The sequence below is a fragment of the Salinactinospora qingdaonensis genome, assembly GCF_039539445.1.
Taxonomy (GTDB): Bacteria; Actinomycetota; Actinomycetes; order Streptosporangiales; family Streptosporangiaceae; genus Salinactinospora; species Salinactinospora qingdaonensis.
Window position 1 is genome coordinate 228,504 of record NZ_BAABDD010000004.1, and the last position, 57,671, is coordinate 286,174.

The window sequence follows — 57,671 nt, forward strand, 5'->3', positions numbered from 1 at the left end:
GGCGGGCTCGCCCAGGGCGCGGCTCAGGCGCTGTTCGAGGAGGCCGGCTACGACGCCGCCGGTGCTCCGCTGAACGCCTCGTTCGCCGACTACCTGATCCCCAGCGCCGCCGATCTGCCCGACTTCGAGAGCAGCACTATCGAGACCCCCTCGACTGTCAACGAGCTGGGTGTCCGGGGAGTCGGCGAGTCCGGCACGGTCGGCTCGATCGCCGCTGTGCACAACGCCGTCGTCGACGCTGTCTCACACCTGGGGGTCGAGCACATCGACATGCCCGCCACGGCCGAGCGGGTCTGGGCCGCGATCGAGGAGGCCCGAGTGGCCCGCGAAACCGGTCGCTCCGGTGACGTCGGCTAGAGCGGCGAGGGCAGGCGGTGGGCGCACGTGGGTGAGCGCGTCGGCTGTCGTCCCGCGGGCTAGCGGGGGCGCGAAGCGGTCGAGGCACGAGCGAACGAAGAACACTCCCACGGCCCCACACCCCAGCGTTGGGAAAACAGAACCCCGACCGGAGACTGCTCTAGAGCGGAGTGGAGTCTCGCGGGCCGGCGACGCGGGGGAGCGGTGGGCCGGCTCGCCACACCGCTCCAGAGGTCATCACGCTGCGTCATAACGGACAACACCAAATCCTTGGCGCCGACGCACGGTAGCCGCCTCTGTCATCGGGCGGCGTCACCGTGTGATTGCCGGAGGGGTTGCCAGAAGAATTGTGGCGGTGATCCGTCTTGCCACGGTCGTAAGGTCGCAGCGAGAAGCCAGGAGAAATTGTTACCGGACCGGAGCCGGAAGCGTCGGCTTCCCGCTGCGTCTCGCCGAGTTCAACGGATACGCAATTCAGAATACTGCGGTTCACGCTTTGGAAGACTACAGTTCACGCTTTCCTCATGAATTTCTTATGAAAAAGCGAAAATCTTTTCCGTCGCGCCGTGGGGAGGCCCCTTTTCCCGCATGACCTCGGCAAACGCTCTCGGAGTGCGCCATTGTTCCCGAGGATGGAGCATCGGCGGCCGAGCTGTCGCCCCTGCCGACCGCGGAGTGCCGGGCCGTTGGAACGTGCCGGCGGCAATGGACAGCCGGCACGCTCCCCGACCCCAGGTCAGTCCTCCTGGATCGAGAGCGCCTGCTTGGGACAGCGGCGCACCGCCTCGACGACCTTGTCCCGGGCCTCCTCGCCCGGCCGCTCGTCGAGGATGTAGAGGAAGTCGTCCTCGCCCACCATGAAGACCTCGGGAGCGACTCCCATGCACACCGCGTTGCTCTCGCACCTGGAGAAGTCGGCGTTCACCCGCATCTCGACATCCTTTCCGCCGTTTGCCACGGCCACGATCACTGGTACCGGGGGCCGGCCCGAAGGCCGGGAGCCAACCGGGGCTCAGACCGGCTGTGCCTCCACGATGGGGAACATCATCGTCCGAGTGATTCCGGTCAGACGCAGGTCGGCGGCGGAGAACAGCTCCTCGATGTGTTCCTCGCTGCGGGTCCCGCCGCCCACCATGGCGAACAACAGCAGATCGTAGAGTTTACCGACGTCGAACTCGTTGCCGGAGCCAATCACGGGCTCCAGTACGACCAGCTTGCTGTCGGGGCGCATGGCCGCACGCACCGCGCGCAGCAGCCGTAGCGCCTGCTCGTCGTCCCACCCGTAGAGGATTCGCTTGAGGAGGTAGCCGTCGGCGCCTGGGGGGACGTGGTCGAAGAAGCTGCCGCCGATGCTGGTGGCGCGGTCGCTGACACCGGCGGCGGCGAAGACGTCGGTGGCGGCGGCGACGACGTGGGGGAGGTCGTAGACGGTGCCGTGCAGTGAGCGGAATTTGGCGAGGATGCCGGCGAGGAAGGCGCCGTTGCCGCCGCCGACGTCGATGACGGTGTCGAAGGAGCCCCAGTCGTAGGCCGGCAACACCGTACGCAGTTGCAGCCGGTTGATGCTGGCCATGGACCGGTCCACCCGCCGGCTCTGCTCAGGGTTGTCGGCCATGTAGTCCCAGTAGCCCTGGCCGTGGACGAGGTCGAAGGCGGCTTCGCCGGTGCGGATGCAGTGGTCGAAGCGGGCCCAGGCGTCGATGTCGGGAGTGAGGAGGGGGTAGGCGTCGCGGAGTGAGAGGGGGTGGTCGGAGCGCAGGGGTTCGGCCAGGGGGCTGAGGTCGAAGGTGCCGGGGTGGGTTTCGGTGAAGATGCCTTTGGAGGCCAGGGCGCGTAGGGCGCGGTGCAGGGAGGGTGCGTGGGCGCCGACCTGCTCGGCGAGGTCGTCGACGGTGCGTGGTCCGTCGGTGAGCAGGTCGGCGATGCCCAGATCGCACACCGCTCGCAGCGTGAACGGCACGATATAGTCCGCCAGCTCAGTCAACTGGACGTAGGACTGGATGTCCAGGCGCGGTCGTGCGGGTCGGGTCGTAGCCACAGCAGCCCCCTAGTCGAATTCGGCCGGCTGGCCGGTGTGTTGGATGGTCGTCGGGGTGCCCACGCCCTCGGACGGGCGGGAGACCGCCTCGACGACGGTCAGCGATGCCGTCGGCCGCACCAGGACCAGGTCCAGCCCGGCTCGCCCCAGCAGAGTGGCCAGCCCCTCCTGGCTGCGGTGGGAACCGCCGGTCAGCATGAGCGTGTGCAGGTCGACGAGCTTGGCGGCGTCGTAGTCGTCGCCGTCGGGAATGATCGCCTCCAGCAGCAGGAGCCTGCTGTCGGGGCGCATGGCCGCACGCACCCGCCGCAGCGCCCGAACCGCCTCGTCGTCGGTGAACCCGGGCAGCACCGTCTTGAGGAGGTAGCCGTCGGCGCCTGGGGGGACGTGGTCGAAGAAGCTGCCGCCGATGCTGGTGGCGCGGTCGCTGACGCCGGCGGCGGCGAAGACGTCGGTGGCGGCGGCGACGACGTGGGGGAGGTCGTAGACGGTGCCGTGCAGTGAGCGGAATTTGGCGAGGATGCCGGCGAGGAAGGCGCCGTTGCCGCCGCCGACGTCGATGACGGTGTCGAAGGAGCCCCAGTCGTAGGCCGGCAACACCGTACGCAGGTGCAGCCGGTTGATGCTGGCCATGGACCGGTCCACCCGCCGGCTCTGCTCAGGGTTGTCGGCCATGTAGTCCCAGTAGCCCTGGCCGTGGACGAGGTCGAAGGCGGCTTCGCCGGTGCGGATGCAGTGGTCGAAGCGGGCCCAGGCGTCGACGTCTGAGGTCAGGAGGGGGTAGGCGTCGCGGAGTGAGAGGGGGTGGTCGGAGCGCAGGGGTTCGGCCAGGGGGCTGAGGTCGAAGGTGCCGGGGTGGGTTTCGGTGAAGATGCCTTTGGAGGCCAGGACGCGTAGGGCGCGGTGCAGGGAGGGTGCGTGGGCGCCGACCTGCTCGGCGAGGTCGTCGACGGTGCGTGGTCCGTCGGTGAGCAGGTCGGCGATGCCCAGATCGCACACCGCTCGCAGCGTGAACGGCACGATATAGTCCGCCAGCTCAGTCAGCCGCGCCGGCGCGTCAAGGTCGGGAGATGGCGGCCACTGCCGCTTCGCGCTCGTCATGGCTCAGCACGTCAACCGGTACAGGCGGTGGAAACGGTCCCGTACGGGAAGCTCGTCCACTCGGCCGAAGCCGGCCGCCGTGGCGTAGTCGCGTACCGCCTCGGGCCGCAGCACCGTACCGTTGCCCGCAGCGCCCTCCCCCACGCGGGCCGCGGGCAGGCAGTGCAGGACACTAGTGGCGTACTGGAACCGTTCGATCTCGTCGCCGGGGGCGGTGAACTTCTCAGCCACCCGGGCGTCCATCACCAGCACGGTTCCGCCGTCGGCGAGCAGCGAGCGGCACTGGGCCAGCACTTCTACGGGGTGGGTGACCTCGTGCAGCACGTCCAGCAGGCAGACCAACTGGTAGCGTCCGGCTCCGTCGCCGCCGGCCTCGTGCGCGGTGAACGTCACCCGGTCGGCCAACCCGGCATCCTCGGCCCGCAGTCGTGCTTCGCCCACGGACTCCCCGTCGGTGTCGAAGCCGTCCACGCGGCATTCCGGATAGGCGCCGGCCAGGGCCAGGCTGGCCCAGCCCGCGCCGCAGCCGACGTCGGCCACGCGCCCCTCCCCCGAGGTCAGCTTGCTGTGGACGTCGGGAAGCAGGGTGCGAATCCATCCCGGAAGCTGGTGGGTGAACAGGGAGCGGTTGGCGCCCCCGTGGCCCTCCCGCCAGTCATGGCCGAAGGTGGAGTCGGCCACCCCGGCCCCGGTGCGGTAGGCGTCGAGCAGCTCGGGCAGTGCCTGGGCGACCCCGCCCAGGGGGCGCACCGTCAGCGAGACCATCGACATGGGGTGGTCTGAGCTGGTGAGGACTTCGCGGTGGCCCTCAGGCAGCGTGTACACCCGCTCGTCAGCTCCGGCCCCCGGATCGGCCACAGTCAGCAGGCCGGCCACCGCCTGCTGCTCCAGCCACTCGCGCACGTAGCGCGGGTCCAGGCCGGTGCGGGTGGCCAGCTCCGGCGGCGTCGCCCGACCGTGCGCGGCCAGGTCCTCGTACAGGCCCAGCCGGACCCCGATGTAGCTGGCCAGCAGTTCCTGGGTGGCCAGCATCGCCAGGAACATGCGCACGTTGAGCGCCCGGCCCCGCTGCTCCGGAGACTGGGGCTGGGAGTCGCGCCGTGCCGTCGCCGCCGGCCGCCCCGGGCTCAGCTCTCCCCTCCGGCGATCTCACCTCGGCCGCGCAGCTCGCCGATGACGTGCTCGCTGACGGCGCCGATTGTGGTGATGCTCTGGGCCGTTTTCTCGTCGATCGGCTCCAGGTCGAACTCGTCCTCCAGGGAGAACGCGAGTTCCAGCAGCGCGAGCGAGTGGAAGCCGAGGTCTTCCACCAGTCGTGCCTCCGAGGGGGGTTCGTTGCCGGCTTCGGGGGCGAGTTCGAGGATGACGGCGCGCACGTCGGCGCGCACCTCCTCTTCGGAGCGCGCCTCTACGGCCGACTGGGAACCTTCAGTCATCCGAACCTCCTGTTGTCGCTGGTGCAGCGCTAGCGGTTTGGGGTGGGGCGGCCTCGGGGAGGTCGCCATGCAGGAATGACCGCCACAGGGAACGCCGCTTGGGCTTCCCACTCGATGTGCGGGGGATGGTGCCGGGTGGGGCGTCGATGACGGCTACGTCGGCACCCTCGGTGAGCTGGCGTAGCAGCGGCTCGGCGCCGGTGAGCCAGTCGGGTTGGGCACGCTCCATCACGGCCACGGCGGTGGGGGTGCCACCGCGCTCTCCGAGGACCACCGCCATGCGTTCCTCGGGAACGTTGACGGTGGTGTTCAGCGCGACCTCCAGGTCCTCGGCGAACAGGGACCGGCCGCGGATCTTGAGGGCGTCTCCCAGCCTGCCCAGGACGAAGAGCTGGCCGTCGGAGAGGAAACCGGCGTCGCCGGTGCGCAGCACGCCGTCGGAGAGGCAGGTGAGCGAGTCGCTGGACTCCACCGAGGCGTAACCCTCGGCGACGGAGTCCCCGCACAGCTCGATTTCGCCGACGTGGCCCTCGGGTAGCGGGGTGTCGTCGGGGCCGAGGATGCGCACCGTCACGCCGTCGACCGGGCGTCCGCAGCCGGCCAACTGTCGACCGGAGCTGTCCTCGCCGACGATGCCGCCCAACTCCACCGAAGTGGGGTCGACCCGCAGTCCCCTCCACTCTTCGGCCAGGGGCAGCCCTGTGGCGGCGAGGGTGGCCTCGGCCAACCCGTAGGCGGGCAGCAGCGCCCGTCGGCGAAAGCCATAGGGGGCCAGCAGCTCCGTGAAGCCGTCAAGCGCCTCGGGGCTGATCCGCTCCGCGCCCACGATGACCGCGCGCCATTCGGAGAAGTCGCAGTTCGCTAGCGCTTTCGGGCGCACGCGTCGGGTGGCGTAGCGCAGCCCGAACGTGGGCATGGCGGTCAGTCGGGCGCCGTCCTCGCCAAAGCAGCGCAGGAAGCGGGCCGGATCGCGGATGAAGTCCTCGGGCTGCATCAGCCAGATCTCGCTGCGGTTGACCATCGGGGTGATCAGGCAGCCGATGAGCCCCATGTCGTGGTGGACGGGCAGCCATGAGGCGGTCACGTCCTCCTCGGTCATCCGCAGCCACCGCCGGATCGCCTCGACGTTGCTCTCCAGCGCCCGATAGGGGACCCGGACGCCGCGCGCCCGCCCGCTGGAACCGGAGGTGAATTGCAGCAGCGCCGCGGGGGCCAGGGGACGGTCGGGGACGCTGCCGGGAGTATCGGCCAGCTCGGTGACCGGTACCGGGGGGCGCAGCCCGAGCCGGCCGGTCAGCTCGGAGGTGGGGGCAGCCAGGTCGCTGTCGGTCACCACGAGGGCGGGTTGGGAGACGGTGAGCAGTCCCGCGACGTGTTCGGCGTAGGTCTCCTGATCGCCGAAGGTCATGGGCGGTGCGATGGGCGAGGGGGTGGCCCCGGCGAGCATGGTGCCGAAGAGGGTGGCCACGAAGTGGGGGCTGGAGCGCTCCACGATGCTGACCACGTCACCAGCCGAGACGCCGTTGGCGACCAGGCCCGCGGCGACCCGGTGGGAGAGGTCGCTCAGACGCTGGTAGGACCAGAAATCCCATGACCGCCGGTCGGCGGTGAATCGGATTCCGTGTTTTTCTGAAGGACTGTTTATCCAGGAAAGCAGTTTCCTGCCAGTGGACTGCATCCTGCGCAGCCCCCCAATCACGGAACAAGGATTACGATTAGGGCATTGGAATCGTATAGTAGATACCGTGCAAGCCTCAAGTGATCCCTCAAAGGTAACTTTAGATACAGCAAGTGAGCTTTTGGTTGAAATCGGACAGAGATCAGCCGAAATTGACGAGGCTCGCCGTATCCCCGACGACTTGTTCGATTCGCTGGTCGCTGCCGGGTACTGCCGTATGCTCGTTCCACGGCGTCACGGCGGACCGGAACTGGGGCTGCCGGCAGCACTGCGCGTAATCGAGGCACTGGCGCGCGCCGACGGCTCGGTCGGCTGGACCGTCGGCCAGGTCCAGCTCGCCCACCTGATCTTCGCTTGCCTACCGGAAACCGCCCAGCGCACCATCTACGCCCACGGCCCCGACACCACCGGCGCCGGCGCCGTCGCCCCCAAAGGGCGGGCCACCCCACAGGAGGACGGCCACTGGCGGGTCACCGGCCAATGGCCGTTCATCACCGGCTGCGAAGCCTCCTCCTGGGTCTATCTCAACACCATGGTCTTCGACGGCCGGTCGCTGCGCACGACGCCGGAGGGCCAACCCGAGACCCGCATGGTGGTGGTGCCCACCAAGCAGATGGAGATCCTGGACACCTGGTCGGTCATGGGCCTGCGGGGTACGGGCAGTCACGACGGCAGGCTCAGCGGTCACTCCTGTGCCGAGGATCACACGTTCACGCTGCGGCCCGGGGAACCGGGCTCCGACCGCGCCATCCACCGCATCGCGCAGTCAGGGCTCATCATCGCCGCCTCGGCCATCGGTATCGCGCAGGGCGCGCTGGACGAGATCGTCACCCTGGCCACCGGGGGCAAGCGGCCCGCCTTCGGGTCCCGCCGGCTCGCGGAGTCACCGCTCTTCCACGACCGTCTCGGCGAGGCGGCGGCCACCGTGCGCGCCGCCCGAGCCCTGCTGCATACGGAGAGCGAGGCGGCGTGGACCGTGGACGGAGCCGAGGCCGCCCCGCTCGACCACGCGGCCCTGCGCGCCAGCGCCGCCCGCGCCGTAGCCCTAGCAGTAACGGCTACCGACACCGCCCACAATCTGGGGGGCGGTTCCGCCGTCTACGACCACTCCCCCCTCCAGCGCAGGCTCCGCGACATCCACACCGCCAGCCAACACTTCGTGGCCGGCCGGGACATGTACGCGGCCCTGGGCGCCGTGCTGGCCGAGGTCGAAACGAAGCCGGGCACGCCGTGACCGCCCCAGGCAGATGCCGGTCACCCGGACGACGCGGTCGGCCGGGTACCTCCCCTGACCAGCATCTGCTGACTTCCAGTGGCCACCGGCCGGCCGTCGGGCGCCCACACACTGGCCCGTCCGGCGATCAGCCCACCGCCGGCCGCAACGCCCTGTCCCTCGACCAGCAGCCACTCCACCCCCTCGGCCGGCCGATGGAACGCGGTGTAGAGGTCCAGGCTCGGCGCCACGAACGTCAGATCCCGCGCGGGGAAACCCTGCGTGACAGCAGGGAACTGCACCAGGTCCGCGGCGACGATGGCCCGGCAGGCGTCCAGCCACACGTCGGAGGCGAACGGCCCGGGCTCGCGCATGCGCATCCAGCCGCGCACCACAGGGTCGCGGGCCGGCCGGTCGGCGCCCTCGTCGTGCTCGCCGGCCAGCCGGATCTCGTAGCAGGTGAGCCAGATCGGCAATACCTCGTGCTGCTCGGCGGCCACCTGAGCCTCCAGCGCCGGCAACCGCTCCGGCCCCGGCACTATGGGGGGCTCCGTCCACTCCGCGGCCGGCCCATCCACTGTCTCCGCCAGCGTCCACACGGTGGCATGCAGGATCGGCTTGCCCCGCTGGGTCATCTCCACGCGCAGGCACTCGGCGCGCCGGCTCCGTTGCAGAGCCGTTACCTCCACGTCGACCGCGGCGAACGTGGCGACGCCGAGGAAGTTACAGCTCAGACTGGCAGGGCGGGGGAAACGTGCCATGGCGCCGGCCGCACGCAGCGCGATCGCCGCGAGATAGCCGCCGTTGGGCCCCCACACCGACCAGTCCCGGGACAGCACGGCGGTAAACCGCCCCTCCCCCAGGGAGGAGACCGCGCTGTCGGTATCGAGATCGGCCATGGTGCGGAACACTACCGCGCCCCTGTGGTCCTCCGCTGCCCCCACGAGTCCGATTCCCGCCCCGCCGCAACGGCTCCGACACCCCCGGAGGTTCCCGGTGATGCACCTGAACGTTTTCGCCGAGTGTTCACCCTCGCCCCAGTTCGTCGGCTTCTGGCGCGACTCCGACGACCGCTCGGCGACCGGCTACCGCTCCCTGGAGTACTGGACGTCGGTGGCCCGCAAACTGGAGGCCGCCTGCGTCGACGCGCTCTTCTTCGCCGACATCCACGGGGTCTACGACGTCTACCGGGGCTCCTGGGAGCCCGCCGCGCGCCACGCGGTGCAGTTGCCCGCCATCGACCCGACGCTGGTGATACCGGCCTTGGCCGCCGCCACGGAGCGGCTCGGCTTCGCCGTCACCTACTCGACCACCTACCACCCCCCATACCAGTGCGCGCGGGCCTTCAGCACGCTCGACCACCTCACCGGCGGCCGGGTCGCCTGGAACATCGTGACCTCCTACCTGCGCTCGGCCGCCGAGAACGGCTTGGGTGAATACCTCGACCACGACCTGCGCTACGACCGCGCCGACGAGTACGTCGAGGTCGCCCGCGCGCTGTGGGAGCGCAGTTGGGACGAGGACGCGGTCGTGCGCGACACCGAGGCCGACGTGTTCGCCGTCCCCGAGAAGGTGCGCGCGATCGACCACAAAGGCGACTGGTTCACCGTCCGCGGCCCCCACCAGTGTGAGCCATCCCCGCAGCGCACGCCGGTGCTCTACCAGGCCGGGGCCTCCGGGCGCGGCACCGCCTTCGCCGCGCGCCACGCCGAGGTCGTCTTCCTCACCATGTCCGACCCGCAGACCGGCGCGCCCCAGGTCGCCGAGCTGCGGCAGCGTGCCGAGGAAGCCGGCCGCGACCCCCACGCGCTCAAGGCCATGCAGGGCTCGATGGTGATGGTGGGGCCCACCCGCGCGGAGGCCAAAGCCCGCGCCGACCTCTACAACTCGCTGTGGAGCGGGGAGGGCCAGCTCGCCAAGTGGTGCGGCTGGATGGACATCGACCTGGCCGCCTACCCCGACGAGACCCCGGTCGAGGAGATCCGCGCTGAGGGAAGCCACTCCTTCGTGAAGTTCTTGCAGCGGCTCGGCCCCGAACGCACGTGGACCGTGGCCGACGTGCGCTATCTGGTCACCCGGCCGCGGCGACCGCGCCGCGAAGCCCCGGTGACTCTCTACGGCACGCCCGAGCAAGTGGCCGACCGGATGGAGCAGTGGATCGAGACCGCCGGCGTGGACGGCTTCAACCTCATCCCGTGCCCGCCCACGGGCGGCATCGACGACATCTGCGACCTGCTGGTCCCCGAGTTGCAGCGCCGCGGCCTGTTCCGCACGGCCTACGACCCGGCTGAGACGACGCTGCGCGAACGCTACTTCGGTGCCGGCAACCGGCACTACCCCGGCTGACCCTGCCCCGGCCCACCCCGGCGCCGCCTTTTCCCACCCCGTCCCAGGAGGTAGAGCTAATGGCCGTCCGACGAGCACGTCTGGACATCGAGTCCTACGTCCGCCTGACCGAGTTGGCGGACTACATCGTGCCCTTCGCGCTGCGTGTGATCTGCGACATAGGGCTTGCCGACCATCTCGTCGACGGCCCGCGGCCGGTCGACGAGCTGGCCGAGGCCACCGGCACGCACGCCCCCTCCCTGCACCGGGCGCTGCGCGCGCTGGCCTGCCGGGGGATCTTCACCGAGACCGAGCCGGGAACGTTCGCGCTCACCCCCTTGGCCGAGCCGCTGCGCGCCGACCACCCCTTCTCCGTGCAGGAGTGCTTCCCGCTGATGCCCCCCGACGTCATGTCCTGGGGACGCATGGACCACAGCCTGCGCACCGGCGAGCCCGCGTTCGAGGCGCTGCACGGAACCGGCTACTACGACTACTTCACCGCCCCCGAGCGCGCCGAGGACGCCCGCCGCTTCGAGCTGTCCTCAGAGAGCGTCAACCCCTTCGTGCTGCGCACGGTGTTGCCGGCCTACGACTGGGGAAGCATGGCCACGCTGGTCGACGTCGGCGGCGGCTACGGCACGTTCGCCACCGGCCTGCTGGAACGCCACCCGCACATGAGCGCCACCATCTTGGATCAGCCCCACATCGCCGAGGTCGCCAAAGAGAAGGTGGCCGCCGGCCCGGTCGCCGACCGGTGCACGGTCACCGGCGGCGACTTCTTCGAGTCGGTGCCCGCCGGCGCCGAAGGCTATCTGCTCAAGACGGTGCTGCACGACTGGGACGACGAGCGCGCAGGGCAGATCCTGCGGGCGGTGCGCGCGGCCATGGCCCCCGAGAGCCGGCTGGTGGTCGTGGAGTCGCTGCGCGAGGACGGCGACGACGCCGACGACGTGGGCAAGGTGATGGACGTCAAGGCGATGGTGCTCTTCGGGGGCCACGCCCGTACCCAGGAGGAGTTCGACGCCCTGTTCGCCGCCGCCGGCCTGCGTCGCAGCCGCGTGGTGGCCACCCCGACCATGACCGTTCTCGAAGCGCGGGCGGTGTGAGCGTGCCACGACTCGACGGCAGCACCCATGTCAATCTGACTGTGACCGACCTGGAGCGCAGCACGGAGTGGTACCGCCGCGTCTTCGGGCTGGTGCTCGTCAACGACGTGACCCCGCCGGAGTCGGGCTTCCGGTTTTGCACCCTGCTGCACCCGCAGTCGTTCGCCTCGATCGTGCTTGGGCAGGCCCAGACCCTCTCTTCCGACTCCGACCGTTTCGACGAGCACCGGGTGGGACTGCACCACCTTGGCTACCACGTGCCCGAGCGTGAGGACCTCGACGTGTGGGTGCGTCACCTCGACGAGCAGGGGGTGGAGCACTCGGGGGTGACCGAGAGCGGCCATGAGGCCGGCGCCCAAGTGTGGTTCCACGATCCCGACGGCATCTGGCTGGAGGTGTACTGGGTCAACCGGGCCTTCTTCGCCGACCGGCTCCGGCAGCGCTGGCGGGAAGCCAAACGGCAGGGCCGCACCGGGGAGTGGGTCACCCCGACCGCGCAGTGACCCACTCCCCTGCCGAACCGTAGGCCCCGCGAGCCGCCGGCCAGTCCGGCCTGCACCCACGCGCTGTTTTCGAACGGGCGGGGCTGCGCCGGACCTGTCGGTTCAGAGGTACCGCTGGTAGCGGGATGGTGAGGGTGGCCGGTGCGTGGGGTGGGCCTGGGCGTCGGTGCTGTGCGTTGGGGCTGGTGCTTGTGACGAGGAGCGGCGAGGGCGGGTGGTGGGCGGGTGTGTTTCGCGCCGCTCGTGCCTCGATCGCTTCGCGATCTCGGCAGCCTAGGGGGGCCGGTGGGCTGAGGAGGCCCGGGAGTCGGTTGTGTGAATTGGGGTAACCGCTTGTAGTGGAAGGCAGCGACGGCCGGTCGGGGGTGGTGCCGTGCCGGTTGGGGCTTGTTGGGGTTATCACTGGTAGTAGGGGGCTATGAGGGGTGGCGGAGGGGCCTGGGCGTCGGTGCTGTGCGTTGGGGCTGGTGCTTGTGACGAGGAGCGGCGAGGGCGGGTGGTGGGCGGGTGTGTTTCGCGCCGCTCGTGCCTCGATCGCTTCGCGATCTCGGCAGCCTAGGGGGTCCGGTGGGCTGAGGAGGCCCGGGAGTCGGTGGTGTGAACTGGGGTAACCGCTTGTAGTGGAAGGCAGCGACGGCCGGTCGGGGGTGGTGCCGTGCCGGTTGGGGCTTGTTGGGGTTACCACTGGTAGTAGGGGGCTATGAGGGGTGGCGGAGGGGCCTGGGCGTCGGTGCTGTGCGTTGGGGCTGGTGGCGATGGCGAGAGGCGGCGAAGGCGAACGGTGGATGGGGGGCTGGGGTGGTTTCGGTGGGTGGTGGGTTATCGAGGGGGAGGCGGGGCGTGATCCCGACGAGGGGTGCCTGTTCGGCGGTTCTGGCGGCCCGGTCGCGCCGCGGGGCGATCCTCGTGGCGATCACGGCAACACTGAACGCAGTCACCGCCCATAATGGTGCCCGTTTTGGTGTGCTATGCCGGTTTCCCGATTGGCGAGAATGTTGATTCTCGAACAAGTGTCTCGCCTGTTGGGCGTTTGTCCTGCTCTCGCTGGGTGCTATGGGAGGCTTTGTCGCTTTTGTGGGGGCGGTCGTGGTACGTTTCCACGCTCAGTGTTGCGCCACCCCCAACGCTGGACGCAGCCCCCGCAGCCGCCGTCTCACCCAATGAGATACAGGCCGTCGCGGCCCTGCTCCCCCGAGAACCACCACACGCGACACACCACCCCTGCCCACCCCTGCCCACCGCTGGCCCTCGTCGCCCACCCTCACCCCGAACGAGCGGCACCGACACAACGCCACCCCACCCCGACCGCCCTCGCTGCTCCTCGTCACAAGCAGCAGCCCCAACGCACAGCACCGATGTCCGCCTCCCCTCAGCCCACCGTCTCCCTCAGGTTGTCGAGATCGCGTAGCGATGGAGGTGCGAGTGGCGCGAAGTACTTTTGCTCTTGCTGTCTCCGGTGGCTGGCGGCTTTCCCGAGTTCATGGCATTGGTGTCTGGTTCTCCTCAGCCCACCGTCTCCCTCAGGTTGTCGAGATCGCGTAGCGATGGAGGTGCGAGTGGCGCGAAGTACTTTTGCTCTTGCTGTCTCCGGTGGCTGGCGGCTTTCCCGAGTTCATGGCATTGGTGTCTGGTTCTCCTCAGCCCACCGTCTCCCTCAGGTTGTCGAGATCGCGTAGCGATCGAGGCACGAGCGGCGCGAAACACGCCCAACGTACCCCGCACCCCAACTGTTCGAACGTGTCCTCTCTCAAACGCGCCTTCTCGCCCCCGTCCTCCAGGTGCGCATCAGCGCCGCAAGCTCGACCATGCAGGTCCGAGAAGCCGACAGAACACTCTAAGGCTCTGGCAGCTCGGTCTCACTGCGCGCGACGACCAGGTCGTCAAGGACGAGAAGATCGAGGTCGCTGCCACGCACGAAGGTCGACACCGCGTCGGCGGCGCTGTGCACGATGGGCTCGCCGGCCAGGTTGAGCGAGGTGTTGACCACCAGCGGCACGCCGGCGACGTGTCGGAACTCTTCGATCATCGACCAGTACCCCGGGTTCGTCGCCCGGTCCACGTACTGGGGTCGGGCCGAACCGTCCACGTGCGTCACCGCCGGCACCGACCGGCGTAGCTCACCGCGGACGGTCCCGGCGGCCAGCATGAACCGAGCCGGCTCGCCCACCGGTGTGGCCATGAGGTCGTCGATCCGCTCGCCCAGGACGCTGGGTGCCACCGGGCGCCACATCTCCCGGCCCTTGATCAGGTTGAGCCGCTCCAGGTTACGGCGGTTGCGCGGATCGGCCAGGATGCTTCGAGTGCCCAGGGCCCGCTGGCCGACCTCCCCGCGGCCCCGCGCCCAGGCGACGATCTTGCCGTCGGCCAGGGAGCGGGCCGTGACCCTGGCCAGCTCGTCGCCGTCCAACCGCCGCACCACCAGCCCTTCCGCCGACGCCGCGGCGGCGGCCTCGTCGGCGCCAATGGGCGTTGACCAGTAGGCGTGATCCAGGGGTTGGGGGGCGAACCGTCCCGCTTCGCGGGCCACCACCAGCGCCGCCCCCAGCGAGACGCCGGCGTCGGTGGGCACCGGCGGCACATACACCCGCTCGAACGGGCTCTCGCGCACCAGCCGGCCGATCATCGTGCAGTTCATCGCGACCCCGCCGGCCACCGCCAGCGCGGGGACGTCATGCTGCTCGCGCAGGTCGGCGACGAGGCCGAGCACCGCCTCCTCCAGCGCCTCCTGGGCGCTGGCGGCGAAGTCGGCGTAGGCGATGGGCTCTTCCCCCTGGCGTTCCTGGTAGGGGAAATGGCCGCAGAACGAGGGGCGTACGGCCGCCTCAAAGCCGGGGAAGTAGGCCATCAGCGGACCCATGGCCGCACGGCGGCCGGAGGGGCCCTCGATGGACAGCGGAGCGCCGTCCACGCTGATCTCGTAACCCTCGCCGGTGCGGCGCACCGGCATGCCGCCCTGGGGTCTGCCGTAGGCGGCCAGCCCCATCAGCTTGCCCGTGCCCCAGTCGCCGAAGCCCGCCCACTTGGAGGCGGCGGTGTAGAAGAACCCGAGAGACTGGCTGACCGGCCACTCGCGCAGCAGCTTGATCTCGCCGTCGCGGGCGACGCCCACCGATGTCGACTGGGTTTCCCCTGCGCCGTCCATGACCAGCACCGCCGCCTCGGGTTCGCCGTTGACGTAGCAGGTGCTGGCCGCGTGGGCCAAGTGGTGCGGAATCCAGCGGATTGGCGGCATCGTCTCGGGCGCGTCGGTGCCGAAGAGCAGGGTGCGCATCCCCTCGTCGGTGAAGCGCCGGTTCCCGGCCAGCGGTGTCCCCGAGAAGTCCCACCCCACCGCGATGGCCTCCAGCGACTCCGGGCCGATGCCCTCGGCGTCCAGGCAGGCACGCACTGCTTCGACGGGGGGCTGGGCCAGGGCGTGCTTGCGGCGGCTCACCCGCTCCTGTTCCACGAGCCAGCGCAGGGCGCCGTCGCCGAGCAGCGCGGCCGACGAGTCGTGGAAGCCGATATTAACCCCGAGAACGTAGCGCGTCACGGTGACTCCTTCTTTTCGGCCGCGTCGAGCACGGCCGCAACAATGGCGTGGTAGCCCGTGCAGCGGCACAGGTTGCCCTTGAGGCCGGTGCGGACCTCTTCGGCGGTGGGGGCGGGCCGCTCGCGTAGCAGCGATACCGCCGCCATCACTAGGCCGGGGGTGCAAAAGCCGCATTGGAGCGCGTGGTGCTCCCGGAAGCTCTCCTGGACGGGGTGCAGCCGTTCTTGTTCGGCGTCCTCGGCGAGGCCCTCGATGGTGACGACCTCGCTGCCGTCGGCTTGGGCGGCCAGCACCGAGCAGGATTTGACCGACTCCCCGTCCAGCAGCACCGTGCAGGCGCCGCAGCTTGAGGTGTCGCAGCCGACGTTGGTGCCTTGCAGGCCGCGGATCTCCCGCAGGTAGTGCACGAGAAGTGTCCGGTCGGCCACCTCGTGCTCGCCGGTTATGCCGTTCACAGTGATGGTGGTCTTCAACGCCCCGCCTCCTCAAGGGCTCGTCGGGTGAGGATTCGGGCCAGGTGCCGGCGGTACCGCGCACTCGCCACCCGGTCGTCGCGCGGGTGGGCGCCCTCGTCGGCCAGCGCGGCGGCCTCGGCGGCGCTCGCGCTTTCGCCCAGTGCCGCCCGCGTGGCCGGCGCCGGCCACGGCACGTCGCCCATCCCGGCCATCGCCACCCGGTCGCCGGCCACGGCGACCGCGACGGTGGGCCAGGCCAGTGCGCGGGCGCAACTGCGCTGGTAGGCCCACGGCCGCCCGCCGGCGCGGGGCAAGCGCACCTGCACCAGCACCTCCTCGGGAGAGCGCACGGTGCGGCCCGGGCCGGTCAGGAACTGTTCCACCGCGACCTCGCGCCGGCCCGCCTCGCCGTGCAGCACGACGGATGCGTCCAGCGCAACGGCGGTGGCCGGGATGTCGGCGCAGGGGTCGGCGTGGGCCAGCGCCCCGCCTATAGTGCCGCGGTGCCGCATCTGGGGGTCACCCACCAGCCCCGCCACGTGGCGCAACAGGGGAGCCTCCTCGGCTAGCAGGTGTGAGGTCTCCAGCTCCCGGTAGCGGGTCAGCGCGCCGATGACGACGTGGTCGCCTACGACCTCGATGCCGCGCAGCTCGGGCAGCCGGCCCAGGTCGACCAGGGTTGAGGGGGTGATCGACCGGTGGCGCAGCAGGGGCAGCAGCGACTGTCCCCCGGCCAGTGGGAGCGTGGCTTGCTCGGTTCGGCCCAGCAGGGTGACGGCTTCCTCCACCGACTGGGCGCGCACGTAGTCAAACGATGCCGGTATCACGGCGTCACCTGCCCCCGACGGAAGAGGTCACGGTGCCGACGGCCAGCTTTGCGGCGGCAGCGGTGCCACGCCCAGCGCGCGCAGCATCGTCGTGATCACCTCTTCCTGGTGCGGCACGAGGTAGAAGTGGTCGCCGGCAAAGACCCGCAGCTCGAAGGCCGCGGTGGTCAGTTCCTCCCATGCGGACATCTCCTTCACAGTGACTTCGGAATCCGCGTCGCCGGTCAGGGCGGTGACGGGACAGCACAGCGACCGGTCGAGACGGGGACGGTAGGTCTCGGCGAGCCGGTAGTCGTTGCGCAGCACCGGTAGCATCAGCGCGCGCAGCTCCTCGTGATCCACAGCGGACTGCGACGTGCCGCCCAGGCGGACGATCTCGGCCCACAGTTCCTCGTCGTCAGCCAGGTGCTTGGCGCCCCCGCGGTGCAGCCGCGGCGGGGGACGGCCCGAGACGATGAGCCGCACCGGGGGCGCGCCGCCATCCTCGGACAGGCGTACCGCGACCTCGTGCGCGATGACTGCGCCGAGGCTGTGGCCGAACAGGGCGATAGGACGGTGGGGGTCGGCCCGCAGCGCCGAGGTGACGGCGGTCACCAGCTCGTCGATGCTCGCGGGGGGAGGCTCGTGCAGCCGGTCGAGCCGGCCGGGGTACTGCACCGCCGCCAGCTCCACGCTCTCCGGCATCCGCCGTGCCCAGTCGCGGTAGAACGCCGCGCTGCCGCCGGCGTGGGGGAAGCAGACCAGCCGCAGGCGCGCCGCGGGCCGGGGCCGGTAGCAGCGCAGCCACAGTTCGGCCAGGGAGGGCTGGTCGGTGGCGCTCATGCCCGCACCTCCGTATTGGCCGTATCGGCCGCGTTCGCCGCTTCGGCGGCCTCGGCCAGAGTCGCCACGTCGTCGGGACGCAGGTGCGCGATCGGCTCCGCCCGCACCAGGTCGGGCGGACCCAACTTGGCGGTGATGTCCTGCCAGAGCTGGCATAGCCCCAGGTGGTACTGGCCGCGGGGCAGCGGGGAGTCGCCGCGTTGCGCGGCTTGCCACAGCTCGTCGAGTGCGCGCGCCACACCGGCCGGCCACACCGACTCGAACGCCGCCCGGTAGCTGGGAGCCGTCGCCGGCCCCAGCACCACCGTGCTGGGCACGTCGAAGTGGTCGCCGTGGTCGCCGAAGACGTTCGGGGAGTCCTGGAAGTGAGGCCGCACGTCGGACTCGCGCACCTCCTTGGGGAAGTCGGGGCGGGGGCACCACACCGTCGGCCCGTGGGTGTCGACGAGGGTCAGCGCTCCCGCCTCCGTGGCGATGGTGACCCGGTGCATCAGGTGGGCGTAGCCGTCGGGGTCGGCGGGGTCCAACTGGTTGTGCACCCGCAGGGTCAGCGGGACTCCGGCCACCACCCCGTCCAGACTGCGAAACGGCACGTCCAAGCCTTTGTTGAGCATTCCGGCCAGCCGGCTCGACGGCTCTGGCGGGTCGGCCAGCCCCCACGGGCGCACCCCGCCCAACGACTGGCCGAGGATGTCCAGCATCGCGTAGGCGACCTGGAAACCGCAGGCACCGTCGACGTAGCGTGCCCGCTGGCGCCCCAACAGCTCACGGGCTGCCGCGATGAAGCGGCGCACCGGTGCCTGGTGCGGGTAGAACGAGTTCAGGTGGTAGACCACCCGGTTCTGGCGGGCGTGACGCAGGCAGTCGGCCAACTCGTCGTAGTGCAGCGGATGCTCCTGCACCACGTGGATGCCCCGCGACATCAGCCGCTTGGCGATGTCGACGCCGGGACCCCCGAGGAGTCCGCCGCGCACCACCACGCAGGCCATATCCACGTCGTCGGGGAGCTCGTCGACGTCGGTGAACAGGGGGACGCCGTAGTGGCGGGCCACCGAGGTCGAGCGGGCGCTGCCTTGCCCCAGCACCCCCACCAGGTCGAAGGGCAGCGAGGGGTCGCGGAACGCCTCCAGGTAGACCTGGCCGAACTTCGTGCCGCACACCACCACGCGGGGCCGGCGTCGGCCGGTCGGGGGGTCTGCTTCGGTCACCATGCACCTCCGGAGATATCGCGTCCCTCGTTGCCGAGAAGGGGTGGGCCGTCGCGCCACCGGTCGTACCGCGAGCGGCGGCGCGACGATCGCGGATGAGATGTCACAGCGTTCCCTCCTCCACCTCCTCGACGGGTGTACCGGTCGCCGAGCCCGCCGGTTCGTCGACGGCGGGGCCGCTCACCCGTTCAAAGGCTGTGACGGCGGGGGCATCGGCCAGGCGTGCCACGAACCGGTCCGCGTCCAGGACCTCGGCCGCGTGACCCACCCCTGGCGCGGCTTCGCCGCGCAGCACCGCCAGTGCCGCCAGCGCCGCCGTCGTCCCGGTCAGCGCGGAGGCGTCGGTGCCGCGCAGCACCAGGCCGGTGCCGCCTGCCGCCCCGCCCGAGGCGCTGTCCAGCCGCAGCACAATCAGTTGGTAGGGAGAGCGGCCGAACAGGTCCAGCTCCGCTGCGCGCATCAACGCCGCGGCGTCGGCCCCTCCCGAGGTGCCACCGGCCGCGGTGAGCACGTCCAACACCGCCGTTCCGTCGAACACCGAGTACCAGTCGACCGCGGCCAGGCCGACGGCGCGCGCCACCCGTTCGATCTCGACGGGCAGGTAGGGCTGGGCGGTCACCTGGCCGGGGAAGAACGGCAGCCGCGTCTGCGACCGTGGCGCAGGCGCCCCCCGTACCCGGCCGTTGCGCCAGACCGCCATCGGTGTCCCCACCTCCTCCCCGAGGCCCGCCAGGTAGTCGACGGCGGCGGCGTAGGTGAAGCGGTCGCGCCCGCCGACGTAACCGGTGAGGTGGCCTCCCATGGCCGGCGCGCCGGAGTCGGCAGCCAGCCAGCGCGGCAGCAGCCCCGTCAACCCCGGCATCATGCCGGCCGAGACCACCGCCGTCCACGACGGAGGCTGCTCGATGTGGGCCAGCAGCGCGCGGAAGGGCTCGTCCCCGGCGGCGGCGACGTAGTCCGCCCCGGCCGCGGCGGCAGCGGCGGCCACCCGGGTGCCCAGTTCCGTGACCGGACCGCAGCAGTCGACGACGACCCGGCACCCCGCGCAGCAGGCGGCCAGTGCCGCCGGGTCGGTCACGTCCGCCGCGACCGCCTCAGCGGGCGCCTCGCCCTCGGTCGCGGCGAGCACGTCAGCGGCCCGAGCGCTGCTGCGGCTCGCCGCACGCACCGACACGCCCGCGCGCCGCAGCTCCGCGAGCGCCGCGCGGCCCGCACCGCCGGTGACGCCGATGACGGCGACGCGCTCGTCCGCGCTCATGTCCGCAGCTCCCCGCGCGCGGCCTCGCTCAGCACCTGAGCGACCCGCTCGACCTGGCCGGGGTGCAGGCAGGTGACGTCGTCGCCGGGGACCTCGACCACCTCGATCTCGCCCAGGCACACGTGCTGCCAGCCTCCTGTGGGCTCCGCGCCGGGGTCGGGCCATAGCCCGGTCGCCTCCTTAGGCACCAGGAGCGTGAGGTCGCCCGCCCACAAATCCGGCGGTGCCGCAGCCGCGCGCAGCAGCCGGTCGAAGACGTCGCGCCGGTACGCGAGCTCGACTTCGGAGATGTCGGGCCCCAAAGCGGCCCGCAGCCCGGACCAGCGCGCCGCGGAATCGGCGTCGGCCGCCTCCAGCTCGGGGTCGGCGGCGGCCAGCGCGCCGGAAGCGACCCGGTTCGGGCTGTCCGCGAGCACCCGGTCCAGGGCGGAGCCCAAAGTTGTGGCCGGCGGCAGGCCGGCGGTGGTGGAGTCGCAGCCGGCCTCTCGGGCGAACAGCGCGTCCCCCAGCAGTTCGTCCTCGACGGTGTAGGACAGGGGAGCGCTGGCGATCACCGACAGGTGGACCCGCACTCCTGCCTCGGTGAGCAGTCGTGCGACGTCCAAGGCGAGGACACCGCCCAGCCGTACGCCGATCAGGTGCACCTCGTCGTCCGCGCGGTCGGCGAGGTGGGCCGCGTAGCCCGCCGCCAGGCGTTCCGGCAGCAGCTCGGGGGCGGTGGCGTCGTCGCCGAGTTCCCCGAGCGCTACGCCTACGACCGGCCCGTTGGCCGTCAGCGCCTCCGCTAGCGCCGCCACCGACTCCAGTTGTCCGGTGCCGTCGTGTAGCAGCGCCTGTAGCGGGCCCGTTCCCTCGCCGCCCATGGGGATCAGTCCGGCTGTTGACTCCTCGCCGGTCTCCAGCGGGGAGTCGGCGCCGCCGAGGTTGGCGGCCAGTGCCGCCACGGTCGGCTTCTCCAGCACCTGCCGCAGCAGCTCGTCGAAGAACCGGCCTTCGGCCTCGGGGAGTTCCTCGATCAGCCGGCCGGTGAGCTGGGCGGCCAGCAGCGAGTCCCCGCCCAACTGGAAGAAGTCGGCCGAGCGGCCGACCTGCTCGACCCCGAGCACCTCGCCCCACACGGTCGCCAGCCGCGCCTCCAGTTCGTCGCGTGGCTCCTCCACCGGCGCGGCGGAATTCTCGGTGGCCCGGCGCGGCAGCCAGGACTCCAGCGCGGCCCGGTCCACCTTGCCGTTGTCGGTCAGGGGCAGGGCGTCGACGACCTGGATCGTGCCGGGCACCATGTACTCGGGGAGGCGCTGCCCGAGGTACTCGGTCAGCTCGGCGACGCGCACCGGTTCGCGGTCGCTCTTGAAGCGGGCCACCACCACGTGCATGCCCAGTTCGCCCAGGAAGGGGTCGTCCTCGGGAAGCCGCGTCTCGATGCGGCCTCCCGCCTCGTCGATGAGCCGCTCCCACTGGCCGGCGTCCAGGAACGTGCGGTCGGTGCCCTGCCGCACGTCGGTGAAGTCCCCGGCCCGCTCGTCCAGCCGTACCAGCAGCTCCAACGAGGTCATGATCTGGTAATGGTCCCTGGTCATCTCCAGCATCACCAGGCGACCGTCGGGAACGAGCAGCTCCCGCAGCCGTTCCAGGGCGCGGCCGGCGTTACTGGTGGCATGCAGCACGTCTCCCGCGATCACGAGGTCGAAGGAGTTCGGGAGCAGCCCTTGCCCGCGCGGGTCCGCGTCGAGGTCGTAGACGGCGTAACGCAACCCGGGCCGGTCGCCGAAGCGCTCGCGAGCCTGGTTGAGGAAGAACTGTGACAGGTCGGTGTAGAGGTAGTCGACGTCCAGACCGGCCAGCGCCTCCAGCACCTCCGCGCTGGTCCCCCCGGCTCCGGCGCCCACCTCCAGCACGCGCAGCGGCTCTCCGGAGGCGGCTCGCCGCTGCGCGAGGTGGGCCACCGCCTGTGCCGCGACCCGGTTCGCCCACCGGTTGAACAGTGCGTCCTCGTAGAGGTTGGCGGAGACCTCCACCCCGCCTTCGGGGAACAGCAGTCGCAGCGGGTCCTCCTCCCCGCGCAGCAGCGACGGCAGGTGGTCGATGCTGGTACGGAAGTAGGAGATCAGCGGCGTCTCGTCGCCGGCCGCCGCGCGCGCCGCCTCGGCCCGCTCCCAGGCCGCCGCGAGGCGCTCCTTCAGGTCACCGGCCACCTCCTCGGCCAGCGACAACGCGCCGGTGTTGGGGTCGGGTCGCAGGTAACCCTCTTCGCGCAGGGCCGCCACCCAGCGGCGTACGAGCCGCCCGTACGCACCGGCCACCCCCATTCTCTCCACCAGTTCGGCCGGGCTGTCGCCGGCGCCGGCCTCGGCGAGTCCCCCCAGCCGCACCAGCGTCTCGGCCATCGCCAGCAGACCGACCTCGTCCAGCGCCCGGGTGTAGGCCAGGTAGGCGTCGGTGTCGACCCCGTCGAGCACGGTCGTCCCGGCCCGCTCCAGCTCCCCGCGCGGCGGCGTGTCGCCGGCTGCCTCGGGCGCCGGTGCGGCGCGGCGTGCGCTCTCGACGAACCCGACGAGCCGGCGTTCCAGCGACCGCTCTCCCTCGACCAGCGCCACGCCGGCGGCGACGGCGGGATGGGATTGCAGCGCCGTCTCGACCTCGGCCAGCTCGATGCGGTGGCCCCGGATCTTGACTTGGGCGTCCTCTCGGCCCAGGAACTCGATGGCGCCGTCGGGCAGGAACCGGCCGAGGTCGCCGGTGCGGTAGAGCCGCTCTTCGATGCCGGGCACGGTGACGAACCGTTCGGCGGTGCGCTGCGGGTCGTTCAGATAGCCCAGCGCGACCCCGCTCCCGCCGATGTAGAGTTCACCCGTCACCTGGTCCGGGCAGGGCCGCCCGTACTCGTCGAGCACGTGGAAGGTCTGGTTGCGCAGGGGGTAGCCGTAGGGGATGGAGCGCCAGGCCGGATCGACCTCCCCGATGGGGTAGGCGATCGACCAGATCGACGCCTCGGTCGCCCCGCCCAGGCTCACCACTGAAAGCCCCGGCACGCGGGCGCGTATCCGGTCGGGCAGCCCCACCGGAATCCAGTCGCCCGACAGCAGCGCCACGCGCAGCGAGGGCAGCGCCGCCTCGGGAACCGCCGCCAGGTAGTCGCTGAGCATCTGCATCTGGGCGGGAACCGAGTTCCACAGGGTGATGCCCTCGGTGGCGATAAGGTCGGCCCAGTGTGACGGGTCCCCCCGGCGCTCCGCCTCGGGCAGGACCAGGCTCCCGCCGGCCGCCAGCGGGCCGAACACGTCGTAGACCGACAGGTCGAAGCCGAGGTTGGCCAGCCCGAGGACCCGGTCCTCGGGCCCCACCCCGAAGCGTTCGTTGATGTCGTCGATGGTGTTGCGCGCGCCGCGATGGCTGATCATCACCCCCTTGGGGGTGCCGGTCGAGCCGGAGGTGTAGATGACGTAGGCGAGGTCGTCGGGGGCCGCCGGCGGCTCGGCCGGAGCCACCGGGGAGGTCGCGGGCGCGAGCGTGTCGACCTCGACGGCCGATACGCCCGGTGGCCACGGGCCGTGGGCCAGCCACGACTGGGTCAGCACCGACCGGACGCCGGCAGAGGTGAGCATGTCGGTGCGCCGGGCCGGTGGTTGCACCGTGTCGACGGGCACGTAGGCGCCGCCGGCCAGCAGCGTCCCCAGCACTGCGACGGCCTGCTCCCAGCCCTTGTCCATCACCACGCCCACGAGCTCCCCCGGCCGGCAGCCGCGGGCGCGCAGCTCGTGGGCCACCGCCCGTGCCTGGGCCAGCAGCTCGCCGAAGGTGAGGACCCGGCCGGGGGCGTGGACGGCCACCCGGTCGGGGCTGGCCTGTGCCTGGGCGACCACGGCTTCGTGCAGCAGCCCCTCCGGCAGCGGGCCGGCGGTGTCGTTGATCGCCGCGCGTCGGTGGAGCTGCTCGACGGGCGGCGTCACCGGCTCGGTGGCCTGCCATGTCTCGTCGTCGGTGGCCATGCGGTGCAGCAGGTCCACGAAGGCGGGGAACATGGCGTCGATGAGGCCCGGGGGAAACACCCCGTCGCGCACGTCCCAGTTGGTGCTCAGCCCACCGTCACGCTCCATGTTCTGGCAGTCGATCCATACCTGCGGGGTTTGGCTGATGCCGCCCACGAGCCGTCCGGCCTGGCCGGTGGCTGCGGCGCCCTCGCTTTTCTCGCCGTCCTGGCCTGCCAGGCCGATGGCGCTGGTGAACACCACCGGCATGAGGGCGGCTTCGGGGCCGCGGCGGCGCGCGATCTCGCGCAGCGCCTCGACCCCGGAATAGAGCCGATGGTCCAGGTCGGCCCACAGTTGTTGTTGCAGCGAGCGGGCGCGCTGGGCGAAGGGAGCCGAGACGTCGCGGTCTACGGTGAGCAGTTCCACCGAGGTGAAGTCGCCCACCACCGCGCCCACGTCGGCGTGCAGCGGCAGCCGGTTCAGCAGCGTGAGGTCGAGGGTGAACCGGCTATGGCGGCTCCACCGGCCGATCACCTCCGCATAGGCCGCCATCACCGCACCGGAGGCGCTGACGCCGTTGTCGCCGGCGCGACGCTTCAGCGCCGACCACACCTCGGGGGAGAGGTGCTCCTCCCAGCGGGAGAACCGGACCTCGTCGCCGCGCTTCGGGGAGGGCAGCACCGGCAGGGTGGGCGCGGGCGGCAGCTCGTCCAGCCGCGCCCACCAGTACTCGCGGTCACGCTCGTAGCGGCTGCCCGAGCGCAGGGCGCGCTCGGCGGCGAGGTAGTCGCGGAACCCGATCGCCGGCTGCGGAAGCTGGCAGTTCGGGTCGGCATAGTAGGCGTGCAGCTCGTCCAGCAGGATCTGGATGCTGATGAAGTCGGCGATCAGGAAGTCGATCGAAAAGTGCAGTACGGCCCCGTCGTCGGCCAACGTGACCTTGAGGCCGAACAGGGGCCAGCTCGCGGGGTCGTAGACGGCGTTGCCCAGCTCTTCGCGCAACTGCCCCCTTACCGCGGCGACCCGTGCCGGCTCGGCGCCGCGCAGGTCGGTCACCTCGATGTGGTAGTCGGGTACCTCGGGCAGCACCCGCTGGTGGCCCCCCGCTGGATCGATCACCGCCCGGAGCATGTCGTGGCGGCTCACCACCGTGCGCCACGCAGCCGCCAACCGGTCCGGGTCCAGCTCGTCGTAGGCCAGCTCCCCGTAGCCGTGGCAGGCCACCCCGCCGTAGGCGAAGGCGTCGCGCCGCCCCAACAGGTAGGCCGTTTGCACGTCGGTCAGCGGGAACGGCTCGAAGCGGTTCTCCCGATCTGGTGTGGCCAGGACGGCCGCTTCGCCGCCGCGCAGGTGCGCCAGCAGCTCCTCGCGGCATGACCGGATGGCCTGGCGCCTCTCCTCTGTCATCACGCCCTTGGGGGCGCGGAAGCGTAGCTGCCCGTCGTCCTCCCACAAGTGGACGCCGAGGCTCTCCAGCTCGCTGACGAGTTCCGCCGCGTTCACCGTGCACCTCCGAGGATGTCCCGACCGGTGGGCCGGGAAGGAACTGAATTCCCGCGCAGTGGCGCGGGTGTGGCAAGGCGCGGCGCGCCCCGCCGCGTTGGGGTCTGTCTGGTCGGGTTGGTCGCCGGCCGGGAAGGAGTCGTCACAGCACCCCCTCCTCGATCGTGTCGCCGCCCGTCTCGTCGCGCTGCTGGGCCACCAGCGCCGCTACGCCAGCGATGTCGGGTTCGGTGAAGATCTGGCGCAGCGACAGCTCCACCCCGAACCGGCGGCGTATCCGTTCCGCCATTTGGGTTGCGAGGAGGCTGTCGCCGCCGAGGGTGAAGAAGCTGTCGTGGCGGCTGATGGTGGGGGTGTTGAGGAGGTCGGTCCAGATGGTGGCGATGTGGTGTTCGAGGTCGCCGTGGGGGGGTTCGTGGGTGGTGGTGGGGGTGTGGTGGGTGAGGGTGTGGGTGAGGGTGGTGCGGTCGATTTTGCCGTTGGGGGAGAGGGGGAGGGTGTCGAGGGGGGTGATGTGTTCGGGCAGCATGGCTGCGGGCAGGCGGGTGAGGAGGAAGTCGCGCAGGGTGTCGGTGGGGGGTGGGGTGGTGGTGACGATGGCGGCGTGGAGGTGGGGGGTGGGGGTGCCGGTGGCGATGACGGCGGCGTCGGTGATGTCGGGGTGGTCTTTGAGGGCGGTTTCGATTTCGCCGGGTTCGATGCGGTGGCCGCGGATTTTGACTTGGTGGTCGGCGCGGCCGAGGAATTCGAGGGTGCCGTCGGGCCAGTAGCGGCCGAGGTCGCCGGTGCGGTACCAGCGGTGGTTGTTGTGGTGGACGAAGCGTTCGGCGGTGAGGGTGGGGTCGTTGCGGTAGCCGGTGGCGACGCCGGTGCCGCCGATCCAGAGTTCGCCGGGGACCCAGTCGGGGCAGTCGCGTCCGCGGGGGTCGACGACGCGGAAGCGTTGGTTGCGCAGGGGGCGGCCGTAGGGGATGGAGCGCCACTGCCGCGGCACCTCCCCCACCACCTCACAGATCGTCGAGTGGATGGCGGTCTCTGTCGTTCCGCCCAGGGCGACGAAGCGACAGCCCGGTCGCCGCTGGGCCAGCCGCCCCGGCAGATCCAGCCCCACCCAGTCACCGCCCAGCAGCACGAGCCGCAGGCGGGGGCAGAACTCCCCGTCGGTGGTCGCGGCGAGCATCCGGTCCAGCAGGGTCGGCACGCAGTTGATCACTGTCACCGCGTGGCGTCCCGCCAGTTCCGCCCAACGCTCCGGGGAGCGCCGGTCGTCCTCGTCGATCAGGACGACGGCGCCGCCGGCTGACAGGGGGCCGAAGAGGTCGTAGACCGACAGGTCGAAGTCCAGAGCCGACAGGGCCAGCGACCGGTCCTCGGGGCCGACCCCGAAGCGTTCGTTGATGTCGTCGATGGTGTTGACCGCACCGCGGTGGGGCATCTCGACGCCTTTGGGCTCGCCGGTGGAGCCCGACGTGAAGATCACGTAGGCCAGGTCGGTATCGGAGACGGCCACCGGAGCCGACAGCGGCTCTCCTGCCGCCGCGTCGGCCGGCGACAGTGTCTCGACCCCCTCGGGCCAGTCGGTGCCGGCCCGCCATCGGGGGTCGGTGAGTACGGTCCGCACGCCCGCGCGCGCCACGATGCGTGCCAACCGCTGTGCCGGTTGGTCGACGCCCACGGGGACATAGGTCGCGCCGGCGGCCAGGACGCCCAGGACGGCGGTGATTTGCTCGGGGCCCTTGGGCAGGCTCACCCCGATCGGGTCTCCCGGGCCCACGCCGCGCTCGCGCAGCGCCCCCGCCACCCGCAACGCCGCCTCGGCCAGCGCGCCGTAGCCCATCGTGGCCCCGTCGCCCCACAGCAGGGCGGGCCGCTGCGGTTCCTCGGCCGCCCGGGCGAAGAAGCGGCTGTGGAGTGTCTCCCCGCTCACCGGTCGGTCGGCTTCCCGCAACGCCTCGCGCGTGGCCAGTTGCTCCTGCGGCTGCGGCTTTGGCGCCCGCTGCCAGCTTTCCGGCGTCAGCAGGCCGTTGAGCAGTTCGACATAGGCGTCGAACATGGCGTCGAGCACGCCCTCGGGGAACAGCTCCTCGACCGCGTCCCAGTTGAGGAACAGCCCATCTTCGCGTTCGGTCACCTGGTGGTCCAGCCACACCTGCGGGGTCTGCGACATCGTCCACCCGGGGTCCCCGAACGCCTCGCGCGCCTGCTGGCCAAACAGCTCGCCCAGGCTCAGCGCACTGGTGAAGACGACGGGTGCGAATCCGCGACCGCCAGGCCCTTCGGGGGTGAGGCGGTTGAGGTCGCGCAGCACCTCCACGCCCGAGTAGGCGGCGTGGCTGACGTCGGCCTGCAACTGTTCTTGCACGTGGCGCGCCCGCTGCGCGAAGGACAGCTCGCCCTCGGCGTTCACCTGGAGCAGGAGCAGGTTGGTGAAGTCGCCGACGAGCCCCCAGACGTCGGGGTGGAGCAGCTCCCGGTCGTAGAGGGGGAGGTTGAGCAGGAAGTGGTGGTGGGCGCTCCACGCGGCCAGCACCTCGGCGAAGGCGGTCAGGAACACCACGGAGGGCGTGACGCCGTGCTCGCGGGCCATAGCGGCCAGCCGGTCGCGTTCGGCGGCGGCCAGCCAGGTGAAGCGCCGGGTCATCCGGTGGCTCGTCACCTGCTCCGGGGCCAGCGCCAGCGGCAGTTCGGGGGCGCCCGGAAGCTCGGCGAGGCGGCTCTGCCAGTAGGCGCGTGCCCGCTCGCGTTCGGTGTCGCGGCCCTGGCGCCGGGCGGCGAGGTAGGCCGGGTAGCTCACCTCCAGCGGCGGCAGCGGCTCGTCGGGGTTCCCGTACAGGTGGGCGAGGTCGGCCAGCAGGATACGGAAGCTGTGGGCGTCGGAGACCAGCATCTCGATGGCGACGTGGACCCGCGTCGCCCCCTGCGGCAGCAGGGAGAGTTGGATGTCGAACACGTGGCCTTCGTGTACGTCGAGGCGGCGGTGCGACAGTGACTCGCGCAGCGACGACAGTCGCTGTCCCAGCTCTGGCTCCGCCAGATCGCGCAGGTCGTGTACGCGCAGCCCCGGCCACGCGCCGTGGGGGGTGATCCGCTGGCGGCCCTCGGCGTCGAAGCGGGCGCGCAGCATGCCGTGGCGTTCGATCAGCGCCCGCACGGCACGCTCCAGCCGCTCGGGGTCGACTCCGTGGCCGTCGAACTCGTTGTAGAAGTGCGCGCCGACCCCGCCGAGGACCTGCCCGTCGGTGCGCCCCACCCAGTAAGCGTGCTGCATGGGGGTCAGCTCGAAGGGGGCGCTCTCGTCGACCTCGGGCAGTTCGGCGCCGGTTTCGGTCTCGGCGGCGGGGGCAGTGTCGGCGCTCGTCTCGCCGCCGTTGGCCAACTCCCACCACTGGGCCAGCGTCCGGCGCTCCAGCAACCCCGCGGCGGTGACCGGAAGCCCGGCGTGGCGCCAGCGGCTCGCCAGACGTATGACACCGATCGAGTCCAGGCCCAGCCGCAGCAGGTCGTCGTCGTCACCGATGGCAGCGGGGTCCTCGTCGAGGGCAGCCGCGACGGCCGCTCTCATATCCTCCAGCGTCAGCGCGGAACCGTGCGTGCCGGCCTGCATTCGGCGTCTCCTTGCGGTCGTGGGGCCGCCGAAAGGCGGGGGGTCAGTACGTGGTGACAGTCATATGGCGGCCCTTCTCGACCGCCGGGGCGGCGGCGAGGCGTCCCCTGTCCGGGCCGGGCACGCTCGCAGCGCAGCGCCCGTTTCCCATGGACGTCCCGTGCTCGCCGTGCGGGGAGCCGCTGACCCGCCGCGACCGCGGCTCGCAACGCAACCGGCCCCACCCGTCTTGGCCGCGTCGGGCCGGCGGTAGGGAATCGGCGGAGGCTACGGCAAGCGAGAAGCCGTCGAGTGGCGTACCGAAAGGGAACTCGGTGCCCCAGTCGACACCGTTCTCAGCATTCCATTGGGGCACTTTTGCCCGCTCATAGAGCGTGGCTGTGCACAGTGACTGCGGGCTGTAATTGCATGTCAAGATTGGCCCAACGGGGGATGCCGCCCCGAATTTTAATGGATTTCCCCCCGGCAAAACTCCCCCAAGGTGTCCATAATTTACCGGGATCATAGACGATGGCGGGAGAGCGTCGCAAGAGAGAGTCAGATGAATGGAAGAAGTCCAAAATCATCATGAGTAGCGGTGAAGTCACCCTCGGTATTATTCTTTGGTGAAGAGATTCTAGCACGAGAAATCAAGGCTCCAAGAGGGGGCGGATGTTCGTCGAATGGGCAACAAAAACTCCACTTTCAGTCTTTCCGCGGGGCGGACGAGAGGGCGAAAAAGCGAGGGACCTCGAACGATCACCGATCGTCCCCACATCGCTCGGCTGGAATGACCGATCCGGTCTCGACCGGTCTGGTTAGAATGCCGGGGTGCGAGCGCAGAGATACCCGGCCTCATCTGGACAACGGCTGCTCTGGATGATCGACCACTACCGCCCGGACTACGGCGCGCTGAACTGCCCCATGCTGTGTCGGCTCCGCGGCCCCCTCGCCCCCGACTCCCTGCATACCGCCGTGCAGGAGCTGTCGACCCGCCATGATGCCCTGCGCACGACCTTTTCAGGCTGGGGACGCCGACTGACCCAGCACGTCCACCCTCACTCCGAGTTGCAGGTGCGCGAGGTCGACCTCTCGCAGCGCCCTGATCCCGAGGCCGCGTTGTGGGAGAGCGTCGCCGAGGACCTCGCGACCCGCGTCGACCCCCAGGTCTGGCCCACCCGGGCGACGTTGTGGCGCCTCGGCCCCCGCGACCACGTCTTCAGCCTCACCGCCCACCACCTGGTCTCCGACGCTTGGTCCTGCGGGGTGCTCTTCAACGACCTGCGCCGTCTCTACGCGGCGCACACCGGCAACGGAACGCCCCCGGAGCCGCCGCGCGTGCAGTACCCCGAGTTCACCCTGGCCCAGCAGGAACTGCTCGACGGCGACGGGTTGCAACGCCATCGCGCCTACTGGCAGCGGCGACTGGAGGGGGCCGAACTGCCCGCCATCCCCCGCGGCGCCACCGCTGCCACCGACACCAACGGCATGGGCACCGGGGTCGCCGCGCATCCACTGCCCGCACACGTGGCCGAAGCCCTGCGCACACTGGCTTCCTCGAAGCGCAGCACCCCGTTCGCCGCCATGCTCGCCGTCTACTACGAGCTGCTGCGGCGCCGCACCGGCCAGAGCGACATGGCGGTGGCCTCGCTGTTCGCCAACCGTCCCCGGCGCGAGCTGCACGACACCGTCGGGTTCCTGGCCAACATGGTCGTCCTGCGCACCCAACTCCCGACTCGAGGGAGCTTTCTCGATCTGCTCCGCGCCACCCACGCCACTGTGATCGGCGCCTTCACCTACCAGGAGATGCCCTACCAGCTACTGCCGGCCAACACGATCTCCATCGGCCGGGCGCGCGCCGACGACGTGGTCTTCCAGATGGTCAGTGATCCCGGGCACCGCGCCTCGGCCGCCGGCGTCGAGTTCGAGCTTTTGGTCCCCGAGCAGATCGGCAGCCGATTCGCCTTCGAGCTCACGCTGGTTCCGCAAGGGCGGGGGTTGCGGGCCGTGCTGTTCCACCGCCGCGACTGGGTGAGCCCGCAGTGGGCCGAGGAGTTCGTGGCGCAGTACGTGTCGCTGGCCGGTGCGCTCGCCGCTACCCCGGAGGCGCCGCTGGCCAGCGTCGGTCAGTGAGCCGAGACGCCCGCGCGGTGTGGCCGACTTCCCGGCCGCCTTGCCACCACCTGCCCGCCCTGACCGAGGGAAGGGGAGGTTCCCGGGGCGTACTCGAATCCTTGCCCGGGCGTGTGTCACTGCTGCGAAAACCCCACGATCCAACTCTTTAAACGGAACTGTGGTCGTCGTTACACAGGCGATCACGAGGACCCAAGATTTACTTTCCGGGGAAGATAGTTAAGGCGGGCGTACTGCTTGGTGGAAAACATCTGATGAACAATCCGAGTTTCCTCTTCCGTGCCACCCCCTCACATGTCGAATACATGGGGCAGATCCTCCTAAACTCTTGACGGAGCACCGCTTGGACGTAAGAGTTACCGTCATGTCAACCGAAGTCCAGGCTGATCTGCAACGGCTTTTCGACTCTTCCTCACGGCCGAACCCTTACCCCGTTCTCCAGCGCCTGCGCGAAGCGTCGCCGTGCCCCATTGTCGACGGCGCGGTCGTCCTCTTGGCGCGCCACGCCGATTGTTCGACGATCCTGCGCAACCGCACCGTCAGCAGCAAACGCGAAGGCTCGCCCTCCTTCTTCTCCCTCGACCCGCCCGAGCACACCCGGCTGCGCGGGCTGACCGCCAAGGCGTTCACCCCCAAGCGCGTCGACGCCTGCGCCCCCCGAATCCGTGCCACCGCCCACGAACTGGTGGAAAAGGCCGCCACCACCGGCTCCTTCGATCTGGTCTCCGACTACGCCTACACCATCACCGCGCGCACCATCTGCGACATGTTCGGTGTCCCCGACGGCGACCACGAGATCTTCCGCGACTGGACCCGGCTGCTCACCCTGGCCATCGACCCCCAGATCATCCCCAACCCCATCTTCAACAACCAGGTCGAGCAGGCGCGGCTACAGTTCAACGAGTACTTCGCCCCGATGATCGCCGACCGGCGTGCCCACCCCCGCGACGATCTCATCACCGCTTTGATCAACGTCACCGACGGGGGCGACCACCTCACCGAGACCGAACTGCTCGACACCTTCGTGCTGCTGATCGTCGCCGCCCACGAGAACCCGGTCGGCCTCATCGGCAACACCATGCTGGCGCTGCTGAACCACCCCGACCAGCTCGCGGCCGTGCGCGAGAACCCCGAGCTGGCCGCGGCGGCGGTCGAGGAGACCCTGCGCTACGACGCCCCCGCCCAGATGACCGGCCGCACCGCGACCGAGCCGATCGAGCTGGGCGACTTGGAGATCCAGCCAGGAACGGGGCTGTTCTTGATGCTGGCCGCGGCCAACCGCGACCCCGATGCCCACCCCGACCCCGACCGGTTCGACATCTCCCGTGCCTCCACCAACCACCTCGCCTTCGCCGCGGGCCCCCACTTCTGCATGGGCGCCGACCTGGCGAAGCTGGAGGCCCGCATCGCCGTCGAGGTCCTCACCCAGCGACTGGTCGACCCCGCCTACGATCCCGAGGCGCTCAAGTACAAGCCCAACGTCAGCATCAGGGGGCCCCTGGAGATGCCCATGTCGTTCTCCGGCATCACCTCGGCCTGAACCGGCACCGTCGCCCGTCCGCCCGCGTGCCACCGCCCCCCACCCATCCAGGGAGCATCGCCGTGCCAACCGACACGATCGAAGTCGAACACCTCAGAAAGACCTTCGCCAAGACCGTCGCCCTCGACGACGTCTCCCTGACGGTGGAGCAGGGGACGGTCTTCGGCGTCCTCGGCCCCAACGGTGCCGGCAAGACCACGCTGATCAACTGCCTGACCACTCTGTTGCGGCCCGACTCGGGCCGCGCCACCGTCGCGGGCCACGACGTGGCCACCCACCCCGCCCGGGTGCGCGACTCGATCGCACTGACCGGTCAGTTCGCCGCTGTTGACGACGCGCTGACCGGGCGCGAGAACCTGGTGCTGTTCGGCCGGCTGCTGCGCATGCGGCGCGCGGCGGCCGGCGCCAAGGCCGACGAGCTACTCACCCGGTTCGCTCTGGAAGAGGTCGCCGACCGGCCCGTCTCGGGCTACTCGGGCGGGATGCGGCGCCGCCTCGACCTGGCGATCAGCCTGGTGGTCGAGCGGCCCGTCCTCATCCTGGACGAGCCCACCACCGGCCTCGACCCGCGCAGCCGTCAGGAGCTTTGGCAGGTAGTGCGCGACGTGCGCGCGGCAGGCACCACCATCCTGCTCACCACCCAGTACCTCGAAGAGGCCGACCGGCTAGCCGACCGGATCGCCGTCATCGACTCCGGGCGGGTCGTCGCCGAGGGAACCGCCGCCGAACTCAAGAACAAGGTGGGGGGTCGCGTCTGCGAGATCCGTACCGCAACGGCGGCTGAGGCCACCGCCCTCGTCGAGACCATGAGCGAGTTCCGTGCCGAGATCGGCTCCGACGAGCGGACCGTGCTGCTGCACGCCGACGACACCCACGCTCTCTCCGAGATCATGCAGCGTATCGACGCCGGCGGCCTCGATCCCGAGGACGTCGCGATGCGCCGCCCCACCCTCGACGAGGTCTTCCTGACCCTCACCGGCGGCACCGCCGAGGCGGACACCGCGGAGACCGCCGGCACGATCCCCGCGAACGAAGGAGCCGGCCGGTGACCACGCAGGCCAGCGCGTCCAAGGCGGGTGTGCTGCACACCTCCCTCATCCTCGTCGAACGCGGCTTCCGTCCGGCCCTGACCTCGCCGCGGTCGACCTTCACCATGATCGTCTACCCGCTCCTGTTCTTCCTAGGGTTCTACGCCGTCCTGCAAGGGCTGCTCCGCAGCAGCGGCATCGACTACGCCCAGTTCCTCGCCCCCGGGGTGATCGTGCAGTCGACCATGCTGGTGGCCCTGGCCACCGCCTTTTTCCTGGCGTCGGACCGGCGTACCGGGATGCTGGCTCGACTGCGGTCCCTGCCCATCCCCGCCTATGCTCTGCTGGTCGCGCGCCTGGCGCTGGACGCGCTGCGCGCGCTCGTCGCCGTGACGACCGTCGCCGTGGTCGCCGCCATCTTCGGCTTCGGATTCGAACGTGGCATCCTCCCCGCTGTCGGCTTCGTCGTCCTCGCCGTGCTCTTCGCCGTCGTGCTCTCGATCGGCACCGCGGCCATCGGCTACACCTCCACCGACCCCGAGGTGGTCACCTCCTCGCTGACCCTGCCCTACGTACTGCTGGTCACGATGTCGACGGCATTCGTGCCCAGCGAGGCCTTTCCCGACTGGCTGGAGCCCGTGGTGGCCTACTCACCGATATCGGCGGTGGCCGACGCGCTCCGCGCCCTGGCTACGAGCGGCACGGAACTGTCGCAGGTGTGGCTGGCGCTGGCCTGGATCGTCGTCCTCGCCGTGGTGTTCCTGCTGCTCGCCGTCCGCAACTCACGAAGGGCGACGTAATGGTCCTGGTCCAGAGCATGCTGCTCGCGGGGCGTTCCCTGCGGTTCTTCACCCGCAACCCCCAGCACGTCATCGCGGCCTTCGCCTTCCCCCTCGTTTTGATGTTCACCCAGTTGGCGGTGCTGGGCGAGCTGGTCGCCGAGGTCAGCGGTCAGCCCTACGTCGCCCGCATCGCGCCGCTGGTGGTGCTGTCCACCGCCGCGTTCGGATCGGCGATCACGGCCGCGGCGGTCTACCGCGACCTGCATAGCGGTCTCCTCACCCGGGTCAGGGCGATGCCGGTCTCCCCCGCGTCCCTGTTCGGCGGCCGGCTCTTCGGCGACCTGCTGCGCATCCTGGCCGTGGCGTCGCTGACCACAGCGGTCGCCTTCATTCCGGGGTTTCGCTTCTCCGCCGGTCTCCTCGCCGCGGTCGGGTTCTTCGGCGTCGTCGTCCTCTTCGGGACCCTGAGCACGGCGGTGGGAATCCTCGTGGGCACCTTCGGGCGCAGTGAGGAGTCGGTGCAGGCTGCGCTGAGCGCGCCCGCCACCCTGCTCTTCATCCTGTCCTCGGGGTTCGTTCCCCTGGAGACCTTCCCCGGGTTCCTCCAGCCCCTCGTCTGGGCCAACCCGCTCTCAAGCGCCACCCAGGCGCTCATCGGGCTCTCCCACGGCGGGCCGGTGGCCGTCCCGCTGCTGGTGACGCTGGCGTGGACGGCCGGTGTCGGCATCCTCTCGGTCGTACTGGTCGCCCGCCGCTACCGCGAACTCTCCCGCCCCTGATCGAGCTGGGCACGCAGGGCCCGCTTGTCGATCTTGCCGATCGAGGTGTAGGGGAGGGCCGGCACGGTCTCCAACCGGTCGGGGAGCTTGAACTCGGCCATCCCCCGGCCGCTGAGGAAGTCCTTCAGTTCGGCCAGCGCCGGCGCCTCCCCCTCCGCGACGATGACCGCGCACGTCTTCTCTCCCAGGGCCCGGTCGGGGATCGCCAGCACCGCGGCGTCGCGCACACCGGGGTGGCCGCGCAGGTTCTCCTCCACCTCCTCGGCGGGAACCTTCTCCCCGCCCCGGTTGACGACGTCCTTGCTGCGTCCCTCCACCACGAGGCGGCCCTCGTCGTCAATGCGCACCAGGTCTCCGGTGCGCAGGAAACCCTCCGGGGTCATGGTGCGCGCGTTGTGTTCCTCGGCGCGGTAGTAGCCGCGTAGCGTCGTCGGGCCGCGGTACAGCAGCTCCCCCACCGCACCGGGCGCGACGTCGGCGCCGTCCTCGTCCACGACCCGCAGCTCGTCGGCTTCGCACAGCGGGTAGCCCTGGGTGAGGGCGACCGTCTCGGGGTCGGCGTCGCGGCGCGTGAAGCACAGCGGCCCCTCCGCCATCCCGAACCAGTGCGACAGTGTCGCCCCCAGCACCGGGCGGACCTGCCGGGCCACCTCGGGGTCGAGCTTGGCGCCCCCCACCTCGATGGTGAGCCCACTGAAGTCGGGCTCGTAGAGGTCGGCCAGTTCCACCCACAGCGCGACGAAGGCCGGCATGAGCGTGGTCAGCGTGACCCCCTCCCGCTCGATCAGCGGGAACACCTCGTCGGGACTGGGCGTGCGCCCCAGGACCACGCGGCCCTGCTGCCACAGCGTCCCGAGCACGCCTGGGCACCCCAGTGCGGCGTTGTGGGCGGCGGGCAGCGCGGCCAGATACACCCCGTCCCGGTCCAGCCCCATCTCGCGCGCGGTGGCCCGCATCTGGAAGGCGTAGTCGTCATGGGTGCGGGGGATCAGTTTGGGCGCCCCGGTGGTTCCGCCCGACAGCAGGAAGAACGCGACGTCTCCCGGGTCGGGCGTCGCCGCTTCGCCGGGATCGTCGTCGACCGCGTCCAGCGCCTTGAAGGGGCCGGGGTCCCCGGCGACGAGGACGTGGCGCAGGGTCGGCGCCTCGGCGCTCACCTCGGCGGCCAGCTCCCGGTAGTCGAAGGAGTCCACGATGTCGGGGACGATGTAGGCCACCGCGTCACAGTGCCGGGCCAGGTAGCAGATCTCACTACGCCGGTGCGCCGGCAGCGCCAGCACCGGCACCGCCCCCACCCGGAACAGCGCGACCAGAACCACGACGAACTCCACGGAGTTGGGCAGTTGCACGATCACCCGATCGTGGTGCCCCACGCCCAACCCGCGCAGTCCAGCCGCGAGCCGGTCGGCCCGGGTGTCGAGCGTGCCGTAGCTGAGCCGCTCCTCGCCCGCCACGACGGCCACCCGCTCGCTGTCCTCGCGCGAGGTGGTGCGCAGCAGGTCACCTAGCACTACGCCCTGCCAGTACCCCTCGTCGCGGTAGCGGTCCGCGAACTCCTTGGGCCATGGCACACAACCGTCGAGCATCCGGCTACCTCCAGGATGAGTTGTCGCTAGTGACACTGATCGGTGCCGTCCTCGCCACAGATGGGGCGCCAGGACGGGCCGGCAGGAGTCACTCGGCCAGCAGGCCGCGCTCCCGCAGCAGGGGAAGCACACCCTCCCCGATCCAGTGGGCCTCCTCCAGGTGAGGCTGGCCGGAAAGGATCACGTGCTCGATCCCGAGCCGGTAGTACTCCGCCAACCGGTCGGCGACCTCCTCGTGGCTGCCCACGAGCGCCGTCCCCGCCCCTTGCCGGACCAAGCCGTAGCCGGCCCAGACGTTGGGGTAGACCTCAAGCCCGTCGGTGCTGCCCCCGTGCAGCGCCGCCATCCGGCGCTGTCCCTCGGAGTCGCTGCGCCCGAGCCGTCGCTGAGTCGCGGCGATCAACTCCGGGTCCATCCCCTCGATGAGCCGTTCGGCCTCGCCCCACGCCTCCTCGCTGGTGTCGCGGCTGATCACGTGGAACCGGGTGCCGAAGGACAGCGTGCGTCCCTGTTCGGCAGCCATCTGCCGGGCCTTCTCCACGTGTTCGGCGAGCTGTGGGGGAGGCTCTCCCCAGGCCAGGTAGACGTCGGCGTGGCGGGCCGCGGTCTCCTTCGCCGACGTCGAGGAACCGCCGAGGAAGATCGGCGGCGGCGGTTCGGGGGGACGGGTCAGCAGTGCCCGCTCAACCCGCAGATGCTCGCCCTCGAAGGTGGTGGCATCGCCCGACCACACCCCGCGCATGACGGCGAGGAACTCGTCGGTGCGAGCGTAGCGCTGGTCGTGGTCCAGCCAGTCGCCGTAGCGCCGCTGCTCCTCAGGGTCGCCGCCGGTGACGACGTTGAGCAGCAGCCGCCCGTCGGAGATCCGCTGACAGGTCGCCGACATCTGCGCCGCCAGGGTCGGCGACATCAGCCCGGGGCGGAAGGCGACCATGAAGCGCAGCCGGCGGGTCTCGCGCGCGAGCGCGGACGCCAGCAGCCAGGGGTCCTCGCAGAACAGACCCGCCGGGGTCAGCACCCCGGCGAAGCCGGCCCCGTCGGCGGCGCGTGCCACCTGGGCGAGGTAGTTGAGGTCGGGGGCGCGGCGTGGGCCGGCGGTGTTTGACTTGCGTGCGTCGACATGACGGCCGTCACCGTGGGACGGCAGGAACCAATGCAGCGCCAACGGCACAGTTCAGCCCCCTGTCGGCTATGGAGATCCAGCGGCGCGGAGTCGCCGGGCACGGCAACGGGGACAGCGGAAGACAGGCGCGGCACCGTTCCGTACGCCAGGGAATACAGTCACAGCGCCGAGATGGGATGTCAACCCGAAATCAACACCGAAAAGATATCGCTTCTTTCAGTAGTCGAATGGGGACAAGGCGTCCGCGAAACACGGAATTCCTTTTTGATGACGCGGTTGTGAATTCCGTGCTCTTCCGATTCCCGGGCGGCGGCACCGTGTCGAGGTGCTGCGCAGGTGAGGCGGGAGGCGCCTGTCTTCGACCGGCCGCCTCCGCCGTGAAAAGCCGTGCCGAGACTCGGCCCGCCACTCCGGCGGGCGCACCCGCCGGCGCGCCCTTCGCCCATACGCCGCGACCGCGCCGCGCGCTGTACCTCCCTGCCGACACTCCGCCGCGCTCAGCGCAGCAGCGGGTCGCGGGGCAGGCCCAGCATCCGCTCGGCGATCTGGTTCCGGATGACCTCGGAGGTGCCTCCCGCCACGGTCAGCGCACGGTTGAACAGGTAGGCCCGAGACAGGCCAGGGATCTGGTCGGTCACGGCCCTCGTCCCGGCGATCTCCATTGCCAGGGCCGCCACCCGCTGGTCGTGCTCGGCTTCGATCAGCTTGGTCACGGCGCCTCCGGCCCCGGCGCCGGCGCCTTCGAGGGCCACGGCGGCTCGGTGGGCGTTGACCAGCCGGGCCGTCTGCTCGGCGGCGATCAGCGAGCCGATCTCCTCCTCCCAACCGGTGGCGCCCCCGGGAGCTACCTGATCGGCGATGTCGAGCAGGGAAAACGCGGAGACGTCGGATACGCCGCCGCCTCCCACCGCCACCCTCTCGTTTCCCAGGGTGGCCCGTGCCACGCTCCAGCCCTCGCCGACCTCCCCGATGACGTCAGCGTCGGAAACGAAGACCCCCTCCAGCGACACTTCCGCGAACCGCGCTTCGCCGGTCAGCTCGCGCAGCGGCCGTACCGTGACGTTCTCGGCTCGCAGGTCGATCGCCATGACCGTGAGGCCGGCGTGCTTGCGCTGCCCGGTCCCGGTGCGCACCGTGGCCAACCCCATATCGCTCTCGGCGGCCCCGGTCGTCCACACCTTCTGTCCCGTCACCAGCCAGCCGCCCGCCGCGCGGTGGGCCCGTGTCGTCACGGCCGCCGCATCCGAGCCCGCTTCGGGCTCGCTGAACAGTTGGCACCAGGTCAGCCTCCCCTCCAAGGCAGGCATGACCCAACGCTCGCACTGTTCGCGGGTGCCGTGCTCGACGATGGTGCGGACCACCCATCCGGTGACTCCGAGCGTGGGCGTCGCCACGCCGGCGAACTCCTCTTCGATGACGAGCTGTTGGGCCGGGTCGGCCGCCAGTCCCCACGGTCGCGGCCAGTGCGGCACCAGGAAGCCGGAGCGTGCCAGCTCCTCGCGCTGTCGCTCCGGCGCCAGCTCGCGCACCCGCCGCGCCGCCTCGGCGGCCTCGGGGCGGTGACGCTCGGCGCGGGCCGGGAGGTCGACGCGCACCCGCCGCCGCAGCCCCGTGCGGGTCGCCGCCGCGATCTCCCCTGCCGTGGCTCCCCCCGCGGCCACGACGGCGGCGAGGGCGCGGCAGCGGCGCGCGTACAGGTGCGCGTCGTGTTCCCAGGAGCAGCCGATCCCGCCGTGGACCTGAATGTTGCCCTCGGCGTTGGCGATGGCGGCCGGCAATGCCGTCTCCGCCGCGATCGCGGCGGCCAGCCCTGCGGTCGGATCGTCGGCGGAGGGCCTGGCCGCGTCCCACGCTGCCGCGGTGGCTCGCCAGGCCGCCACGAGCATGTCGGCGCAGCGGTGCTTGACCGCCTGGAAGGTGCCGATGGGACGGCCGAACTGGACCCGCTCCCCGGCGTAGCCGGCCGCCATCTCGGCGCAGGCGTGGGCGCTGCCGGCGGCCTCGGCGGCGGCCAGCGTCCGCAGCAGGCGGGCGGCCACCGGTCTGCCATCGGCGATGACGGCGCTCGGGTCGACCGCGACCCCCGCGCACGTGACGCGCGTCAGCCGCCGGGTGGGGTCGAGCCCCGGCGGTGTTTCCCGGTGGAGGCCGGCGGCGTCGGCGGGCACGATCGCCAGGTCTTGGCCCACCGGGAGCAGCAGCACCCGCGCCTGCCCGGCGCCCAGCACGTCCACCGTTCCGTCGAGCACGTCCACCGTTCCGTCGAGCACGCCCGCCGTTTCCCAAGTGAGCGCCGCAACGCCGGGGGCGTGGAGTGTGTTCACCGCGACGGCGCCGAGCGTGGTGCCCGCCGCCAGCCCGGGAAGCAGCTCTCCGCATTGCTGCGACGATCCCGCCTCGGCGAGCACACTGGCGGCCAGCACGGTGGGCAGGAACGGTCCCGGGGTGAGGCAGCGTCCCATCTCCTCGGCCAGGATGGCCAGTTCGGGCAGACCACCGCCCTGTCCCCCGTACTCTTCGGGGACCGCGAGGCCGAGCCAGCCCAGGTCCGCCAACTCGTCCCACAGGTCGGGCAGCTCCTCGGTCGCGGTGTCGAGCGAATCGCGAGCCGGGGCGAGGCCGCCCCGAGCGCGAAGGAACTCCCGCGCCACACCGGCGAGCGCACGCTGCTCCTCGGTGATCGCCAGGGCCATGGGCACTCCTCGGTCGTCGCGGGGCCGGCATAGGTCATCGTAGGCCGCCGGCCAACCGGCGATCCCTGCCGGCGGGACGATCCGTTCGGTGCCGTCAGGCCAGCCGGGGTGGGAATCCGCCCGTGGCCACCGGTCCCCAGGTGCGGGGAGCGATCCGCAGCAGTGACTTGCCCTGGTGGCGCATAGCGGCGCGGTACTCGTCCCAGTCGGGGTGCTCCCCGGAGATGGCGCGGTAGTACTCCACTAGCGGCTCGATCGCCTCGGGGATGTCGAGAACCTCCGCGCTGCCGTCGACCTGCACCCACGGGCCGTCGAACTCGTCGGAGAGCACGAGGATACTCACGTTGGGGTTGCGCCGCGCGTTGCGGGTCTTGGCCCGTTCCGGGTAAGTCGACACCACGATGCGGCCGATCCGGTCGACGCCGCACGTCACTGGTGAGGCCTGTGGACTGTTGTCAGCGCGGGCGGTGATCAGTATGGCCCGATGGCGGGGACGGATGAACTCCAGAAGCTCGTCACTGGTCACCTTTTCGGCCGTCGCGATCCGTGGGCTCATAGCTTCACCCTATGCCCGCCCTCCCGAGGCACCATCAGTGGATTCACCGGGGAAAGGCCAAGACCAGGTAACATCGCGGCGCCCGTGGCTTCCGGCGGCAAGCGGCGCTCGGCGGACTCGGCGGCCGTGGCCGGCTCCTCACCTGCGGGTTCTACGGTCGCTCCCGCGATGAGCTGCCATGGCCAGGGATGTTTCTCTGGGGGCAAGCGGGGTGGGTGGTGTTGGCTCGTGTTTTGGTCGTTGTGTGGTCTCGGTGGTTGTGGCGAGTGGCTCTTAGACGGGGTGTGGGCGGGGGTCTGTTGCTTGCCGGGGGCGGGGAGGGTGCTGTTCGCTCGTGCCTCGATCGCTTCGCGATCTCGGCAGCTTTAAGGGGGCGCTGTGGTTGGGGCGGGCGGCCCCGGGGTGAGGTGGCGTCGTTTCGTTTCGGACGGATCGCATGTAATGCCTCCAGGGGGTGAGGCGGCGTCGCTTCGGCGTGGTGTCGCCTTCCCCCGAGCCTCGCCGGGATCTCGCTCTCCCCTGGAGTGGCGCTTCCCTCCCGAACGTCGCTGTCGCACGGGGTATCGCTGTTGCGGGGGATACGGCGGTGGGCGGCGGTCTCTGCGGAGGTAGTGCCAGAGGGCACCCCGGAAGGTGTTGAGCCGCGGCACTTCCCGGTCTCAGTCTGTCTGTTGTGGTGCTCGTCTACCGTGTCCACAGTCCACGCCAGGCTGCCGAGATCGCGAAGCGATCGAGGCACGAGCGATGGGAAACCCCGCATGCTCTCCTCAGGCCAAAGCCACCCCCGCCGCACCCCCGGGGAGTGGGCGGGGCAGCGGCGGCGGTTCATGACGAAACCCCGGGTTTCCCGGTTTTCTGGGAAACTTTGGAAAGTCGATGCTGCGGTGACATGCGCGGCCCGGCGGTTCCCGGCTCGCGGCGCGCGCCACGGAAAATGCGGTACACCCGCGCGCTATGAATTGGAATAGTGCTGGTAAAGCCCCTCATAAGCGCTCTTTCGCTGGAAAAACCCAGCATGGAGGGACGCCACGAAAGACGCTGAAGGGAGACCTCTCATGACGACCGCAGCCCAGATCATGCACCAGGGCGCCGAGTGCGTCGAAGAGCACGCAGCCATCACCGAAGCCTCGCGCATGATGCGGGATCTTGGCGTTGGTGCGCTGCCCATATGTGGCGACGACAACCGGCTGCACGGAATCCTGACCGACCGCGACATCGTCGTGAAGTGCCTCGCCGAGGGGAAGGACCCTGCGCAGTGCCAAGCCGGTGAGCTGGCTGCCGGCAAACCGTTCTACGTCGACGCCGAAGCCGACATCCAGGACGTGTTGCAGCAGATGACACAGCACCGCGTCAAGCGGATTCCGGTCATCCAGGAACACCGGCTGGTCGGCATCATCAGCGAAGCCGATCTCGCGCGCAACCTCCCGGAGGACCAACTGGGCCACCTGGTGGAGACCCTCAAGTCCGGCCCTGCCGACCGCGTCTCCTGACCACCCTGTTTCCGACGAGGCGGTGGGGGCTCCGCGACGCAGCGGCCCCCACCACGCGCCCGCACCCGGTATTTCGGCCGGCCCTGTGGGAGCGATCGGCACATCCCCACCCACGCCATCCCACCCCCGCCTGGGCGCCGGGATAGGCGGCGCCCAGGCAGGGGGATCGAGCCGCAGCGGCGGCGCGCGGGGCGCGGGGCGCGCCGTGGAGCGTGGGGCGGCGCCGGTGGCGCCTCTGGCCACCACCGCCCGCCTCGGCGTGCTCCAACGGAGCGGATCGGCGGTTGCTGTGCCGGCCGGGCCGCAGCGGCGGCCGGGAGCAGCACAGCGCGGGCCGGAAAGTCCCACTCGACTCTCCCTGGTTCCCGTCGCGCCGTCCGTGTCGTGGTCCCGCGCCGTCGTCTTGGGGACGCATCCGACGTGGCCGGCGCTGCTCGCCCCACACGTTCCACTGGCGGGCGGGAGTACGATCGCGCCATAGGCAGCCGCCAACCGGGATCGGAGGTCCCATGACCACCGCGCAGCGTCCGCTCGTCATCGCCTTCGACGTAGTCGAGACCCTGTTTCCGCTGGAGCCGCTGCGCCCCCGCTTCCGGGAGGCGGGACTGCCGGAAGCGACGGTGCGCCACTGGTTCGACCGGATGCTGCGCGACGGGTTCGCCCTGGCCGCGGCGGGCGGCTACCGCTCCTTCCCCGACCTCGCCACCGACGTGCTACGGGAGATCAGCGGACACCAAGTGCCACACGCGACCGCGGTCGAACTAGTGGCGGCGATCGCGACACTGGACCCACGGCCCGACGCCGAGCCGGCGCTGCGGCGGGCCAGTGCCGCGGGCCGCGCCATCACCATCACCAACGGCACCGCCACCACCACGGACACGCTGCTACGGCGAGGCGGTCTCCGGGAGCACGTGGAGCGCGTGGTCTCGGTCGAGGAGGTCGGCCGTTGGAAACCAGCGCCCGACGTCTACCACCACGCCGCCACCACCTGCGGTGTGGCCTCCGACCGCATGGCGCTGGTGGCCGCCCACGGCTGGGATATCCACGGAGCCCACCGCGCCGGATGGGTGACGGGCTGGTCCCGTCACCTTGAGGGCGAGTTCTCCGCGGCCTTCGCCGCTGCCGACGTCACCGGCTCCGGTCTGGAGGAGGTCGTCGACGCCCTCCTGGCGCTAACGGAATAGTCCCTTCCCGCCGAGGGTGTCGCCCAGTTCTCGACGCTGGACCAGGACAGCGGCGAGGTAGTGCGCCAGGGTCGCCACCGTGGTGAGATCCCAGATCAGGGTGGGGTCGATCGCAAGTTCGAAATGGTCGGCGATGTCGCCGCATAGCGAGAACGTGTACACCGACTCCAGGCCGTACTCGGCCAGCGGCACCTCCACGTCGATCTCGGCGGCGCCGCACTGGGCGTAGTAGGCGACGCGCCTGACCAGCCACCCCCGCACCTGCTCCAGTAAGGGGGTGCTCGGCGCCATACTCGCCTGGGGTCCACTCGTCAACTTCCGCCCTTTCTCGACGGACGCGGCCCGGGCACCCGCCCGTAGGTGTCGGCGGCGCTGCGCTCACCCCGGCACCTCCCGCCCGGTCAGGTCGAACAGCCGGCCATCGTCGTGACGCCGCACAGCCGAACGGAACATCGACTCCTCCAGCCCTCTGGTCTCCTCGCGCGTAGTCACTTTGCCGCCCAGGCGCCGGTTCAGCCGGTCCAGCGCCGCCGTCACCCACGTCTCGTCACAGGCAAACGGCACTCCGTGACCGCTGCCGTGCCACCAGATCCCCAGGCAGCAGGCGGCGGCCAACACCAGGGTGTAGCGTTCGACCACCGCGTGAGCCGCGGGCGAGGCGTCCAAGCTGAGGTCTTTGGGCGCCAGTTCGACGCATTGGGCACGCAACAGCACCAGTTCGTCGCGGAACCGGTCGGCCAGCCGACCCAAGGGGCTGGCTCCGGCGTAGTGTTCGCTGATGTCCACCAGGGCCGCGCACAGGCTGTCGCTGCCGGGTGCCCCGGTCACCAGGCCCGAGAACCGCAGCGGTGCCAGGTCACCGCCCACCCAGAACAGTTCCGGCAGTGCCGTCCCGTTGAACCACGCCCGCCGTGCCAGCCGGGGCAGTTGGGGCAGGATCGTGGCCCGGCAGGCATCCCGTGAGGCGTGGCCGAACTCGGCCGGTGCCAGGTCCCGGGCGAGTTTCTCGAAGATTGCATACCGCCCCTCGCGCAGATGGGAGTGGGCGCCCAGTACCGTACTCAGTTCGGCCATAGCGTCCATGAGCACCCGCGGCGCCAGGTATTTCACCGCCGAGGCGAGCACCCCGGTCTCCCCAGGCAGCAGGTGAAGCGCGCGGGCTGCCACCGAACTGAACGCATCGACCACGAGCAGGTCGGTGAACGCTCGGCCGATGACCGCCCGCACATAGGGCAGGTCGGTCGCCGCGCCGCCGTAGCGCCGGCGCTCTCGCACATAGGACAGCGCGGTGCGCAGCCCGGTGTCGAGGATGCCCACCGACGCCCCCGGTAGGGCGCTGCGGGTGATCTGGAACGAGCGCAGCGCGGTCTCGACTCCCTGACCGGGCTCGCCGATCAGGCTCTCCCCGGGGATGCGGTAGTTGGTGAACTCGGCGCCGTCAAGCCGGACCCCCCGCATGCCAGAGCTGGGCGAACGCGGCAGATAGCGCACCCGCCCCTGCGCGGCGGTGGGTTTGGGCACAAAGAACTGTCCGTGGTTGCGGCTGCCGAGACCGGGGCGCGTTCGAGCGAAGATCACCATGGCGTCGGCACGCCGCACGTCCGTCACCAGGTCCTTACGGCCGTTGAGCAGCCAGCCGGCACCGTTGGATGTGGCGGAGAAGTTCACGCTCGACAGATCGTTGTCGTGTCCGAACTCGTGGTACACCGGCGCAACCCGCCGGTTGGCCAGCAGCAGGTTGGCGACCGCGCTGCGCTGGCTGGAGTCACCGGCGGTCCACGCGCTGACCGCGGCGATGAAGGAGCTGAGCCCGTGTCCCAGCCCCAGGCACGGGTCGCGCCGCCATACGGTGCGCAGTACTTCGATGAGCCGGTCCATACGCGCGAACCGGCCGCCCAGCGCGACCGGAACGAACTCGGCGTTGAAGCCGTAACGGTCGAGGATGGCTTCCCCGGCCGCCGACATCTCTGCGCGCTCGTCGGCGGCGAGGAACTCGACGAAGCCCGCGGGGTTGTCCTTGTCCCACGGGTCTCCCAGGGCGCGGTCGAGTTCGGTGACGCCGGGCCCGGGAGCAACGGGTTCGGGCATGCGCAGGGTTTCCCACGGTTGGCGGATGAGCGGTCCCGAGTCAGCGCGCATGGGTGGTCTCCTTCCACAGCAGGGGAGCGCGCGTTCCGGTGGTGCGGCCGGGAAACAGCGTCACGGCGCCGCCGGTCGTTGCCAGCAGGTCAACGAAACGCTCCAGGGAGTCGGCCGGTTCTGTGGCCGGTGACCCGCTGGCGATGCGCCATGCCGATCCCTCGTCGGCGTGGCCGAGCCGGCTCAGGAGTTCGCGCAGGACCACCTGTAGCCATAGCGCGTCATCCCACAGTTCCGCGGCCGGCTGCGGGGCGGCAGGGTGGTCCGCGGCGTTGGCCACCCACAGGTGCAGGCAGGCCGCGGCGGCGAAGCACAGTTCGTAGTCGGCAGCCACCTCGTAGTCGGCGGCCATGGGCCGCACAGCGGGACGGGTCTCCCGCATCCGTTCATGGACGGCTTTTGTCGCGGTGAGCACCGCTCGCGCGGCGCGGGCGAGGTCACGGGGGGCGAGCCCTCGGGAGACGGCTTGGGTGACCTGCTCAACCACGGTGGGCAGGCTCTGTACGACGCTGCACCCATCCGTGGACAGCACCTGGAGCTTCTCGGTGTCCAGGGGTGGGGGCGGGGTGGTCACGTGGCTCGCCTGGCTCAGTCCGGCGGAGTCGACGATCCCTTCGGTATAGCCCCGCGTCAGGCGGGGAAACTGGTTGATCACAGCGTTGCGGTTCACCACGGCGCTGCCGTCGAAGATGGTGACCACCCGGTGGTCGCGCTGGACCTTCTGGAAGGCCCCCTCCGCGTAGCTCTCGGCGAGGAACGACTGAGTGCCGAGCAGTTCGGCGAGCTCTGCGAGCATCTCCTCGACCAGGCTCGGGATCAGTGCTTTGACCACGGCCGAGACGACGCTCATCTCGCCGGTGAGCGCGTGCACGCAGCGACTGGCGACGATCGCGGTGGCCTCAGCGGTCAGGAGGAGTGCTGCCGTGCGCGCCAGCGTGTCACGTACATGGGGGCGTTCGATCAGTGACCGGTCTCGCTTAAGGCGCTCGGTGGCGAACCGGGTGGCTAGCTGCAAGGCCTGATCTCCGGCTCCCAGGGACAGCGCGGTGCACATCGTCCGCGTGAGCTGGAAACCTCGGAGTACGGTCTCGGCGCCCGAGCCGGGCGGCCCCACGAGAGCGTCGCGGCCGACCGGGGCGGACTCGAACGCGATACCGCTGACGTCGGCGCCGCGGATGCCGTGGGTGCGCACTTTGGGCAGCAGCCGGTAGCTGTCCGCCGGCAGGCTCGACCTGTCCACGAGGAACAGGCTGTGGCCGTGCTCATTGTCCGTCCCATCGGTGCGGGTCAACACGCACAGGTACGACCCTTGGGAGGCGTTGGTGATCAGCCATTTCTTTCCCGATATGCGGTAACCCGATCCGTCGGGCGAGGCCATGACCTTGCTGGCAAACAGGTCAGAGCCGTGATCGGGTTCGGTGAGCGCCCAGCTCACTCGGCGTCCGGCCATGATCTCCGAGCCCAGTCGGCGCGCTTGGTCTCGGTCACCGGCGAGCCACACCGACACCGCGCCCAGGTAGGTCTTGGCGTGGACCACCGCGACCGTGAGGTCCCGACGCGCCAGAGTCCGCCATATGTACAGCAGGTCCTCGTAGTCGTTCAGCCGGCCACCGAGAGAGCTGGGAATGTAGTACGAGGGAAGTTCAAGGGCGTCGAGGTGGCGGCAGATCGCGTGTGGGAACTCCTCGCTGCGGTCCAGCTCGGCGCAGTGCGCCCGCGAGAAGCTTCCCGTGCGGTCGGCCGGGTCGCCCAGTCGGGCGTCCAGCGTGGCGGCGAGGTTGGCCGGCGGATAGTCGAGTACGGCGCTCATGACGCGTCCTCGGACGGGAGCACAGCGGCCCCGGCGATGGCGGTGGTGGCCCGCAACCGCTGGCTGTGGCGGTGCAACACTGCGGGCGGAGGTACAGAGCAGCGGGGTGGAATTTTTTCAGCGAACACCTCACTGAAATTCCTACGGCTAATGGCAGTGGAACTCATATCACTGTTCCTTGGACGGCTCGACGACGACCGTCTTCGACGATTTCGATTATATTTCTACTTGTTGGTATACCGGTTTACTTTTTCATGTTTATTTCTCTTTCGTCTGAGGAGTGATCGTCTATCGATATTCATTTTTTCTTCCGATTTTAGAGAGAGGGTTGGCTTGTGGTCGGCGGCTGGGGGTGTTGGGGCTGGGGAGGTTCGTACTGTCCTTATGGGAGCTCTGTGTCTCGTCGTGCATAGAGGAGTGTCAAGCTGGCCAGGTATTTTAGTGCTTGATCGACATGCCCCTCCTACGGCGGGGCATGCGAAACCCCGACGTAGTCCGTGGTTGGTCTACCGAATATTAAGGCCACCAACAGCGTTGAAACTAACCGGAGAGCACATCCTAGTCAAGGTTGCGAAAGCCTTTGAAAACATCTAGGTAAACCGGTTTCGTTCTTAGGTCGGTTGTGGTGGCTCTCCCTGCTTCCTGTAGTGGGCTTTTGGCCGTTTCCGGCCACCCCGTCTCGGGCGAGATGACCGAGACGGCAGTAGGAAGGCCCTCCCCTTCCCCGTCATTTCCGGTCCCACAGTTCGGGGTGCGGCGAGCAGCCGGTCGCTCCCCTGCTAGCCGTCTCGCATGGATCGTCACCGTCCATCGGTCGGCGGGGTGGTCGGCGCTGAGACACCTATCTCCGGTCCCCCGCTCGCCCCTTCCCGCGCCGCCCGCTCCCTCCCCGGCCCACAGTGGCCTACCGGGAAAAGGGGCCACTTCCGTTTCCGCTGTTCTCGCGAACCACTGACAAAACGGTTCTTCGGCCTCCCAGGTGAGCGGGGGCTGACCCCACTAATGGACAAAAGAACCACCCGGTTAAGGTCAGCTCTTATTGGACGTTACCTCCCCGAAACTTGCGGAAAGCGACTTTCCAAACGAGGAAATTCCTGGTATGAGGTTTCATGTCCTCACGCGGGTGCAGATCGCCGGCGGGGCTCTCTTCTGTCCTGGACTGGGAGGGTGTTACGTTCATCACCACCTGTTCGGGAGCGCTCCCATCCCGTGTTCTGGTGCGACAAAAGCGCCGGGGGACGGGAGGCTTCGCAGGCCAGAAAGGAGAAACTCACATGGCACGTAACCGTGACCATCGAGCCAAGCCCGCGGGGACGCGGCGCTGGCTTAGCGCGCTGATCGCCACGGCGACCGGTGCGGCCACGCTCATGATCCCCTCGACCGCCCACGCGGACCCGTTGGCCGACCACGCCAGCAGCCAAGGCTTCGAGATCGGCGCCGCGCTCGCCGTCGACCATCTCAACAACGACAGCCAGTTCGCCAACCTGGCCGCCACCGAGTTCAACGCCTCCACGGCAGAGAACACCATGAAGTGGGAGTCGGTGCAGCCCTCACAGGGCAACTTCGACTGGAGTGGCGCCGACCAGTACATCGACTTCGCCCGCAACAACGGCCACGCGATCCGCGGCCACACGCTCGTGTGGCACAGCCAGCTCCCGTCCTGGGTCTCCAACGGCAACTTCAGCTCCAGTGAGCTGACCAACGTCATGGAGAACCACATCGACGCCGTGGCCGGCCGCTACTCCAATGACGTCAAGTACTGGGACGTGGCCAACGAGATCTTCCTCGGCGACGGCTCCTGGCGCCAGTCGGTCTTCTACCAGACCATCGGTGAGGACTTCGTCGCCCAGGCGCTGCGCGCGGCCAACGAGGCCGACCCCGACGCCAAGCTGTACCTGAACGACTACAGCATCGACGGCATCAACGCCAAGAGCGACGCCTACTACAACCTGGCCCAGGACCTGCTGGCCCAGGGCGTGCCGCTCGACGGCATCGGCCTACAGGCCCACCTGATCAACGGCCAGGTCCCCGGCGACATGCAGCAGAACATCCAGCGCTTCGTCGACCTGGGCCTGGAAGTGGCGATCACCGAGCTGGACGTGCGCATCGACATGCCGGCCAGCGACAGCGAGTTGCAGCAGCAGGCCCAGGACTACCGCGAGGTCTTCAACAACTGCCTGGCGGTCTCGGGCTGCGTCGGCGTCACCGTCTGGGGCATCACCGACCAGTACTCCTGGGTGCCCGACACCTTCGACGGCCAAGGCGCGCCGCTGCTGTTCGACAACAACTACAACCCCAAGCCCGCCTACGACGCGGTCCACGATGTCCTCGACAGCGGCACCAACCCCGACGACACCCAGGCGCCCACCACGCCGGGTCAGCCTTCGGCCAGCAACGTCGGCGCCAACAGCGTGGACCTGTCCTGGTCGCCCTCCAGCGACAACGTCGGCGTGACCGAGTACGCCGTCTACAGCGGCGGCTCCCAGGTGGCCACCACCTCCTCGACCTCCACCACCGTCACCGGCCTGAACCCCAACACCCAGTACACCTTCCAGGTGCAGGCCAGCGACGCCGCGGGCAACACCTCCTCGTTGTCCCCCGGTGTCACCGTAACCACTGAGGACGGCTCCACCCCGCCGCCCACCGGTGACTGCGAGGTCTCCTACAACGCCGCCAACGAGTGGAACAACGGCTTCACCGGCAACATCGAGATCACGCCCGGTAGCTCGGTCAGCGGCTGGGAGTTGCAGTTCGACTTCCCCAACGGTCAGCAGCTCACCAACGGCTGGTCGGGCGACTGGAGCCAGTCCGGTTCCACCGTCACGGTGACCAACGCCCCCTGGAACGGCAACCTTGCCGCCGGCCAGTCGGTCAGCGTCGGCTTCAACGCCTCCCACAACGGGACCAATGACGAGCCCAGCTCCTTCAGCCTCAACGGTGAGAGCTGCACCGTCTCCTAACGCCGGGTCCTAAGACCTAGAGCCCGGCTCTTACCCACCGGCCCCACCCATACGTTGTCCCCGACCGCCGCCGCTGGTCGTCCGGCCGATCGTCATCCCCCAGGTTGGCCGGCCCACCGGCGGCGGCCCTCCCCCAGGCAGGCTCTCCGATCCCCCCTTCCGCAGCCCTGTGGGAGCCCGCCGACCACGGGAGGGCACAGGCGCAGTGAGAAAGGCCCGCCCCGGTGAGATCTCACCGGGGCGGGCATTGTCGACTGCGAACGGCAGTGGTGCTACACCACGATGCGCATCGGCTGCTCAAGGACCTCGGCGAGCTCCTTGAGGAACGCCGCACCGACCGCGCCGTCCACAGCGCGGTGGTCCACCGACAGCTCCAAGGCGATGGTGTGGCGGGCGACGATCTCGCCGTCGCGCACCACCGGCTCCTGGCGCATCGCCCCCACCGCCAAAATGGCGGCCTCTGGCGGGTTGATGACGGCGGCGAAGCTATCGACGCCCAGCATGCCCATGTTGCTGACGCTGAACGTGCCGCCGCTCATCTCCTGCGGCTTGAGCTTGCCGTCGCGGGCCTTGCCCGCAAGCTCGCGGCTGCGTTCGGCGATCTCTGAGACCGGCAGCTTGTCGGCGTCGTGCACAACGGGCACGACCAGCCCGGCGTCGACCGCCACCGCCACACCGATGTTGATCCGGTTGTGGTGCAGCATCGTGTCGTTGACCCACGAGGAGTTGACCTGGGGGTGGCGCCGTAGCACCGTCGCCGCGGCCTTGACGATCAGATCGTTGAAGCTGACCTTGCTGCCGGTGCCCTCCAACTGCGCGTTGATCTGGGAGCGGAACTCCCGCAGTGCCTCGGCGTCGATCGTGCGGCGCAGGTAGAAGTGCGGGACTCCCTGCTTGACCTCCGAGAGCCGCCGAGCGGTGACCCGGCGGATGTTGGAGACCGGCACCTCTTCGGAGTCGCGGCCGTCCTCGACCGGCTGCTGGGCCGCAGGCGCCGCGGGGGCAGCGGCTGCCGGAGCCGGCGCCACAGCGGGCTGCTCCTCGCGCTGTTTGGCGGCTTCCTCGATGTCGGCGCGCACGACCCGCCCCTTGGGGCCCGAGCCCGGGATCTGCTCGATGTCGAGCCCGTACTCCTTGGCCAACCGCCGTGCCAGCGGGGAGGTACGCGGGCGCGGGGCGCCGTCGCCGGCGGGCGCGCTCGGTGCGGCGGTCTCGGCCGCCGACTCGGCCGGCTGCGTCGGTGCGCCCTGCTGGGGTTGGGCCTCCTGCGCGGCAGCGCCTTCTTGCGCCGGGGCCGCGGCCTCCGTGTCGCGCTTGGGCGGGGTGGCGTCGGGACTGTCGCCCAGCACGCCGATCACGGCACCGATCGGCACCGTGTCGCCCTCGCTGACGGATTGCTCGATGAGGTAGCCCTCGTCGTAGGCCTCATATTCCATCACGGCCTTGTCGGTCTCGATCTCCATGAGGACATCGCCAGGGGATACCTTGTCACCGACCTGTTTGGCCCAGGAGCTGATGACGCCTTCCTCCATGGTGTCGGAGAGGCGCGGCATGTAGATCTCAGTCATGGTTGAGCATTCCCCTCATCAACCGACCCGCCGGCCGACGGCGCGCAGGGTCTCGTGGACGGCTGTGGTCAGCGACTCGGCCGATGGCAGAGCTGCCGTCTCCAGCGGTTTGGCGTAGGGCAGCGGAACCTCGGCCATGGCGACCCGGCGCACTGGCGCGTCCAGCCAATCGAACGCGCCCTCCTGAATGGTGGCGGCGATCTCGGCGCCGATGCCGTACGTCAGCCAGTCGTCCTCGGCGACCACTGCGCTGCCGGTCTTGCTAACCGACTCCACGATCGTCTCACGGTCGAGCGGGCGCAGGCTGCGCAAGTCGATGACCTCGGCATTGATTCCCTCGTCGGCCAGGTTCTCCGCGACTTGGGAGGCGATCATGGCCATGCGGGAGTAGCCGATGATCGTGATGTCGTTGCCTTCGCGGGTGACGGCCGCACGGCCGATCTCGGCCACGCTGTCGTCGTCATCGGGCACCTCGCCCTTGCTGTTGTACAGCCCCAGGTTCTCCAGCAGCAGCACCGGGTCGTTGTCGCGGATGGCCGCGCGCAACATGGCGGCGGCGTCGGCGGGGGTACTGGGCGCGATCACCTTCAGCCCGGGGACGAAGGAGTAGTACAGCTCGATGTTTTGTGAGTGCGTGGCGCCGAGCTGCTGGCCGCCGCCGCCCGGGGTGCGGATGACCATGGGGACGCTGTTCTGACCGCCGAACATGCCGTAGATCTTGGCGGCGTGGTTGACGATCTGGTCCAGCGCCAGCAGCGAGAAGTTGATCGTCATGACCTCGACGACGGGGCGCAGGCCCAACATGGACGCCCCGATCGCGGCTCCGACGAAGCCCTCCTCGGCGATGGGCGTGTCGCGGACCCGGCGCTCGCCGAATTCCTTCAACAGCCCTTCGGTGATCTTGTAGGAGCCTTCGAAAACACCGATCTCCTCGCCCATGGCGAAGACGTTCTCGTCGCGGTGCATCTCGGCGCGCAGCGTGTCGCGCAGCGCCTGACGGTAGGTGATGACAGACATGGACCCGCTCCTTAACTACTCGGCGAACACCGGGTCGGCGGGCATGCGGCGCGACTCGTTCGCCACGGGGGTGGCGTAGGTGTAGTCGAACAGGGTCGACACGTCGGGGTGGGGACTGTTCTCCGCAAACTCGGCGGCGTCGTTGACCTCGGCGCGCACGGAGTCCTGGATCTCCTTCTTGGCGTCCTCGGTGAGCACGCCGGCCGCTTCCAGTTCGCTTTCGAACTTGGCCACCGGGTCGTTGGAACGGGCTTCCTCCGCCTCTTCCTTGGTGCGGTACTTGGCGGGGTCGACCACCGAATGGCCCTTCATGCGGTAGCTCATGGTCTCCAGCAGGAAGGGACGCTGCTCGGAGCGGGCGCGCTCGGTCAGGTCGGTGGCGGCGTCGCGGACCGCGAGGACGTCCCGGCCGTCGGCGCGCACCCCTTCGACGCGGTAGGCCGAGCCGCGCTTGTACAGCTCCGGTTCCGCCGACGCGCGTTCGACTGTGGTGCCCATACCCGTGTAATTGTTGATGACCACGAATACGATGGGGAGATCCCACAGGCTCGCGATGTTGAGGGACTCGTGGAACGCGCCGATGTTAGTGGTGCCGTCTCCCATCTGGCACATGACGACCTCGTCGCCGCCGCGGTACGAGACGGCCAGTGCCGCGCCGGTGGCCAGTGGAAGCTGCCCACCGACGATGCCGTAGCCGCCGAGCAGCCGCACCTCGGTGTCGAACATGTGCATCGAGCCGCCCCAGCCTTTGGAGACGCCCGTGCTGCGCCCGTACAGCTCGGCCATGACGCCGCGCGCGCTGATGCCCTTGGCCACGGCGTAGCCGTGCTCGCGGTAGTTGGTGAACAGGTAGTCGCGCTCGTGCAGCGCGGTCATCAGACCGACGATCGTGGCTTCTTCACCCAGGTTCAGGTGACAGTAACCGCCGATACGCGCCTGGGTGTAGGCCTGGGCCGTTCGTTCCTCGAATCGGCGTATGAGCAGCATGCGCCGGTAGTAGTCCAGCAGTGTGGCGGGCTGCTCGCTGGCGATGGTCGGCGCGGTGTCTTTTCGACTCCGCCGACGGCCGCCATTGCCCCTGGCGCCGCCGCTTTTCGACTTGGCCGTGTCAGCCATGGTCGTGCCTTTCTACGTGCGGGTCGGCCCCGGCCGGGCGGGTGGGCTCGGACGGGCCGGTGCCGAACCAGGCGGTCGTGCCTAGTGACGGCATTGGCGCCCGGGCTCAACGGGCGCTGGTTACGTGGCTGTCGATGTGACGTGTGTCGCGCATACTCTACGTACTGATCGATGATCGATCAATAAGACTTTAGGGCAGGTAGTGGAATATTCGCTCACATGTGGACATGTCCCCGATAGTGCGGCGGAGCCTGCCGGAGTCCCGGTGGCCGGATGCGGACTCACCCCACGGCGTCGCGCGTCTGGAGTGCCGCCCGTACGTAGTTGAGCACGTGGTCGCTGAGCATCCGTCCCACGTTGGGATCGCGGTTGCGGAACGCTTCGGCGATCTGGCGGTGATCGGCGGCCTTGGCGTGGAGTTCCATGTTGAGCCAGCGCACCGACAGCGCCGTCCAGACTTCCACGCCCAGTGACTCCCATGTGTGCAGCAACACACTGTTGTGTGCGGCACGTACGATCTCACGGTGGAAGTCCACGCTGTGCTTGATCTGCTCTTCCACATCGCCGCTGGTGGTGGCCTGCCGTAACGCCTCGACCTCGCGCTCCAGGGGGCGGGGGTTCTCCGCCAGCCGCGGCGCCGCCAGTTCGGCCGCCACCAACTCCAGTCCAGCGCGGACCGGATAGATTTCGGCCATATCGGCAACACCGAACGCGCGTACCCGCGCCCCCTTGTTCGGCACGGACTCGATTAGCCGCAGCGTCTCCAGTTCGCGGAGGGCCTCTCGCACCGGAGCTTGGCTGACATTGAGCTCAGCGGCCACACGGCGTTCGACGATACGTTCCCCAGGTTGCCACCGGCCCGCGAGCAGGCCGTCGACCAGGACGCGCCGGATCTGGTCGCGGAGTGGATTGCGGGCCAACCGGAACGAGTCATCTGGCCTCTCTGGGAGGTCCACCATCAACGGCCTTTCTGCTCTAGCGCACGGAACGGACGAGAAAGCTCATTGCAGAGTGCCATACCGAAGCTTGCCCGCTGACACGCGCTCGGAAGCCGCATCACGAAAGACTCACGCCGAGGTATCCACCGTGTGAATCTCAGGTGCCCGTGGCCTTAGCAATGGGAAAAGATCAAGGTGAAAACGAGCGTAACCAACGGGTCCTCCCCGGCTCTGGCAGCAGGGGGCGCTATGCTGCTGTGTCGGAAATGTTCGGAAAGGCTGGCTGCCCCAGTTCAGTTGATCCACCTGCGTCCCTGTCCATGACCATCTGGATCACGGCGGCGCCGCGCTCTGCGCGTGGCTCTACGGCCCACCACTACAGTCGGTGGTCGCCTAACAGCTTGACGAACACTTGAGTACTCTCCGGCTGCCGAGGGCGCGGTGCCCAATCGCGTCCACTCCCGACCTGACCGATGACTTGGACCACAGCACAATCAGCGGCGAGCCCGTCCCCCGTCACGCACGAACGTGCCCAAGGCCAACCCACACCACGTGAGACAGCACTGAGCACATGATGCACACAATGCGGATCAGGCCCGAGCTGCCCGAGAGAGCCGGGGCCCCCTTCCGTTCGACCCATAAGCTGTACGCACTAGCGGATCGTGTCCAGGAATGGCTACACGCCGTCGTGTACGAGGCCGCGCTGCGCCTTGAGCTGGCCCCCTACCGGCGGTCGTCGTCGGCCCCGCCGGTCACCTGGCCGAGCATGCGAGAGATCGCATGGGGGATGGCCTCAGATCGGGTGGCGATCCTACTGGCTGCCGCGCTGGCCGCCATGACGATGCTCTCCGCTGGGCCGTTGCAGCCCATCGACGAGTTCGCCAACACGTTGCCGCGTCCCTTCGAGGACGAGCTGCGGACCTTCCTGATCCTCTGGCCCGATACGGTCGCCTCCCGTTTCGTGGCGCTGCCCGTGCTGGGAGTGGTCGCTTTCCATCTCGCCTACTGGCACTACACCTGGCGCCCGATCGTTCTAGGTATTTGCGGCGTGACCGGCATGATCGGCCTGGTAGCGACGATGAAGCTGGTCCTGGCGCGCAGTCACCCCCGCACCGGCGATCCGTCGTTCCTTTCCCACGGCTCCGGCATCTCCTTCCCCTCGGGGCACGGCGCGAACGCGATCCTCATCTACGGGCTCGTGCTGTTCCTGATCTACCGCTATGCCGCCGCGCGGCCCCACATCATCCGTAACCTGGGTTACTGTGTGGTCGCGCTCGCCGCGTTGCAGACGGTCGTCTCCATCTACCTGCACTTCCACTGGCTCACCGATCTGCTCACCGGCATGGTTGCCGGCGGCTTTGCCCTACGGCTCACCATCCGCCTCGACGAACTGATCCCGCAGGGCAGGACCGCGCACTGGTGGCCGTTCAACCGGCATCCCGAGACGCACGCGCCCATCTTCACGCCGCGCTAGATGCCACCCACCAGCTCAGCAGAGACCCGGAGCCGGCCACCCCGGCCCGATCCCCCGCGCGCCGCCCGCCGCGTCGCGGGCCGACAAGGCGACGGCGACACGCTGCCGTGAGCACCGACGACGACACGCTGACACGGGAAGGGCGGGCGCCCGCAGCGGGCAAAGGGGTGAACGTGCGACTCGACACAACGGATCTGGCGCTCGTGGCCGAGTTGCAACAGGACGGGCGGCTGCCCTTCGAGACCCTGGCCAGCCGGGTCGGCCTGTCGCGCGCTGCCGTACGCTCCCGGATTCAGCGTATGACGGCGATGGGAGCGATCCGCATCACCGGGGTCGTGCACCCACATGTCCGCGAGATCACCGCCCGCGCCCACCTGTCGATCCACGTCGACACCCCGGCCGCGCCCCTGGCCGGCAAGCTCGCCGCGCTGGACAGCACCGAGACAGTCACCCTCACCGCGGGCCGGTTCCCCCTCCGGGCGGAGGTGGGGGGCGGCGACATGGACCACCTTGCCGAGGCGATCGAGCGAGTGCGGTCCCTGCCCGGCGTGCGCGAAGTCGACCCCCTCATCTACACCGAGGTCATGCGCGACCCCTACCAGCCGAGTACGCGCGAGCCGCCGCGTATGGCCCTCGACGATATCGACGGGCTGTTGCTGGCGGCGTTGGAACGCGACGGCCGCAGCTCGTTCGCGGAGTTGGCCACCGTGGTCGGACTGTCCCCAGGAGCGGTGCGCAGCCGGGTGCTGCGCATGCTGGAGGCGTCGGTGGTGCGCGTGGTCGCTCTGGCCGACCCGCGTTCCCTTGGGGTGCCGTGTGCGGGCGGGTTCGCGCTGCGGTGC

General features: G+C 69.9%; 42 protein-coding genes (2 of these 42 cut by a window edge). 15 read left to right on the forward strand and 27 right to left on the reverse strand.

Annotated features, from left to right (window positions below):
* A protein-coding gene (locus ABD848_RS06450; RefSeq protein ID WP_344968375.1) for a xanthine dehydrogenase family protein molybdopterin-binding subunit crosses the window boundary here: on the forward strand, window positions 1-357 show its end. Its footprint begins 1,938 nt before the window's first position; only the last 357 of its 2,295 coding nucleotides appear in the window; its start codon lies beyond the left edge, outside the window; the stop codon is at window positions 355-357.
* Window positions 358-1,093: 736 nt separating this feature from the next.
* On the opposite strand, the gene ABD848_RS06455 is transcribed toward ABD848_RS06450, so the two are convergent.
* From ABD848_RS06455 to ABD848_RS06480, 6 genes are all read right to left on the reverse strand, one after another.
* The gene (locus tag ABD848_RS06455) at window positions 1,094-1,288 is read right to left on the reverse strand and encodes a ferredoxin (RefSeq protein ID WP_344968377.1); all 195 of its coding nucleotides are present in this window, start codon (window positions 1,286-1,288) and stop codon (window positions 1,094-1,096) included.
* Window positions 1,289-1,369: 81 nt separating this feature from the next.
* Window positions 1,370-2,395, reverse strand: a complete 1,026-nt coding sequence (locus ABD848_RS06460) for a methyltransferase (RefSeq protein WP_344968380.1) — start codon at window positions 2,393-2,395, stop codon at window positions 1,370-1,372.
* A gap of 9 nt (window positions 2,396-2,404) precedes the next feature.
* On the reverse strand, window positions 2,405-3,496 hold the full coding sequence (locus tag ABD848_RS06465; protein ID WP_344968382.1) for a methyltransferase: 1,092 nt from the start codon (window positions 3,494-3,496) through the stop codon (window positions 2,405-2,407).
* Between the two features lie 3 nt (window positions 3,497-3,499).
* Window positions 3,500-4,540: a class I SAM-dependent methyltransferase gene (locus tag ABD848_RS06470; RefSeq protein WP_344968522.1), complete on the reverse strand. Its 1,041-nt coding sequence runs from the start codon at window positions 4,538-4,540 to the stop codon at window positions 3,500-3,502.
* An 83-nt stretch (window positions 4,541-4,623) separates the two neighbouring features.
* Window positions 4,624-4,932 carry an acyl carrier protein gene (locus ABD848_RS06475; RefSeq protein WP_344968384.1) on the reverse strand — a complete coding sequence of 103 codons (309 nt, stop codon included), beginning with the start codon at window positions 4,930-4,932 and terminating at the stop codon, window positions 4,624-4,626.
* Complete coding sequence (locus ABD848_RS06480) at window positions 4,925-6,631, reverse strand: AMP-binding protein (protein ID WP_344968386.1); 1,707 nt, start codon at window positions 6,629-6,631, stop codon at window positions 4,925-4,927. The genes ABD848_RS06475 and ABD848_RS06480 overlap by 8 nt, the downstream gene beginning before the upstream one ends.
* A 46-nt stretch (window positions 6,632-6,677) precedes the next feature.
* Here ABD848_RS06480 and ABD848_RS06485 point away from each other — a divergent pair, with 46 nt between their 5' ends.
* The gene (locus ABD848_RS06485) at window positions 6,678-7,844 is read left to right on the forward strand and encodes an acyl-CoA dehydrogenase family protein (protein WP_344968388.1); all 1,167 of its coding nucleotides are present in this window, start codon (window positions 6,678-6,680) and stop codon (window positions 7,842-7,844) included.
* A 20-nt stretch (window positions 7,845-7,864) separates the two neighbouring features.
* On the opposite strand, the gene ABD848_RS06490 is transcribed toward ABD848_RS06485, so the two are convergent.
* The gene (locus ABD848_RS06490; RefSeq protein WP_344968391.1) at window positions 7,865-8,722 is read right to left on the reverse strand and encodes an acyl-CoA thioesterase; all 858 of its coding nucleotides are present in this window, start codon (window positions 8,720-8,722) and stop codon (window positions 7,865-7,867) included.
* Window positions 8,723-8,822: 100 nt separating this feature from the next.
* On the opposite strand from ABD848_RS06490, the gene ABD848_RS06495 reads away from it, so the two are divergent.
* From ABD848_RS06495 to ABD848_RS06505, 3 genes are read left to right on the forward strand one after another with little or no spacing between them, the layout of a single operon-like run.
* The gene (locus ABD848_RS06495) at window positions 8,823-10,169 is read left to right on the forward strand and encodes an LLM class flavin-dependent oxidoreductase (protein ID WP_344968393.1); all 1,347 of its coding nucleotides are present in this window, start codon (window positions 8,823-8,825) and stop codon (window positions 10,167-10,169) included.
* 59 nt (window positions 10,170-10,228) lie between these two features.
* Window positions 10,229-11,254, forward strand: coding sequence for a methyltransferase (locus ABD848_RS06500; RefSeq protein WP_344968395.1), 1,026 nt, complete (start codon window positions 10,229-10,231; stop codon window positions 11,252-11,254).
* A 2-nt stretch (window positions 11,255-11,256) separates the two neighbouring features.
* Window positions 11,257-11,757: a VOC family protein gene (locus ABD848_RS06505; RefSeq protein WP_344968397.1), complete on the forward strand. Its 501-nt coding sequence runs from the start codon at window positions 11,257-11,259 to the stop codon at window positions 11,755-11,757.
* A 1,834-nt stretch (window positions 11,758-13,591) separates the two neighbouring features.
* Here ABD848_RS06505 and ABD848_RS06510 read toward each other — a convergent pair.
* The 9 genes from ABD848_RS06510 to ABD848_RS06550 form a co-directional block, all read right to left on the reverse strand.
* A complete protein-coding gene (locus tag ABD848_RS06510; RefSeq protein WP_344968400.1) occupies window positions 13,592-15,289 on the reverse strand; it encodes a carbamoyltransferase family protein in 1,698 nt (565 codons plus the stop codon).
* Entirely contained in the window at window positions 15,286-15,762 is a 477-nt protein-coding gene (locus tag ABD848_RS06515) for a (2Fe-2S)-binding protein (RefSeq protein ID WP_344968402.1), read from the reverse strand. Before ABD848_RS06515 ends, ABD848_RS06510 begins: the two co-directional genes overlap by 4 nt.
* Window positions 15,759-16,571: an FAD binding domain-containing protein gene (locus tag ABD848_RS06520; protein ID WP_344968404.1), complete on the reverse strand. Its 813-nt coding sequence runs from the start codon at window positions 16,569-16,571 to the stop codon at window positions 15,759-15,761. Before ABD848_RS06520 ends, ABD848_RS06515 begins: the two co-directional genes overlap by 4 nt.
* Window positions 16,572-16,598: 27 nt before the next feature.
* Window positions 16,599-17,393 (reverse strand): thioesterase II family protein, encoded by a 795-nt coding sequence (locus ABD848_RS06525; protein ID WP_344968406.1) that lies wholly within the window; start codon window positions 17,391-17,393, stop codon window positions 16,599-16,601.
* Window positions 17,390-18,601 carry a Gfo/Idh/MocA family oxidoreductase gene (locus ABD848_RS06530; protein ID WP_344968408.1) on the reverse strand — a complete coding sequence of 404 codons (1,212 nt, stop codon included), beginning with the start codon at window positions 18,599-18,601 and terminating at the stop codon, window positions 17,390-17,392. The genes ABD848_RS06525 and ABD848_RS06530 overlap by 4 nt, the downstream gene beginning before the upstream one ends.
* A 103-nt stretch (window positions 18,602-18,704) precedes the next feature.
* Complete coding sequence (locus tag ABD848_RS06535) at window positions 18,705-19,859, reverse strand: saccharopine dehydrogenase NADP-binding domain-containing protein (protein WP_344968410.1); 1,155 nt, start codon at window positions 19,857-19,859, stop codon at window positions 18,705-18,707.
* Window positions 19,856-25,330, reverse strand: a complete 5,475-nt coding sequence (locus tag ABD848_RS06540; RefSeq protein ID WP_344968412.1) for a non-ribosomal peptide synthetase — start codon at window positions 25,328-25,330, stop codon at window positions 19,856-19,858. The genes ABD848_RS06535 and ABD848_RS06540 overlap by 4 nt, the downstream gene beginning before the upstream one ends.
* A gap of 142 nt (window positions 25,331-25,472) precedes the next feature.
* Window positions 25,473-28,934, reverse strand: coding sequence for an amino acid adenylation domain-containing protein (locus tag ABD848_RS06545; RefSeq protein ID WP_344968414.1), 3,462 nt, complete (start codon window positions 28,932-28,934; stop codon window positions 25,473-25,475).
* A 43-nt stretch (window positions 28,935-28,977) separates the two neighbouring features.
* The gene (locus tag ABD848_RS06550) at window positions 28,978-29,289 is read right to left on the reverse strand and encodes a hypothetical protein (protein WP_344968417.1); all 312 of its coding nucleotides are present in this window, start codon (window positions 29,287-29,289) and stop codon (window positions 28,978-28,980) included.
* A gap of 455 nt (window positions 29,290-29,744) precedes the next feature.
* On the opposite strand from ABD848_RS06550, the gene ABD848_RS06555 reads away from it, so the two are divergent.
* The 5 genes from ABD848_RS06555 (at window position 29,745) to ABD848_RS06575 (ending at window position 35,175) form a co-directional block, all read left to right on the forward strand.
* Window positions 29,745-31,046: a condensation domain-containing protein gene (locus ABD848_RS06555; protein WP_344968419.1), complete on the forward strand. Its 1,302-nt coding sequence runs from the start codon at window positions 29,745-29,747 to the stop codon at window positions 31,044-31,046.
* 364 nt (window positions 31,047-31,410) lie between these two features.
* Entirely contained in the window at window positions 31,411-32,586 is a 1,176-nt protein-coding gene (locus ABD848_RS06560) for a cytochrome P450 (protein WP_344968421.1), read from the forward strand.
* Between the two features lie 56 nt (window positions 32,587-32,642).
* The gene (locus ABD848_RS06565; protein ID WP_425567457.1) at window positions 32,643-33,635 is read left to right on the forward strand and encodes an ATP-binding cassette domain-containing protein; all 993 of its coding nucleotides are present in this window, start codon (window positions 32,643-32,645) and stop codon (window positions 33,633-33,635) included.
* Window positions 33,632-34,414, forward strand: coding sequence for an ABC transporter permease (locus ABD848_RS06570; RefSeq protein WP_344968425.1), 783 nt, complete (start codon window positions 33,632-33,634; stop codon window positions 34,412-34,414). Before ABD848_RS06565 ends, ABD848_RS06570 begins: the two co-directional genes overlap by 4 nt.
* Complete coding sequence (locus tag ABD848_RS06575) at window positions 34,414-35,175, forward strand: ABC transporter permease (protein WP_344968427.1); 762 nt, start codon at window positions 34,414-34,416, stop codon at window positions 35,173-35,175. The genes ABD848_RS06570 and ABD848_RS06575 overlap by 1 nt, the downstream gene beginning before the upstream one ends.
* Here ABD848_RS06575 and ABD848_RS06580 read toward each other — a convergent pair.
* The 4 genes from ABD848_RS06580 to ABD848_RS06595 all read right to left on the reverse strand — a co-directional run bounded on the left by ABD848_RS06580 (window position 35,151) and on the right by ABD848_RS06595 (window position 41,133).
* Window positions 35,151-36,761, reverse strand: coding sequence for a (2,3-dihydroxybenzoyl)adenylate synthase (locus ABD848_RS06580; RefSeq protein ID WP_344968430.1), 1,611 nt, complete (start codon window positions 36,759-36,761; stop codon window positions 35,151-35,153). The two genes, ABD848_RS06575 and ABD848_RS06580, sit on opposite strands and share 25 nt — an antisense overlap.
* Before the next feature lie 88 nt (window positions 36,762-36,849).
* Window positions 36,850-37,932 carry an LLM class flavin-dependent oxidoreductase gene (locus ABD848_RS06585; protein ID WP_344968432.1) on the reverse strand — a complete coding sequence of 361 codons (1,083 nt, stop codon included), beginning with the start codon at window positions 37,930-37,932 and terminating at the stop codon, window positions 36,850-36,852.
* A gap of 449 nt (window positions 37,933-38,381) precedes the next feature.
* Window positions 38,382-40,577 carry an acyl-CoA dehydrogenase gene (locus ABD848_RS06590; protein ID WP_344968434.1) on the reverse strand — a complete coding sequence of 732 codons (2,196 nt, stop codon included), beginning with the start codon at window positions 40,575-40,577 and terminating at the stop codon, window positions 38,382-38,384.
* A 94-nt stretch (window positions 40,578-40,671) separates the two neighbouring features.
* Entirely contained in the window at window positions 40,672-41,133 is a 462-nt protein-coding gene (locus tag ABD848_RS06595) for a PPOX class F420-dependent oxidoreductase (protein WP_344968437.1), read from the reverse strand.
* Between the two features lie 1,055 nt (window positions 41,134-42,188).
* Here ABD848_RS06595 and ABD848_RS06600 point away from each other — a divergent pair.
* Window positions 42,189-42,623, forward strand: coding sequence for a CBS domain-containing protein (locus ABD848_RS06600; RefSeq protein WP_344968439.1), 435 nt, complete (start codon window positions 42,189-42,191; stop codon window positions 42,621-42,623).
* A 509-nt stretch (window positions 42,624-43,132) separates the two neighbouring features.
* Window positions 43,133-43,807 (forward strand): HAD-IA family hydrolase, encoded by a 675-nt coding sequence (locus tag ABD848_RS06605; protein WP_344968441.1) that lies wholly within the window; start codon window positions 43,133-43,135, stop codon window positions 43,805-43,807.
* Here the strand turns inward: ABD848_RS06605 and ABD848_RS06610 are convergent.
* The 3 genes from ABD848_RS06610 to ABD848_RS06620 all read right to left on the reverse strand — a co-directional run bounded on the left by ABD848_RS06610 (window position 43,796) and on the right by ABD848_RS06620 (window position 47,756).
* Window positions 43,796-44,122, reverse strand: a complete 327-nt coding sequence (locus ABD848_RS06610; RefSeq protein WP_344968443.1) for an acyl carrier protein — start codon at window positions 44,120-44,122, stop codon at window positions 43,796-43,798. The genes ABD848_RS06605 and ABD848_RS06610 overlap by 12 nt on opposite strands.
* Window positions 44,123-44,185: 63 nt before the next feature.
* Entirely contained in the window at window positions 44,186-45,946 is a 1,761-nt protein-coding gene (locus ABD848_RS06615; RefSeq protein WP_344968445.1) for an acyl-CoA dehydrogenase, read from the reverse strand.
* The gene (locus ABD848_RS06620) at window positions 45,936-47,756 is read right to left on the reverse strand and encodes an acyl-CoA dehydrogenase family protein (RefSeq protein ID WP_344968448.1); all 1,821 of its coding nucleotides are present in this window, start codon (window positions 47,754-47,756) and stop codon (window positions 45,936-45,938) included. The genes ABD848_RS06615 and ABD848_RS06620 overlap by 11 nt, the downstream gene beginning before the upstream one ends.
* A 1,274-nt stretch (window positions 47,757-49,030) precedes the next feature.
* Here ABD848_RS06620 and ABD848_RS06625 point away from each other — a divergent pair.
* Window positions 49,031-50,716 (forward strand): endo-1,4-beta-xylanase, encoded by a 1,686-nt coding sequence (locus ABD848_RS06625; RefSeq protein WP_344968450.1) that lies wholly within the window; start codon window positions 49,031-49,033, stop codon window positions 50,714-50,716.
* A 272-nt stretch (window positions 50,717-50,988) separates the two neighbouring features.
* Here the strand turns inward: ABD848_RS06625 and ABD848_RS06630 are convergent, their stop codons facing one another.
* The 4 genes from ABD848_RS06630 to ABD848_RS06645 form a co-directional block, all read right to left on the reverse strand.
* Window positions 50,989-52,284 (reverse strand): dihydrolipoamide acetyltransferase family protein, encoded by a 1,296-nt coding sequence (locus tag ABD848_RS06630; protein WP_344968453.1) that lies wholly within the window; start codon window positions 52,282-52,284, stop codon window positions 50,989-50,991.
* An 18-nt stretch (window positions 52,285-52,302) separates the two neighbouring features.
* The gene (locus ABD848_RS06635; RefSeq protein WP_344968455.1) at window positions 52,303-53,301 is read right to left on the reverse strand and encodes an alpha-ketoacid dehydrogenase subunit beta; all 999 of its coding nucleotides are present in this window, start codon (window positions 53,299-53,301) and stop codon (window positions 52,303-52,305) included.
* A gap of 15 nt (window positions 53,302-53,316) precedes the next feature.
* Window positions 53,317-54,417 carry a pyruvate dehydrogenase (acetyl-transferring) E1 component subunit alpha gene (gene pdhA / locus ABD848_RS06640; protein ID WP_344968457.1) on the reverse strand — a complete coding sequence of 367 codons (1,101 nt, stop codon included), beginning with the start codon at window positions 54,415-54,417 and terminating at the stop codon, window positions 53,317-53,319.
* A gap of 281 nt (window positions 54,418-54,698) precedes the next feature.
* On the reverse strand, window positions 54,699-55,376 hold the full coding sequence (locus ABD848_RS06645) for a GntR family transcriptional regulator (protein WP_344968459.1): 678 nt from the start codon (window positions 55,374-55,376) through the stop codon (window positions 54,699-54,701).
* 745 nt (window positions 55,377-56,121) lie between these two features.
* Here ABD848_RS06645 and ABD848_RS06650 point away from each other — a divergent pair.
* Both ABD848_RS06650 and ABD848_RS06655 read left to right on the forward strand, forming a co-directional pair.
* Window positions 56,122-56,829, forward strand: coding sequence for a phosphatase PAP2 family protein (locus ABD848_RS06650; RefSeq protein WP_344968524.1), 708 nt, complete (start codon window positions 56,122-56,124; stop codon window positions 56,827-56,829).
* Between the two features lie 107 nt (window positions 56,830-56,936).
* A protein-coding gene (locus ABD848_RS06655) for an Lrp/AsnC family transcriptional regulator (RefSeq protein WP_344968461.1) crosses the window boundary here: on the forward strand, window positions 56,937-57,671 show its 5' portion. Its footprint extends 282 nt past the window's final position; 735 of the gene's 1,017 nt are visible here — the first part of the coding sequence; the start codon lies at window positions 56,937-56,939; its stop codon lies beyond the right edge, outside the window.

Bases quoted from the DNA above. Each gene is read 5' to 3' on its own strand.
- ABD848_RS06455 (WP_344968377.1), bottom strand. From the start codon at position 1,288: ATGCGGGTGAACGCCGACTTCTCCAGGTGCGAGAGCAACGCGGTGTGC.
- ABD848_RS06465 (WP_344968382.1), bottom strand. From the start codon at position 3,496: ATGACGAGCGCGAAGCGGCAGTGGCCGCCATCTCCCGACCTTGACGCG.
- ABD848_RS06470 (WP_344968522.1), bottom strand. From the start codon at position 4,540: ATGTTCCTGGCGATGCTGGCCACCCAGGAACTGCTGGCCAGCTACATC.
- ABD848_RS06475 (WP_344968384.1), bottom strand. From the start codon at position 4,932: ATGACTGAAGGTTCCCAGTCGGCCGTAGAGGCGCGCTCCGAAGAGGAG.
- ABD848_RS06490 (WP_344968391.1), bottom strand. From the start codon at position 8,722: ATGGCCGATCTCGATACCGACAGCGCGGTCTCCTCCCTGGGGGAGGGG.
- ABD848_RS06495 (WP_344968393.1), top strand. From the start codon at position 8,823: ATGCACCTGAACGTTTTCGCCGAGTGTTCACCCTCGCCCCAGTTCGTC.
- ABD848_RS06500 (WP_344968395.1), top strand. From the start codon at position 10,229: ATGGCCGTCCGACGAGCACGTCTGGACATCGAGTCCTACGTCCGCCTG.
- ABD848_RS06525 (WP_344968406.1), bottom strand. From the start codon at position 17,393: ATGAGCGCCACCGACCAGCCCTCCCTGGCCGAACTGTGGCTGCGCTGC.
- ABD848_RS06535 (WP_344968410.1), bottom strand. From the start codon at position 19,859: ATGAGCGCGGACGAGCGCGTCGCCGTCATCGGCGTCACCGGCGGTGCG.
- ABD848_RS06545 (WP_344968414.1), bottom strand. From the start codon at position 28,934: ATGCAGGCCGGCACGCACGGTTCCGCGCTGACGCTGGAGGATATGAGA.
- ABD848_RS06560 (WP_344968421.1), top strand. From the start codon at position 31,411: ATGTCAACCGAAGTCCAGGCTGATCTGCAACGGCTTTTCGACTCTTCC.
- ABD848_RS06575 (WP_344968427.1), top strand. From the start codon at position 34,414: ATGGTCCTGGTCCAGAGCATGCTGCTCGCGGGGCGTTCCCTGCGGTTC.
- ABD848_RS06580 (WP_344968430.1), bottom strand. From the start codon at position 36,761: ATGCTCGACGGTTGTGTGCCATGGCCCAAGGAGTTCGCGGACCGCTAC.
- ABD848_RS06590 (WP_344968434.1), bottom strand. From the start codon at position 40,577: ATGGCCCTGGCGATCACCGAGGAGCAGCGTGCGCTCGCCGGTGTGGCG.
- ABD848_RS06595 (WP_344968437.1), bottom strand. From the start codon at position 41,133: ATGAGCCCACGGATCGCGACGGCCGAAAAGGTGACCAGTGACGAGCTT.
- ABD848_RS06600 (WP_344968439.1), top strand. From the start codon at position 42,189: ATGACGACCGCAGCCCAGATCATGCACCAGGGCGCCGAGTGCGTCGAA.
- ABD848_RS06605 (WP_344968441.1), top strand. From the start codon at position 43,133: ATGACCACCGCGCAGCGTCCGCTCGTCATCGCCTTCGACGTAGTCGAG.
- ABD848_RS06615 (WP_344968445.1), bottom strand. From the start codon at position 45,946: ATGCGCGCTGACTCGGGACCGCTCATCCGCCAACCGTGGGAAACCCTG.
- ABD848_RS06620 (WP_344968448.1), bottom strand. From the start codon at position 47,756: ATGAGCGCCGTACTCGACTATCCGCCGGCCAACCTCGCCGCCACGCTG.
- ABD848_RS06625 (WP_344968450.1), top strand. From the start codon at position 49,031: ATGGCACGTAACCGTGACCATCGAGCCAAGCCCGCGGGGACGCGGCGC.
- ABD848_RS06630 (WP_344968453.1), bottom strand. From the start codon at position 52,284: ATGACTGAGATCTACATGCCGCGCCTCTCCGACACCATGGAGGAAGGC.
- ABD848_RS06635 (WP_344968455.1), bottom strand. From the start codon at position 53,301: ATGTCTGTCATCACCTACCGTCAGGCGCTGCGCGACACGCTGCGCGCC.
- pdhA (WP_344968457.1), bottom strand. From the start codon at position 54,417: ATGGCTGACACGGCCAAGTCGAAAAGCGGCGGCGCCAGGGGCAATGGC.
- ABD848_RS06645 (WP_344968459.1), bottom strand. From the start codon at position 55,376: ATGGTGGACCTCCCAGAGAGGCCAGATGACTCGTTCCGGTTGGCCCGC.
- ABD848_RS06650 (WP_344968524.1), top strand. From the start codon at position 56,122: ATGCGAGAGATCGCATGGGGGATGGCCTCAGATCGGGTGGCGATCCTA.